Consider the following 56,927-nt stretch of genomic DNA (forward strand, 5'->3'; position numbering starts at 1 on the left):
CTGGGCTCGAACGTCGTGCACGATGTCCTCTCCGGCGTGACGCAGCAGGTGGACTACGTGACCGACGGCGTGGCGAACATCACCGACAGTGCGCTGGGCGGCGATCTGCTGGGCGGCGTGCTCAGCAGCGACGGCCTGCTGGGTGGGCTGACCGGTGGTGATCTGCTGGGTGGTGACCTGCTCGGCGGTGTGCTGGGCCAGGACGGTCTGCTGGGTGGGCTCACCGGCGGTGACCTGCTCGGCGGCATCGCCGGCGACACCGGCATCGTGGGCGGCCTGCTCGACACCGTGGCCGGCGATGGCGGCCTGCTGGGCGGCGTGACCGGCGGCGAGCTCCTGGGGGGCGATCTGCTGGGGAATGTGCTGGGCGACGATGGCCTGCTGGGCGGCGTGCTGGGCGCCGCCGACGGTGCCAGCGGTGCCGGCGACCTGTTGAACGCCGTGCTGGGCGACAACGGCGTGCTCGGCGGCGCGCTGGGCAGCGTCACGGGCAGCGACGGCGCCGCCGGCGGCCTGCTGGACGGCGTCTCCGGCAGCAGCGGCGTGGTTGGCGGTCTGCTCGACACGGTGGCGGGCGACCACGGCGTGGTCAGCGGCGTGCTCGACACCGTCGCCGGCAGCAATGGCCTGCTGGGCAATGTCCTGGGTGGCAGCGGCGGCAGTGGCGGCCTGGTGGGCGGTCTGCTCGGCGGCCTCGGCAGCGTCACCGAGCCGGTCTCCAGCGGCACCGGTGGCAGCACCACCAGCCCGGCCAGCCCGGTCGGCGGCCTGCTGCACAACCTGCTGGGCTGATGAGTCCGGCGCCCTCGTCGTCCCCTGTCGAGTGGCCGGCCCGCCGTGCGGGCCGGTCGTTGACCAAAGGTCCCACCATGATGAAGTCACTCCAACGCGTCAGCCTTGCGCTGTCGGTCTCCGTGCTGCTGGCCGCCTGCGGCGCGGCGCCCAAGGACGGCAGCGAAGACACCACCTACTACTACGCCAATCCCAAGGGCCGCAGCGCCGTGGCCCCGGTGCAGGCGCCGCCCCCGCCACCGGCCCTGTCGGGGCCGGCGGGCGTGGCCCGCATCGTGTACTTCGACTTCGACAAGTACGACGTCAAGCCCGAGTACCGCTCCATCGTCGAGGCCCATGCGCGCTACATGCGCGAGCGCCCGCAGGCCCGCGTGGTGCTCGAAGGCCACACCGATGCGCGCGGCGGCCGTTCGTACAACGTGGCGCTGGGCCAGCGCCGCGCCGAGGCCGTGCGCCAGGCCATGCAGCTGGGTGGCGTGCCGGGCGAGCGCATGGAGGCCATCAGCTGGGGCATGGAAAAGCCCGCCTCGCTGGAGAAGACCGAGGCCGGCTACCAGCTGAACCGCCGCGTCGAGTTCGTCTACCGCTGACCGGCGCCGCACGATGGACCAGGACGTGAGCGCCCCCGCCCGGCCGGGCGCCGGGGGGGCGGTCTTGCCGCTCGCCGGCTCGCCCGGGCAGCCTGGCGAGCGCGGCTTTGCCGCCCAGCTGGCCGCCTGCCGCGAGAAGGTGGCGGTGATGTGCGCGGCCGTCCCGGCGCCGTACCCGGCGTTCACGCTCTTCTTTTCGGTCACCGACGGCCAGCGCCGTGCGCAGGTGCTGCATGCGACGGGCACCAGCTTCGACGAGGCCTGGCAGGCCGGCGCACGGCGCGCCAGCGCCTTCGTGCTGCGGCAGCAGTTGCAGTCGCCCTGGCTGCGGGTGGACTGGGTGCAGGGCGTGGGCGAACTGCCCGTCGGCGAGTTCGAGCAGCAGCTGCGCCAGGTCAAGCGCAACTACTTCCGCCTGGGGCTGGCCTTCGACGGCGCCTTCGCGATGGCCCTGACCGAGCAGGAGATCAATGCCAACGCGCTGCTCTACGGAGGCCCCGAGATCCCGCATGCGGTCATCAACCGCCACAACCTGGGCCTCTACCTGCAGCAGCGCTACCGCGGCCAGCCGGCCCCGGCGCTGGAGGCGCAGGACAAGGTCTATCTGCTGGCCCTGGGCGGCGTGTTCTGCCAGGAGGACGGTGTGGTGCACCGCCTGGCCGGCCACGGGCTGGACACCGGCCGCCGGCAGGTGCCGCCGCTCGATGCCGCCGCGGCGCTGGAGCTGGTGCGCACCGGCTCGGCCCACCTGGCCCGCCAGGTGCAGGACAACGGCCGCTTCGTCTACGGCTACTTCCCCTGCTTCGACCGGCTGATCCCCAGCTACAACACGCTGCGCCATGCCAGCTCGCTCTATGCCATGGCCGAGGCCTGGGAGCTCACGCGCGACCCGGCGCTGCGCCAGGCCATCGACCGCGGCCTGCAGCACCTCACGCAGCAGCTGGTGCGCGACTACACGCTGGCCGACGGCCGCGCCGCGGCCTTCCTGGTCGACGTGGGCGACGAGATCAAGCTGGGGGGCAACGCCGTCGCGCTGCTGGCGTTGGTCAAGTACAGCGAAGTGCTGGGCACCGACGAATGGCGGCCGCTGATGGAGCGCCTGGCCACCGGCATCGCCGCCATGCAGGACGCCGCCACCGGCCGCTTCGTGCATGTGCTGCATGCGCAGGACCTGTCGGTGAAGGAGGTCTCGCGCATCATCTACTACGACGGCGAGGCGGCCTTCGGCCTGCTGCGGCTGTATGCGCTGACGCGCGACGAGCGCTGGCTGGCCGTGGTGGAGCGGGCCTTCGAGCACTTCATCGGCCAGCAGCACTGGCAGGCGCACGACCACTGGCTCAGCTACAGCGTCAACGAACTCACCCGTTGGCGGCCGCTGGAGAAGTACTTCCGTTTCGGCATCCAGAACGTGGCCGGCTACCTGGACTTCGTGCTGGACCGCAAGACCACCTTCCCCACGTTGCTGGAGCTGATGATCGCGGCCCAGGCCATGATCCGCCGGCTCGAGGGCATCCCGGCCCTGATCCACCTGCTGGACGAGATCGACCTGGAGAAGTTCGAGCGCGCGCTGCACTACCGCGCCAACTACCTGCAGAACGGCTATTTCTGGCCCGAGATGGCGATGTACTTCCGGCGGCCCTCCGCCGTCGTCGGGTCCTTCTTCATCCGCCACCATTCCTTCCGCGTGCGCATCGACGACGTGGAGCACTACCTGTCGGGCATGGTGGCCTACCACCGGCTGATGGCCGAGCGCGAGGCCGCCGGACGCACCGCGCCCGAGTCGGCGGCCCGTGGCGTGCGCTGGTCGGCGGCCGAGCTGGCCCGCATCACCGGCGGCGACTGGGTGGTCGCGCCGCCCGAGGGCTGGCATGCCATCGGCATGGCGACCCGGCCCTTCGCGCAACCGCAGCGCCTGCTGTGCCTGCACGACGAGCGCGCCGGCCGCGCACCGGCGCCGCTGGAGCTGGACGGCCTGCGGCCCGCCGCGGCGGTGCTGTGCGCCCATCCGGCGCCGCACCTGCACCGCGGCCTGCCGGTGCTGCGGGTGGAGGACGTGCGCCAGGCCATGCTGGACCTGGGCGCCCAGGCGCGCGCGCAGTTTCCGGGCCGTGTGGTGGCCGTGGCCGGCAATGCCGCGCGCGACACGACCGCCGCCATGCTGGTCAAGACACTGGGCGCCTGGGGCGAGGTGGGGGAGCCCGAGACCCGCCAGCGCCTGCCGCTGGGCGTGGCCTGGGCCCTCAGCTGCCTGCCGCAGGAGGCCGCCACCTGGGTGCTGGAGCTGGGCCAGGCGCCCGCGCCGGCCATGGTGCAGGTCGCGCGGCCACAGGTGCTGGTGCTCGCCGTCGATCCTGTCGAGCCAGGCGGCGGCGACATGCAGCGCAAGATGGCGCAGCTCGTCGAGGCCATGCCCGAGGACGCCTGCGTGGTGCTGTGCCGCGACATGCCGGGCTACGACGGCCTGGCCTTGCTGGCGGCGCGGCGGGGCCTGCGCGTGTTCGACCATGGCAGCCATCGCGATGCTCAGGTGCGCCTCACGGCGCTGGGGCATGGCGAACTGCGCGCCGAGGTCGTGGGCAGCCCGGTGCGCATGAAGCTGCAGGCCGTGGGCGCGCATGTGGGCCTGGGTGCGACCGCGGTGCTGGCCACCGTGCTGGCCCTGGAATGGCAGACCCAACTGGGCGCGGCGCTGGTGGCCCTGGGCGGCTTCGAGCGGCATGAATGGCGCGGGCCCGTGCTGGAAGTGCCCATCGCCGGCGGCAGCTTCCACTTCGTGGACGAGACGCACGATGCCAATCCCACCTCCATGCGGGCCGCACTCGCCCTGCTGGCCCAGGCGCCCTGCGCGCCGAGGCAGCGGGTGGCGGTGCTGGGCGAGATGCAGGGCCTGGGCGCGGAGTCGCAGCGCCACCACCTGGCGCTGCAGACCGAGGTGCTGGCTGCGCAGCCGGGCCGCGTGCTGCTGTGCGGGCCGCTCATGGGCCCTCTGGCCCAGCGGCTGAAGCCGCTGGTGCCGGTGCGGTGGTTCAACGACGCCGCCGAGCTCGTGGCCGCCTTCGGCGACATCGTGGCGCCGGGCGACTGGGTGCTGGCCAAGGGCGGCGCGCGCATCGGCCTGGCCCGCCTCGCCAAGGCCGTCAAGGCGATGGCCTGATCGGGTCGCCTTGGCATTTACCCGGCTTTCTGTCTTCAACCTGACCTGCATCCGCCCCAGTGAGTAACAATCTGTTCATGGTTTTCAACATCGACGGCCGCCCATGCTGAAGTACCTGCTTCCCAGCCAGCTGGTCGCCCCCTCGGTCACGGCCGAGGGCGATGAGGCGGCCAGCCCGCATGCCGACGCGCTCGGCCGGGCCTTCGGCGCGGCCTATCCGGCGGTGCGGCAGGCGGCTTGGTGGTCGGTGCCGATCAGCCTGTTCGGGCTGCTGCCGTCGATCTTCCTGCTGCAGGTGTACGACCGCGTCATCTACCGCAGCGGCACCTCCACGCTGTGGGCGCTGTTCAGCGGCATCCTGTTCTTCCTGGCCATCGAGTTCGTGCTGCGCAGCCGCCGCTCGCGCCTGCTGCGCGATGCGGGCGCCACCATCGACCACGGCATCTCGGGCGCGCTGCTGCAGTCCATGCTCAACCGGCCGCTGCGGGCGCTGGAGGAGCGGCCCGCCGCCGCGTGGTTCCTGTTGTTCCGCGACGTGGGCGCGGTCCGCATGACGCTCAGCAGCGGCCTCGCGCAATCGATCTTCGACCTGCCGATGGCGCTGTTCGCGCTGGTGGTCATCGGCATCGTGGCGCTGCCGGTGCTGCCGGTGGTGGTGGTCTTCCTGGGCGTGATGTCCTTCCTGGCCTGGTGGTGGGCCGACGAGGTGCGCGCCGGCCGCGTCGAGGAAACCGAGCGCAGCCGCAACCTGGAGCGCATGACGGCCGAGATCTGCGCCGCGCGCGAAACGCTCAAGACCCAGGCCAACGACGGCCCCACCATCGAAGGTTGGCGCCAGACCTACGACCACTGGCTGGGCGAGAGCTTCCGCAAGAACGGCGAGATCGAGACCGCCCGCGACGGCACGACGGTGCTGCTGACCATCTTCTCGACGGTGGTCATCACCGTGGGCGCGCTGTCGGTCATGGAGCAGTGGATGACCGTCGGTGGCCTGGTGGCGGCCAACATGCTGGCCATGCGGGCGCTGCAGCCGGTCGCCGGGCTGGTCTCCAACTGGCGCGCGCTGGCCACGGCGGGCGAGGCGGCCAGCCGACTCGAAAAGGTGCTGTCCGAGCCGGTGGAGCGCGAGCCCAGCGGCCTGAACCTGCCGCAGCCCCCCGGGCTGGTGCAACTGCGCGATGTGGACTTCCGCTTCCAGCCGCAGGGCCGCCCGGTGTTCGAGAAGCTCGACCTGGCCATCGGCCCGGCCGGCCTGCATGCGGTGGTGGGCCGCAATGGCGCCGGCAAGTCCACGCTGGTGCGGCTGATCTGCGGCCTGTACGCGCCCAGCGCCGGCACCGTCAGCCTGGGCGAATACGACCTGGCCCAGTTCGGCCGCGACGACCGCGCCAGGTGGATCAGCTACCTCTCGCAGGAGGTCTACTGGTTCGCCGGCGAGATCATCGAGACCCTGCGCCGCTGCGCCCCCGGCCACAGCGACGAGCAGATCGTGGCGGCCTGCAAGCTGGCGGGCGCACACGACTTCGTCTCGCGCCTGCCCGCCGGCTACCGCACCCGCATCGGCGAGGGCGGCACTGGCCTGTCGGTGGGCGAGCGGCGCAAGCTGGGCCTGGCGCTGGCCTTCCTGCGCAAGCCCTCGGTGCTGGTGCTGGACGAGCCCAGCAACGACCTCGACTTCCACAGCGAGCGCCAGCTCATCAACACCCTGGTGGCCATCGCCCGCACGCGCACGGTGATCGTGGTGACGCATTCGCTGCGCATGGTGGCCGCCGCCAACAACGTCTACCATGTCACTGGCGACGGCAGCGTGGAGCAGGGCGCGCCGGCGGTGATGGTGCCCCGCCTCTTCGGCAGCCAGCGCGCCGACCTTCAGCAGGTGGCCGCATGAAGAACGACCTGCCCCAGGTCCTGCTGCGTGCCGAGGACCGCGCGCCGATGCCGGACGGTCCGGGCCGTCGCCGACGCTGGCTCATCGGCGGCGCCATCGGCGTGCTGGCCGTGGTGGCGCTGGCCTTTCCCATGGAGACCGTGGTGGTCGCCAACGGCAAGGTGATCCCGTCCGACCGCGTGAAGTCGATCCAGCATCTGGAAGGCGGCATCGTGCGCGCCGTGCTCGTGCGCGAGGGCGAGCGCGTCAAGGCCGGCCAGCCGCTGGTGGAGATCGACCTGGGCGGCAGCGGCCTCAACCTGGAAGAGCTGACCGCCCGCCAGGCCGCCACCCAGGCCGCGCGCCTGCGCCTAACGGCCGAGAGCCGCGGCGAGCCATTGCGGCGCGAGAGCTTCCCGCCCGCCATGGATGCCGACGTGGTGCGCGGCGAGCTGGGCGCGTACCAGGCCCGCTCGCTGGAGCAGCGCGGCATCGCCGCCGGCGCCCAGGCGGCGCTGGAGGCCGCGCGCAGCAAGCAGATGGAGCAGCAGGCCAAGGTGGCCGGGCTCACGCAGCGCGTGGCGCTGGCGCGCAAGGAGCTGGAGATCTCGGAGCAGCTGGCGGCCGAGAAGTTGATCGGCCAGCTGGAGGTGCTGGACAAGCGCCGCGAAGCCGAGGTGGCCGGCGCCGAACTGGCCGTGGCCCGGCAGGGCGTGGTCTCGGCCGCTGCCGCCATCGGCGAGGCGCAGGCCAAGCTGGCCGAGGCCGAGGGCAGCTTCCGCCGCCGCGCGTCGGATGAACTTTCCACCGTCGAACGCCAGCTCGCCAGCCTCAACGAGGACCTGCAGCGCGCCCGCAACCAGCGCTCGCGCACGGTGGTCACGGCGCCGGGCGAGGGCATCGTCAAGGGCCTGCGCAGCGGCAGCCCCGGCTGGGTCATCAAGCCCGGCGAGCCCATCCTGGACGTGGTGCCCGACGACGCGCAGGTGATGGTCGAGGCGCGGCTGAGCCCCAACGACCGCGGCTTCGTGCATGCCGGCCAGAAGGCCCGCGTGAAGATCACCGCCTACGACTTCCTGCGCTACGGCACGGTCGACGGCCGCGTCGATCTGGTGGCCGCCGACGCCGACCGCGACGCCACGCTGCCCACCGCGCCGCCCTACTACCGGCTGCAGGTGAGCACCAGCGCCTCCCACGTGGGCCGGCCCGAGAACCGCATCACGCCCGGCATGGAGGCGGAGGTCGACCTGATCGTGGGCACCGACCCGTTCATCTGGTACATCCTGCGGCCGGTGCTGAAGCTGCAGCGGGAGGCCTTCCGAGAACCATGAAGCACCCCCAGGCTCCGCGCTTCGCGCTCCGCCACCCCCCTCCAGGGGGCACGTCCAGCGGCCCGGCAAAGCCGGTTCCGCGGACATCCACGAATGGCCTGCTCCGCGGCCTTCTGAAAGACGGCCGTTCAGCCCCATATGGCGTGCAAATGCGTGTGCGCACCGCCATCGCCCTGGCCTGCGTGCTCGCGTGCCTGCCCGCCGCCGCCCAGGTGCAGATCCGTCGCCAGGGCGTGCCGGTGGCCGTGTACGACGAGAACGGAATGCGGCTGCTGACGGCGACGCGGCTGTCGATGCCGGAGGCGCCCGCGCCGACGCCGGTCGGTGAACGCATCGCGGCGGTGGCGCCGGCGTCGCTGCGTGGCGCGTCGGCACCCATGCTCTCCGCAGCGCCCGCTGCACCGGCGCCCGCGCCCGGCTCACTGCCCGTGACGCCCGCCTCCACGCCATCGGCTGCGCCTGCAACCGCACCCGCGGCATCCGCGCCCGCCGGCGCGCCCGGCCTCGTCATCACCGGCCAGACCCAGCGCTTCAAGCAGTCGCTGCGCACCCTGGCGCTGGAGCATCCCGAAGTGCTGGCCGCCGATGCCGCCGCCGCCAGCAGTGGCTTCGAGGTCGAGGCGGCCAGGAAGGCGCGCTATCCGCGCTTCAAGGTCGGCACCGCCAGCGGCACCTACAACAGCGGCCGCGAGGGCGCCTCCAGCGAGACCTACACCCTGCTCACCGCCGAGGCCCGCATGAGCCTGATCGACGGCGGCGCCATGAGCGCGCGCGAGCGGGCCGCCGAGGCCGGCAGCCGGGCCCAGAGCGAGGCGGTCAAGACCACCTCGCAGAAGGTCGTGCTCGACGCCCTGACCGCCTACATGCAGGTGCAGCGCTTCGACCTCAAGCGCGAGGTCGCCCGCCGCTCCACCCGCATCGTGCAGGACCTGGCCAAAAGCGAGGAGCGCCGCGTCGCCCTGGGGGGCGCCGGCCAGAACGACCTGCGCATGGCCAGCGCCCGCCGCGCCGGCATCGCCGCGCGCGAGGCGGACTTCGACGCCCAGCTGGCCGAGGCCATCGCCAAGTTCGACAGCTACTTCCGCTTCGTGCCCGATCCGGCGCGCCTGCCGCTGCTGCGCACGCCGCCGGCCTGGCAGATCGCCTCGCAGCAGGAGGCCATCGCCCGCGCCGAATCGCGCAGCACGGAGCTGACCGAAGCCCAGGAGCGCGTGGCACGCGCGCGGGAGCTGGTCGAGCAGCAGGAGGCCAGCGTCTGGCCCACGGTGGATGCCGTGGTGGTCAAGACCAAGGACCCGCGCGGCGTGACCACCTCCGAGCCCACGCGCGCCGCGCTGGAGCTCAACTGGAACTTCGGCAGCGGCTTCGACCGCCAACTGCGCGTCAAGTCGGCGCTGGCCGAGGTGCAGACGCAGGAGGCCAAGCTCGACGGCGTGCGCCGCAACCTGCTGGAGCTCACGGCCTCGGCCTGGGGCCGCACCGCCAGCGGCCGCGAGCGCGAGCAGCAGCTGCGCGAAGCCGTGTCCGAGTCGGGCGAGGCCTTCCGGGGCCGCAGCCGGCTGCTGGAGTTCGGCCGCGAGACGCTGCCCAACGTGCTCGATGCGCAGCTCGACCACAACAACCTGCTGCTGGACTACATCGATGCCGTGTTCGACCTGCGCGTCACCGAGTTCCGGCTGGCCCGGGCCACCGGCGAGCTGCGCGTGGAGCCCGACGGCGTCAGTCCCTGGATCGACGAGATCGTGGGCGGGCCCGCGCGTTCGCTGCTGGGCCCGGACGGCCTGGGCATGACGCAACAAGGCACACCTGCCGTGCCCGCCGGCCCGCGGGCGCGGGCCGTGGTGCAGCAGCCGATGGCGCCGCCGGCACCTTCCGCGGCGCCGTTGCGGGGCCCAGACCTGAAGGCCGCGCAGCGCGCGGGCGGCGTGGCGGTACCGGCGCAGAGCCTGCCCCAGCGCATGGCCCTGCGCACTGCTTCGCGTCTACAGTGAGGGGCGTACCTTCCCTCGTGCCTTCTCCTTGAACGACGCCGATCCGATCCTGCGACGCCGCCGCGTCGAGGCGCTCTACGACACCGTGCCCGTCTCCGGCTTCATGGGCCTGGCGGGCGCCGCCATGCTCGCCAGCGTCTTCTGGCGGCCCGACCGGCATGCGCTGGTCATGGGCTGGCTGGTGGCCTCCTGCCTGCCCATCTTCGCCCGCATGGGACTGCGCCTGGCGTACCGGCGCAGCCGCCAACGGGACGATGTCGGCCTGCGTTGGGTGTGGGCCTCGCTGGTGCTCATGGCCCTGACCGGCCTGGCCTGGGGCATCGGCCTGGGCTGGATGCTGGTCCACGGTGAGGCGGACGAGGTGCCGGTCGTGATCGGCACGGCATTGGGCGCGGTGGCCATGACCATGACCAACATGGCGTACTGGCAGACCCATGCGGCCTTCCAGGTGCCCATCCTCGGCTCGCTGGCGGTGGCGGTGCTGATCGCGCGGCCTGGCTTCGCGCATGTGCTCTCGGTGGCGTCGGTGGTGCTCTGCCTTGCCCAGCTTGCCGTGGCGCGGCGCATGGGCCGCATCTATGTCGACGCGCTGCGCGTTTCGCTGGACAACGAACGCCTGGCGCAGGACCTGGCCACGCGCAGCCATGCGCTCGAGCAGGCCAACTTCGAACTCGAACTGCTCAGCCGGGCCGATCCGCTCACAGGCCTGGCCAACCGACGCAGCTACATGGAATGGCTGGAGACCGTGTGGGCGCGCGCGCTGCGCGAGGACACCCCTCTGGCCCTGCTGTCCGTCGACGTCGACCGCTTCAAGCTCTACAACGACGCCCACGGCCACGGTGCAGGCGACCGCTGCCTGCAGGCGGTGGCCTCGGCGCTGGCCCATGCCTGCCGCAGCGAGCAGGACCTGGCGGCGCGGCCGGGCGGCGAGGAGTTCGCCATCGTGCTGCCGGCCACCCCGTTGCGCGACGCGATGCAGGTGGCCGAGCGGGTGCGCCAGGGCGTGATCGATGCCTCGCGCGATGCCGGCTGGGCACTGCCTGCGGGCGTGACGGTCAGCGTGGGCGTCGCATGCCGCCATCCCCGCGACGGCGGCGGCATCGAGGACCTGCTTCGCGAAGCCGACCAGGCGCTCTACCAGGCCAAGGACCGCGGACGCAACCGCGTCGAGGCTGCATCGGTCGCCGTCTCGGTCTAATTCCCCGGCTCAGGACGATTCCGGCGCCTCCGGCACGCCCGGCTCGCCATCCATGATCTGGTACTTGCGCATCTTTTCCCACAGCACCTTGCGGCTGATGCCCAGGTGCTGGGCGGCGTCCTGGCGGCGCCAGTCGTTCACTTCCAGCGCCGCGATGATGCGGTTGCGCTCCGTCGCGTTCCAGCCGCGGCGCTCCGGCGGGGCGGCGGATGGCACCTCCACCGGCCGCGCCAGCGCCAGGGCGCGCTGGATCAGCGTGGGCTCCCAGCTCTTGGTCTGCCGCGCGATCACGCCCACCCGCTCGGCCAGGTTGCGCAGCTGGCGCACGTTGCCCGGGAAGGTGGCCGAGGCGATGGCGTCGGTCAGCCAGTGCGGCGCCTCGCCCAGCTCCTGCAGCAGCGGCTCGCCCAGCACGCCGGTCAGCACGGCCTTGAAGAGGGCGATCTTGTCGGCCTCGCCGCGCTCCTCCAGGCTGGGGATGCGCAACTCGATCACCGCCAGGCGGTAGAACAGGTCGGCGCGGAATTCGCCTGCGGCCACCATCTCGCGCAGGTTGCGGTTGGTGGCCGCCACCAGGCGGAAGTCCACCCGCAGCGGCGTGGCCGAGCCCAGGCGGGTGACCGCGCCGTCCTCCAGCACCCGCAGCAGCTTGACCTGCTGGTAGCGCGGCAGGTCGCCGATCTCGTCCAGGAACAGCGTGCCGCCCGTGGCCTGCTCGAAGTAGCCGCGGTGTGCATGCACGGCGCCGGTGAAGGAGCCCTTGGCATGGCCGAAGAACAGCGACTCGAACAGCCCGTCCGGAATCGCGCCGCAGTTGACCGCCACGAAGGCACCCTTGCCGTAGGTGGGATGGCCATGGTGCAGCAGCTGCGCCACGCGCTCCTTGCCCACGCCGGTCTCGCCCTGCACCAGCACCGAATGGTCGCTGCCCGCGAAGGTGTTCACCTCGGCCAGCAGCGCTTTCATGGGTTCGGACAGGGCCACCAGCTCGCCGGGCGCCGGCGCCTCGGCCGCGCGGGCGCGCAGCTGGCGCACCAGCTTGGCGACCATGGTGCGCAGCTCGGCGCAGGTGAAGTCGTAGGGCAGGACGTGCAGGTACTCGGGCGGGTAGTTGCGCGGATCGCGCTCGCGAGTGCTCGCGCCCACCCAGATCACCGGCATGCCCTGCAGCAGTTCGGTGGCATGCGGCAGGCCGCCGCCGTCGATGGCCGTCACGCTCATCACGGCCAGCGACGGACGCAGCGGCTGCTCGCGCTCGGGCAGGCTCATGAAGCGGTCATCGGCGCGGATCACCTCCACGTCGAAGCTGGACATGCAGCGCGCCACCCGGTCCAGGATGTCGGCCTTGCCCTCCCACACATAGAGGTCGAGTTCGTCGAAGGCGGGGGAGACGCTCATGAGTGCGCGACGTATTTGGCCAGTCGTTCAGGAATCAATACACAAGCTTGGTTGTGTGGCAGCTCACGGAATGGAGCTTGACGTCCGTCCGACCCAACTCAATGCCCAGCACGTCGCCAAGCAGGTTTGACAGTGCTGCCCCCACCGCATCAAGCGCAGGGCTCAGCAACTGCAGCAATGGCCCCAGGATCGTCGATAGAAGCGGTGTGCCTGTGCCTTTGGGATCAAGGCTCAATAGGTTGGACACTAGATTCAGAACACTTCCCAGGAGCCCGCCCACCAATCCGTCTTGAGCCGGCGTCTGCAAGGACTGGATGAGCTTGGTGCGAATGCATGTGGCACGAGATGACCCAAGGCATGTGTTGGTGCTTGATGTCCACTCCGACACCATGTCGCTCGAAAGCAAGCCCAGTACGGCGGGACGCTTCCAGTTAACGCCATCTGCAGTCAGCAGGTTTGCTACTCCAGATACATTCGTTGCACCTGCTCTTCGCAGGTAGTCATCGGCCATGCTTGTCGCAATCTCCACCGTGCTCGCTCGCTGCGCGGGTTGGCTGCCGTCATCACCTGTTGCGCTTAAGCCGAGCGCCAGCAGTTGATTGAAAAGGCTCACGACGGTGCTTCCAATGGGCAGAGCGTTGCGTTGGGTTGTTTGCGAACTGTCCTGCGAAGGTGGAGGCGACAACGTAAGGGACTCTGTGCGATCAAGTGCGGGCACTTGGACTTTTCCGTATAAAAGGTCGATGCCCATCGCACGCACGAAGGTCATCTGACCCAGCGTCGCATCGGTGCACACATCGGTCTTGGACCAGAGCACTGAACTGGGGATTTGGCCGATACAGGCGTTGAGCACTGCCGATTCGACGGTAATGGTTGCCTGCGGGGGGGCGGCAGCGCAATCCAATGCGGTCAGTTCTCCTTTCGCGTTGATCACGTCGATCACGATAGGAAGGTCGATGCTCGTGCGCAGTATCCCGAGCAAGCCGCTTAAAGCACTGGCAGACGATTTGATGGATGCGACGATCCTCACCTGGGCGTTGTAAGCCATGGTGCCGACATCACCGATGCCGATGGATGGCGGCTCAATCACTCGTGCTTCCAGGCTGATGCCGAGCGTTGGCGCACTTACGGGCAGGGAAAGCGCGTTCTTGGACGTCGCAACGCCGACTGAGGTTGTGAGCAGTTCCAGCGCATTGAGCTGCACTCCCAGGGCGGCCGCAGCCGTCGCAGTGCTGATGTTTCCAAAGAGTCCTCTGAGCCCTGTCCCTGATGCAGCATCGGTGCCCAGTTGAATGAGAAGTTGGCTCACGTCCAAGGTCGCGCCCAGCGCGTTCAAGAGGCTCGCATTCGCGGAGAGAAGCAGATTGCCATCTGTACCTTGGTTGGAGGCCAAAGTGGCAATCGCGCTCAGCAGGTCACCCAACTGAACTTTGTTCGCCGCCAACAAAGCGTTGAGGTCGCCCACAGTCATGTCTGCGCTGACGGGGATCCCCAGTTCTTGAAGCAATCCGGACGGGGTGAGGGATACGTTGGCGAGGCCGGAGTAGCAGCCAACGCACAAGCCATTTACGTTGATGCCCGCCAACTTCAGCGTCGATATGAGCGGCGCGTCCGGGTTGCTTGTGATCAGCTTCGAGCCAACGGAAAAGGCCGCAGAGGGGGAATCCAGCGCAGCGATCGCTTCGACGGTAATTTCCGTGGACCGATTGCCCGGAAGAACTGGAAGCATGAGTGCCGGTGTCCTTCGAATACCTACGCGCACGGCATTGAAGGGTGGCAGGGCCTGGAAATGACGATCCTTGGCGTCACCGCGGGTGGGGTCCCAGTTGCCGCATTCCACGTCGCCGGCCGCCAGGCTGAACTCGTGCGGCAGGTTCCGGTTGGCATCCTGCGTGCCGCTGCCATTGGCATTGGAGAGCGCCGCCTGCTGGGCCGCGGTGCAGCTGGTGGGCTGCACCTGCTGCGCGCCGGCCAGCGCGGCCAGGTCGGCGGCCTTCTGCAGGTCGCGCTTGGTCAGCAGCATGTAGCCGAGCTCAGTCCCGAGCAGCCCGATGATCAGCACGGCCAGGGCCAGGGTCGCGTTGATCACGACAGCGCCGCGCTGGCCAGCGCGACCAGGGCATTGCTGCAGCAGGCGGCGGGCCATGAAGACGCCTGCGCCATGGCACCGGCGGATGGAGGCTGGGCGGCGCGTCATGTCACGAGGGCCTCGCTGCGCTGGCGCGCGCCTGCAGCATGTCCGGGATGAAGCGGTCGGCCAGCGGCAGCAGCGGCAGGATCGCGTTGCTGCGGTAGGGTAGGCGCACAGTCACCACCACCGGGTCGGCAGCGGCCGTGGCGCTGATCTCCAGGCCATTCGCGGTGGACAGCGGCACCGCCAGCGAACTGCGCACCACGGCTTGGATCTGCGCCTCGGTGGGCGCGTTGTACATGGCTACGGCACGCGCACCGTCCTCGGCGGCGCGGGTGATCTGGTGCCGCGTGTAGAACACCGAGCCGAAGGTAGCCAAGCCGTAGAGCACGGTGAACAGGGCGATGAACACAATGCTGAACTCGATCGCGGCCACACCCCGCTGGCGCCCACGCGTCGTGCACATGGGGCGTAACGTGGCCGGGCGCCCCCTCACAGCGACCTCCCATCGAGCAGCACGCGGGCCTGCGCGGCGACCACGTCCGGCAGCGCAAAACCGGGGAAAGGCGGCAGCACTGCCTGCAGGCCGGGTGCGCTGACCGTGACCTCGATGCTGCAGCGATTGGCCAGTTGGGCGTCGCAACTGCTGCCGTTCTCGTACACGACGCGCGAGGCCACCGTGGGCGCGACCGGCAGCCAGCCCGTGGCCTTGCGCGTGGCTTCGGTGCTGGCCGCCGCCTGGCGGGCTGCCAACGTGGGCTGGTAGCGCAGCGCGGCCCGCGCCCCATCCTCCGCCGCGTTCTGCAGCCCGAAGCGGAAGGTGAACACGATCGCGGAGCACACGATGGTGTAGATGAGCGCAAAGAACAGCAGGAACACCATCGCGTACTCCAGCGAGTACACGCCGCGCTGCACCCGTGCGGCGCGCGGCCGCGGGGCGTGTACGCGAGGGCGGGCCGTGCGTGGCATGTCGTTCGTCGTTCAGCGGGCCACGCCGGTGGAGGTGCCCGTGCCGGTGCCACCCTGGCGCACCGACACCGAGGAGCCGTACCGATCGGGAATCGGGTGGTTGAAGCTGTTCAGGTAGCGCTCGTAGCTGCGGTGCGCCACCTCGCCGGGAATGGGGCGTGGCGTGGCCGAGGCCATCGTGCCGCCGCGCTGCAGGGCCAGCAGACGCTGCGTGGCCGCGCCGACGGGCAGCGCCGGCTGGTCGGTGGCGGCGGCCGTTTCGTCCAGGGGCGCGCCGCCGCCCGCCGGCGAGGCCGGGGGGCTTGGCACCGGCGCGGCAGACATCGGCATCGGTGCGACCTGCACCGGCGTCACCTGCCGGCTGTCAGCCGATGGCGATGCGGCCTTCGCCGAGGTCTGGGCCTGGGCCGGCGCAGCAGCGAGCGTGCCCAGGAGCAGCAGGGAAAGCAGGGTCGTCTTCGTCATGGCGTCCTTCCGGTGTCGGGGGCGTTGGGCGCGCGCTCGGCGCTCGCGGTGGTGGCGGCGCCGGCCGGTGCGGCCATCCGCGGCAGGCTGGCCCGGGTGGCGGTACGCAGGGCCAGGCCGCCCGGCGCAAAGCCGGCCGGCAGGTCGGTGGTGGCCACGGGGGCACCCCCACCGGCCAGGTCGCGCGCCGCCTGGCGGATGGCCTCGCGGCTGGCCGGGGGCATGCGCTGGGCGTCCATCAGCGCGCTGGCCTGATCGGTGCGGCCGCTGGCTTCCAGGTAGAGGGCGAGGTTGGCCTGCACCTGCGCTTGGTCGGGGCGCAGCTGGGCCGCCTGCATCAGCGGAACGCGGGCCGCGTCGATGCGGCCGGCGCGCAGCAGGGCATAGCCCAGGTCGCTCAGCAGCAGGCCGTCGGTGGGTGTGCTGCGGCGGGCCTGCTCCATCAGGCGTGCGGCTTCGGCGAAGTCGCCATTGCCGCCGGCGAGCAGGCCCAGGCCGTGGTAACCGGCCGCTTCGAGCGGCGTGCCCACGAGGCGCCGGTAGGCGGCCGCGCTGGCGGCGTCCTGCCCGGTCTGGCGCAACGCATCGGCACGCAGTCGCGTCGACGCGGGCATCACGCCGTGGCGTGCCTCCAGCGCGTCCACATGCGCCAGCGAGGCGAACCACAGGCCGTCCTGCTGCATGCGCTCGACCAGGCGCAGGTAGGTGCCCGCGCTGTCGATGGCGGATGCGCCTTCGCCGGCCGGCACGGCATCGGCGGCAGCCTGTGCGTTCTGCCGCTCGCGCGCCGCGCCGGCGCCTGGGTAGTCCGACCGCGGCGTGCTGCCGCAGGCCGCGAGGCCCAGGCAGAGAAGGCTGAGGGCGATCACGGAAATCCTGTGCATGGGCGACTCCTTTCTCGTGGGGCGACAACAAGCGCCAGCATTGGCACCTGTCGAAGGGCCGCGGAGCAGGCCACGCCAGTGCACCCCAGGAACTGGCTTTGCCAGCCCTGCGGGTGCGCCCCCCTCCAAGCCGAAGGCGTCTGAGAGGGGCTGAGGGCCGCGGCTCCAAGCCTGCCTGCGCAGGCTTGGACGTGCCCGAAGAGCAGCCGCCTTTGGCGGCCGCCAGGAGCATTGAAGCGGCATGGGGGGTGTCATCTGGGATGTCATCTCATGCTCCCGACCGAACGGACGATCGCCAGGAAACCAGGGCCCGCGGTGACCACCAGCAGCGCCGGCAGCAGCGTGGTGACCATGATCACGGTCATCTTCACGGTGATGCGGCCGATGCGCTCCTTCATCTCCATGCGGCGGCGCTCGCGCAGCCGCTCGCTGAAGATGCGCAGCGGCTCCTGCACGGCGCCGCCGTGGCGGTCCACCTGCACCAGCAGCATCACCAGGCTGGCCAGATCCTCGTTGCCGTGCAGCGTGGCCAGGCGCTGCAGCGAATGCTCGCGGGTGCGGCCCTGGGCGTACTGCCGATTGGCGATGCCCAGCTCGAAGCCCAGCACGCGCAGCACATGGTGGAAGTCGGTGGCCATGATCTGCAGGCTCTGGTCCAGGCTCAGGCCCACGCCCTGCAGCAGGCGCAGCAGGTCGACGAAGAGCGGCAGCTCCTGCGCCACCTGTTCGCGGCGGTCGGCCGCGCGCCGCGCCAGCAGCCACTTGGGGCCCATGAAGCCGAGCGTGAAGCCGAAGGCCAGTCCGGCAATGGCCCTGGCCGGGGTCTGGCTGCCTGCCCACGCCATGTAGACCAGCACCGGCAGCAGCAGCGCCAGGCCCAGACGCAGCAGCAGGAAGATGAGCTGTGCCCGCACGGCCGGGAAGCCGCACTGCTCGATCAGGCGCCGGTCCTCGTCGGCGACCAGCGCGCGGCCCAGGCGCGTGTCCAGCCAGTGCACCGGCAGGTCGCTGGCGCTGGGGGCGGCCAGGGGCGCATGCAGGCTGGGGTCGCCGGCCTGGCTCAGGCTGGCGCCATGGGCCAGGGCGCGGTCCAACGCGCGCTCGTGGCGCAGCCGGCGCAGCTCGGCACTGATGAGGGCGGCACCCAGCACCAGCAGGCCCAGGGCGAGCACCGCCACGCTGAGGGCGGCGAGCAGGGTGGGGCTGAGTTGCTGGGGCATCACAGCCTCGCCACCCGGTACAGCAGCACCGCGCCCAGCAGCTGCAGGCCCGCGCCGCCGAAGACCATCATGCGGCCCGTGCCGTCGTGCCACATGCGCAGGAAGTAGTCGGGGTTGTTGGTGACGATCAGCCCGCCCACGATGAGCGGCAGCAGGCCGAGGATCCAGGCCGACAGCCGGGTCTCGGCCGACAGTGCCTGCAGCTCCTGGTCGGCCTGCTCGCGGTCGCGGATGAAGTGCGCCAGCCGCTCCAGCAACAGGTCTGCCCGGCCGCCGTAGCGCACGCCCAGGCCCAGCACGGCAGCCATCAGGTGCAGCTCCTGCACGCGCACGCTCTCGGCCGTCTGTGCCAGCGCACGGTCCAGGTCCACGCCTGCACGCACCAGGCCGGCGGTGCGCTCCAGGTAGGCCCGCAGCGGCTCGCGCGCACTCGGAATGGCGAGCTGGAAGGCCGCCTGCGTCGAGTTGCCCACCGTGATGAGCCGCACCATCGCATCGATGAAGCCCGGCAACTGGCCCACCAGCCGGCGGCGGAATTTCTGCACCCGCCACCAGAGGAAGAAGGCCGACAGCGGCAGCAGCACGGCCAGTGCCGCGACCACACCGGGCGCCGAGGCCAGCAGGCCTGCCAGCGACACCAGGATCCCCAGAGCCAGCGCGCCCAGGCCGAGCTGGGGCGCCGATACCGCGCCCTGCAGCCAGGGCGGCAGCAGTTCGTCGAGGCGGCCGCGGCCGGACGTGCTGGCCGCGGTGGCCGCCTCGGTCGTCGCGGCCCAGGGGTCGACCAGCGTGCCATCGGCGGGTGCGGCCGCCAGCGGCTGTGCACTGGCGGGCGTCGACAGCGGCGCCGGCCGGGCGCGGGGCACGGCGTCGTTGTCGGCCAGCCCGGCGAGCTGTTCGCCCAGGTGGCGCGCAGCAGCGGCCCGGCCCTGGCGTGAGGCCGCCCACTGCCACAGCAGCAGGCCGGCGGCGGCCAGCATCAGGGCCACGGCCGCCAGCAGCAGCAGGCCGATGCGCGGCGACTCAGCCACGGCGGCCCTCCGCGGTGCCCTGCGTGCTGCGGGCCAGGGTCTGGCGCAGCCGCGCGATCTTGGGCGAATGCGGCGCAATGCCCAGCGACACCCAGCGGTCGCGCTCCTCGCCGTCGGGCCCGACCTGCGGCTCGTAGCGGTAGAGCTCCTGCATGGCGACCACGTTGTCGTTCACGCCCGTCACTTCCGACAGCGACAGGATGCGCCGCTGCCCGCCCGAGAGCCGGCCGATCTGCACGATGAAGTCGATGGCGCTGGCAATCTGGCGGCGCAGGCTCACTTCGCTGCCCTGGTAGCCCGCGAAGCCCGCCAGCATCTCCAGCCGGTAGATGCATTCGCGCGGCGAGCTCGCATGGATGGTGCCCATCGAGCCGTCGTGGCCCGTGTTCATGGCCTGCAGCATCTCGATCACCTCGGCGCCGCGCACCTCGCCCACGATGATGCGGTCGGGCCGCATGCGCAGGCTGTTGCGCAGCAGGTCGCGGATGGAGACCAGCCCCGCGCCATCGAAGCCGCCCTGACGGCTTTCGAGCCGCACCACGTGGGCGTTGGCCAGCGACAGCTCGGCCGTGTCCTCGATGGTGATGACGCGCTCGGTCTCGGGGATGAAGGTGGTCAGCGCATTGAGCAGCGAGGTCTTGCCCGAGCTGGTGCCGCCCGAGACGAGGATGTTGCAGCGCGCCCGCACCGCCATCTCCAACACCTGCGCCATGCCGGCATCGAAGGTGCCCAGCTTGACCAGTTCGGCCGGCGTGAGCGGGTCCTTGCGGAACTTGCGGATCGACACCGACATGCCGTCCAGCGCCAATGGCTCGATGACGGCGTTGATGCGGCCGCCATCGGGCAGGCGCGCATCGACCATCGGGTTGGATTCGTCCAGCCGCCTGCCCAGCGGCGCCAGGATGCGGCGCACGATGCGCAGCACATGATCGTCGTCGGAGAAGCGGATCTGCTCGCGCGTGAGGATGCCGCGCCGTGAGACATACACGTTCTTGTGGCCGTTGATCAGCACGTCCTCGACGGCCGGGTCGTTCAGCAGGTCTTCGAGCGGCCCGAGCCCCGCCAGCTCCTTGGTGAGCGCATCGGCCACCAGCTGGATCTCGCGCTCGTTGATGGGCACGCGCTGCAGTCGCACGAAGCTGTCGAGCTCCAGCTCCACGAACTGCTGGATCGAGGCGCGCGACCAGCGGCCGAACTCGGCGCCCAGTTCCTCGATGCGGGTGAGCAGGTGCTCGTGCGTCCAGTTCTTGATGTCCTGGAACTGCTGGGAGCCGACGAAGGCCTGGTCGTCGTCGGCGAACTGGATGTCGGGGGACATGGCGCTCAACCCTCTTTCTTCCACAGGCTGCCGATCTGCTTGCCCAATGCACGCCAGCGGGCCGGCGACGCGGCGGCGCTGCGCGGTGCGTTGGCGCCCGGGCCACCGCCGGGCAGCGATTCGCGCAGGCCACGCGCCATCGCGGCCACCGCCTGGGTGTAGGCATCGCTGCGCGCGGTGCGCACCAGCATCTCGCCGCGGCTGGCGGCGGCATTGAGGGCGGCGGCCCGCGCCGGCACCACATGGGCCAGCGGCAGTTCGAGCCGCGCGGCGATCTCGCGCGCCGAGAGCTCCACATGGCTGTCGAACTTGTTGACCACCAGCGCGAAGTCCTTCAGGTCCACGCCCTTGGCCTTCAGGTCCTTGAGCAGCGCGGCGGTGGAAACGATGGCGCCGATGCTCTGGTCGCACACCACCCACACGCGGTCCGCCTCGCGGGCCGTCTGCGCGATGAAGTCCACCGACGAGAAGCCGCCCAGGTCCGCCACCTGCAGGTCGAAGAAGTCGGCCAGGCGGCGGATCAGCTGGGCCGAGTCGGCATGGGAGATCTCGCGCACCTGCGCCAGGCTGGCGGGCAGCGGCAGCAGGGCCACGCCGCTGTCGTGGTGGGCCAGCGCGGTCTGCAGCAGCGTGGGGTCGATGCGGCGCAGGTTGCGCACGCCGTCCACGAAGCTGAACTCGCTGGGCGTGTCCAGGTAAAGCAGGGCATCGCGCGCGGGCAGGCCCAGGTCGAGCAGGGCGACGCCGCGGCGCTGCGTGGCCGTGACGCTGCGCTGTGCGGCGCCCGGGCCGCCCAGCTGTTCCTGCAGCAGCAGGGCCAGGCTGGTGGCCAGCGTGGTGGTGCCCACGCCGGCGCGCGCGCCCAGCAGTGCGAGCGTGCCGCCGCGCACGCTGCGCTGCGTGGCGGCACGCCGCTGCATCAGTGCCCGCAGCGTGACCTGGGCATCCTCCGGCGCACCGGCCAGGTCGATGAAGTCGTCCACGCCGGCACGCAGGGCGCCCAGCGTGGCGGCGGGGTCGGTGGCCAGGCCGGCGGCGGCCACCGGCAGCGCGGGCCAGTCCTGCCGCAGCTGCTGCAGCAGGGCGGCCGCGTCGTCGGCGCCGCCACCGCCGAAGTCGATCAGCACCGCCTGTGGCGACAGCATGCCGATGCGCTCCGCGATGCCTGCGCCCGCGCGCAGGGGCACCACCACGCCCTGGCCCGCCAGCGCGTCGGTCATCCAGGCCACGCGGGCCGGGTCGGCGCACACGAACACGTAGGTGGCGGTGCCGGCGTCGGGAAAGCGGTCGCGCGGTGCGTTCATGGCGCTGTCTTCGTTCACGAAGGGCTCATCGCGAGAAGCCGGGCAGGCTCGTGCTGCCGGGCACGTTGCCAGTGAAGATCGAGCGCCACACCGGGCCGTCGCGCTGCTCGTTGGCGCCGGGCAGGTAGGGCGACAGGTCGGTGCCGCGGGCGATGGGCCGCACCAGATGCGGCGTGACCACGATCACCAGCTCCTTCTCGCTCATCTGGTAGCGGTTCTGCTTGAAGAAGGTGCCGAGCACGGGCAGGTCGCCCAGCAGCGGCACCTTGTCGGCGTTGGAGCTGGTGCTGCGGCTGACCAGCCCGCCGATGATGAAGCTCTCGCCGTCGCCCAGCTCCACCGTGGTGTCGGCGCGGCGAGTGGTGATGGCGGGCACGGGCACGCCGTTGAGGCTCAGGGCGTTGGCGTAATCGAGGTCGCTGGCCTCGGGCGCCACCTTGAGCGCGATGCGGTCGTCGCCCAGCACCGTGGGCGTGAGCGTCAGGCCGATGCCGAAGGGCTTGTATTCGATGGAGGTGGTGCCCAGGCCCTGCGGGACCGGGATGGGCAGCTCCCCGCCCGACAGGAAGCTGGCGCTCTGCCCCGAAAGGGCCACCAGCGTGGGCTCGGCGAGCACCCGGGCCAGGCCGTTGCCTTCGAGGAAGCCCACGTTCAGGCCGATGCCGGCGCGGCCGAAGTTGAACAGCAGATTGAAGGCCTGCGACAGCGGGTTGTTGGCGTCGGTGGTGAGCGAGCCGTCGGTGTTGTAGGTGGTGCTCTTGAGCGAGGTGGGCGTGAACACGCCGAAGCTGAAGCCGTGCGAGTTGGCCCGCGTGCTGAAGATGTTGAGCCCGGCCTGCTTGAGCACGCTGCGGTTGAACTCCACCACCTTCACGTCGACCTGCACCGTGTGGCTCTTCACCTGCACGCTGGAGCGGTCGGTCAGCGTGGCCTTGTCGGGGAAGGCCGCCAGCGCGGTCTCGCGCGCCTGGCGGTGCTCCGGCAGGCTTTCGCTGCTGCCTTCGAGCACGGCGGTGCGGCGCTGCACCTCGATGGCGTAGGTGCGGCCGGCAGCTTTGCCCTTCTCCCACACGATCAGCGAGGTGCCTCCTGAGGCCTTGCCGGTGATGACCAGCCGCGCTGCCGGCGAGCCCGGCGTGCGGCGGGCGATGGTGACGCCGGCCACCGACTCGTCGGCAATGGCGATGCGCTCCACCGCGCCGTCGAAGACCAGTTCCTTCTGGGTGCCCATGGTCAGCACCAGCCGGGCCGGGTCGGCGGCCGGCGTGAGCGCCAGGGCCGTGGGCGCGGCCGCGGGTGCGAGCAAGGCGACGGCCAGCACGGTGGGGATCGGAAGGCGGCGGGGACGCAGGCGCATGGTCGTGGTCGGTGAGGGGCGGGCGGTGGGCGGGGCCATGGTGCGGTCAGTAGCGCACCGTCTCGCGGCGGTCGCCGCGGATCACTTCCACCTCCAGGCCGGCCGGGGCGGGGCGTGTGCCGGAAGAGGCAGGAGCGGCGGCCACGGTCCGGCGCACGGCCCGGTTGCCGCCGTTGGCCAGGTCTTCCACGGCCAGGCCGGCCTGGGCGCGGTCGATGCCGTCCAGAGGCGCGCGGGCCTTGTCGCCGCGCGCGGCGGGCAGCGGCTGCAGCGCAGGCGGCAAGTCGGCGAACAGGCGCGGGTCGGGCTCGGCGGTGTCGGCCGGATTGCGCAGCGCCAGCAGCAGGCGGCCGCTGTTCTCGACCAGCACCAGCCGGTTCACGTCGGCCACGGGCACGGCCAGCACGGCGGTGCGGGCGGCTTCCACGCGCTGGCCGCCGGTGGATGCGCTGGTCGCGCTGTTGACGCGGCCGTTGCCGCCTTCCGCACGGCTGGCGTTGCCGTCGAGGGAGGCCTGCCCGAAGGCCAGCACGCGCAGGCGCGCGAGCAGCAGCCGCGCCTGGCTGCGCTCGATGTCGCGGCCATCGGCCTTGAGGGTGAAGAAGACATCCACGTAGTCGCCGGGCGTCACGCGGTTGCCGACGCCGATGACCTCGTCCACCTTGACGGCCACGGCGCGCTCGCCCTCGGCCAGCTTGAGGGCGAGGCCCGTGCTCAGCTGCGCTTCGAGCACCGGCGTGCCGGCGCCCAGGTCCAGCACCGGCACGCGGCCGGCCACGTCCGCCGTGTTGCGGAAGGCGCCGGCAGGGTCGATGGGCAACTGGGCCAGTTGCAGCGCGTCGGCGGGGATCGGCTGGCCGGCCGGCACGGCCTTGCTCGTCACCACCACCGCATAGGTGGCGGCGGGCGCGGCGGTAGGCGGGGCGCTGGCGGCGGGTGCCGCCGCCGTGCGGACGGGCGCCGGGTTGCGGCTCAGCAGCCACGCATACACCGCCAGCGCCACGGCCAGCAGCACGAGGAGAACGGCCAGGATCTTGGAGAAGCGGAGCATGGCGGGCGGTTCAGTTCGGGTCGAGGGGGACGCGGCCGGCGTACGCCCGGCTCATTGCGGCACCCGCCATGCCAGCCACCCGAGGGTGGCCAGCGCCAGGTAGGCGGCGTAGGGAATCGGCCGGCGGGCCGAAGGCGACGCCGCGCCGTCCGCATCGCGGCCGGAGAGCGCCAGCATCAGCCGGGGAAAGAGGGGCCAGCGCCGAAGCACGAGCACGGCCATCGCATGGGCGAAGGCGAGCAGGCTGCCGACGATGGCGATCGGCGCCAGCGGCGCCAGGCCCACCCACAGGCCGAGCGCGGCGGCGAACTTGACGTCGCCGGCGCCCATGAGGCCCAGGGCGTAGAAGGGAAGCAGGACGGCGAAGGCCGCGCCCGAGCCCACGAGTGCCGCAGGCCAGTCCAGGCCCGGCAACGCGACGCCGAACGCCAGCGAGAGCAAGGCGCCCACCACGCCGGCCAGGACCAGCAGGTTGGGCACCTTGCGCCAGCGGAGGTCGCAGAAGACCGCACCGGCGAGCCACAGCAGGAGGAGGGGCTGCATGGGCGAGGCGACGCGTTCTTGAGCAGCGGACCCTTCCAGAAGGCTCACGCGCCCGTTGTGGCGACAGTCTTGACCTTGGTAAAGATGGCTTCCAGCGTGGTCTGGACGGCGCCGTCGGTGCCGAAGATGGCGACCAGCATCAGGGCCATCAGCCCCGCGATGATCCCGTACTCGATGGCGGTGGCGCCTTCTTCATCACGCAGAAAACGAACGATTGCAGCTTTCATGGTTGACCTCGCAAAGTGGTAGCAGAACGACAGGGGCCCGAAGGCGAGTTCATGCTAGGTTCCGGTAACTTCCTGTATCAATAAGATGGAAGTATTCACATTTGCGAGGATGTCCGAAGCCGTCACTGCGGGGGCCTCAGCCATCCGCCATCGGCTGCATCAGCCAAACGGATGAGGGCTGATTTTCAAGTTGTTGAAATCAAAAGAAAAATTTTTCCTGAATTGCAGCTGAATAAGATGCACCGAAAAGGTGCATTCTGGAAATCGCCCAGTTACGGCCGTGTCACGCGAGGCGTTACGTAACGCGCTTTTTGACATTCAGGCCACAAAGCAAGGGAAAACGTTGAATAGTTCACGCCCACGCCGTAGGGGTATTGGGCGTGGTCAGCTGCTGCTGGAAGGGGTGGACACAGTCGGTCGATGCAGACGGAACGCCGTGCGCCGAGCGCGGCGGGCGCATCGCGCCGCGGTGGGAGCGCCTGTGACCCGCCCTCGCGGGCCGCGGCGGTCAGCCCAGGATGTCTTCGTGGAAGAGCTTCCAGCTGTCCGGAGTGCGCACCCAGTACTGGCGGCGGGTGCGGCCGGTGCGTTCGCCGGCGACCACTTCGCCGAAGGTGGCGACCACCGTGTCGCGCTTGTCGTGCCACATCAGCACCGACGTGTCCTTGAGCTGGATGCTGCGGCCCTGGGCGGTGGCCAGCTCCTGGCGCAGCACGTTGTCGATGGGCACGGTGACCGGCCCTCGGCGGCTGGCGCGCTGGTATTCGGTGGCGTAGAAGCTGCGCAGCCGCTCCTCGTTGCCGCCGCTGCGGGCCTGCAGCCAGGCGCTCAGCGCCGTCTCGAAGGGCTCGGCCAGCGTGCGCACCTTGGGCGGCGCCACCCAGTCCAGGCTGCGGGCGATCACGACCGGCGTGGCACCCACCTGCACCTTGCGCAGGATCTGCTTGAGGTCAGGGTTGGACAGCACCACGCAGCCGTCGCTGGCCTGGGGGGGCCGCGAGAACTGCTCGGGCGGCGTGCCGTGCAGCCAGATGCCGCTGCCCGTGCGCCCCAGCATGTTGTCGTAGGGGTTCGGGTAGTTGATGGGCAGGGCGCCGGCGCCGTAGAAGTCCTTCAGCGTGCGCGGATCCAGGTTGCTGGTGACGTAGTACACGCCCAGCGGCGTGCGGGCGTCGCCTTCGACCAGCTTGTCGGTGCCGGCCTTGCCCACCGAGATGTAGTAGTCGGCAGCCAGCTGCAGACCGTTGGCCGTGTTCTCCAGCAGGTACAGCCGCGAGCGGGAGGCGTCCACGGCAATGGCATAGCGGCTGCGTTGCGACAGCGCCAGGAACTGCGAGGGGACGGTGCCCGGCGGTGGCCGGTCGCGCAGGGCCTGCAGGCGGCGCCGCGATTCCTCGTGCAGCTCGGTCAGGGTGGGGTTGCCGCGCAGCCGGGCCAGGCTGGCCGCGTCCGCCAGGGCGGTGTTGGGCGGAATGCGGGTGGCCAGCAGGTCGCCGTACACCAGTTGCGCGAGCTGGAAGTTGGGGTAGGTCTTGACCAGCGCGCGGGCCTTTTCCAGCGCCTGCTGCGTCTCGCCGCGGCCGAAGAGTTGGTAGACCTCGATGAGCTGGGCCTCTGCGGCACCCCCCGCCTGCAGGATGGGACCGGCGTCGTTGGGCGCGCTCGGTACCGCGGACGCGTTGGCGGGCTGCACCGCGCCCATGGCGGGCGGATGGGCCACCACGCGGCTCGTGGCGGCGGCAGTGGCCACCGTGGCCGCAGCGGCCGGAACGGCGGCGCGGGCTGCCGCTCGCACGGGCGTGCGCTCCGTGCGGCGAAGCGCCGTACGCCCTGCCGGTGCGGCTGCCGCAGCGCGTGAAGGCGCGGCGCGCGCAGCTTCCTTCTTGGAACGGGCGGCGGGCGCCGCGACGGACTTGGCGGGTGCCTTGCCCCGGGCGTGGCGCTCCGCGGGAGCGGCCTGTGCCGCCATCGGCAGGGATGCTGCGAGCAGGCCCGCGGCCCACAGCCAAGCCGTGGAGGGCTTCAGGGAACTGGAGCGGTCCGCCAAGATCGGGCGCCGTTGCGTGTCGCCGGCCTCAGCCGCCGACGGTTTCCTTCACGATGCGCCACTTGCCGTGCACACGCTGCATCTCCAGCGTCTTGCGGCTGCTGACGTTCAGGCGGTCGGCGCGATAGCGCTGGCGGAACTTGGCGGTGGCCTTGTCGCCCTGCACCTCCACGTTCAGGCCTTCGACCTGGACGGTGATGCTGCTCTTGCCCACGATGCGGGCGCGGCGCTCCTTCTCCCAGGCGGCGCGGCTGGCGCCGTCGGCTGGATCGAAGTTGGGGGCATAGGCGGCCAGGTAGCCGTCCATGTCCTGCTTGGACCAGGCGCTGGCCCAGGCGCTGACGGCCGAGGCCACCTCGGTCTGGGCGGCGCTGCTGGCATCCGGCTTGGGGGCGGGCGCGGGTTCCGCGGGCTTGGGCGCCGGGGCGGCAGCGGGCACAGGCGCCGGTGCCGGCGCAGGCACTGCCGCAGGAGCCGGTGCGGGCGTCGGTGCCGCAACCGGCGGCTTGGCGGGTGCGGGTGCCGGAGGCGGCGGTGCGGGGGCCGGCTCCGGGGCCTTGGCGATCACCGTGGGAGCCGGCGCGGGCGGCGGGGGCGGTGCCTTCGCGACGACCGCCGGCGCGGGGGCCGGCGTCGGAGCGGCCGCGGGCGCTGCGGCCGGTGCCTTGGCCACCGTCGTCGGTGCGCCCTTGCCGGCCAGAAGGGCCGCGCTCGGCGTGGTGAACAGCGTGCGGATCACGGCCAGCTTGGGCTGCACGGCGGCGTTGCTCTTGTCGAGCTGCAGCGCTTTGCCATAGGCCTCGCTGGCGAGGCGGGCGTACACATCGCCCAGGTTCTCGTAGGCCGTGGCGTAGCTGGAGTTGGTGCGGATGGCCCGCTCGAGCACGCCGCGGGCCTTGTCGAAGTCGCCCTGGCCGGCGTAGATCACGGCCAGGTTGTTGTAGGGCTCGGGCAGATTGGGCGCGTCGCGGGTGAGCTGCTCGAAGATGGCGATGGCCTCGGGGCGGCGCCCGGCCTCGAGATTGGCCACGCCCTTGAGAAAGCGCATCTGCAGGTCCTGGGGCTTCTCGCGCAGGAACTTGTCGGCCTGGGCGAGGCCTTCGTCGAACTTGCGCTGCTGGATGAGCTGTTCGACGTTGTCGTACTCGTCCGCCCAGGCGGCCGCGAAGGGCAGGGCGCAGGCCAGCGCAACGGCCAGCAGACGCGACGGGATGCGGGAAGCGGATCGAGGCGGCTGGGCGGCTGCGGTCTTGGACATGCGGGCAGGGGCTCTATCGGAACCGGCGGATTGTAGTGTCGCCCTTCCACGCATTGTTTACTTTTATCCACACATGAACGCCCCTTTCCTGTTGCCATCCGCAACGGAAAAGGGGCGTCGTGAGGAAGGCGGGCCCGATCAGCGGGGCATGCGGGTCGGCGGCAGGGTGGTCACGGTTTCGCGGATGAGTCCGCCACCGAGCACGCTGCCGTCGATGGTGGTGTCGCCTTGACCGGTGACGCGTGCCTCGCAGGCCGCGCGGTCCACGCTGGTCTGGTGAAGCTGGCAGCGGGCCAGGGCGTTGCGGCGGTAGGTGTCGGCGTTGGCGCTGCTCAGGTTGCCCTGGCGGGCGGCCTGTGCGGCGGCGCCCGCCTCGCGGATGCAGGCGGCGCGGTCCTGCTGGATGTGGCCGCACATCGCGCGCTCCTGGCTGTACGTGCCGCTGTCGGCGGCTTGGGCGAAGGGGCTTGCGAAAAGGGCCCCGGTGGCGAGGGCCAGTGCGAAGCCGGCGTGACGAAGGGTCTTCTTCATGGCGTTGCTCCTGGTGAGTGTGGACAGGAAAAGAATGGACTCAGCGTGCTGCGGACGACGCCTTGACGGGAATCAGGGTCGGGGCGTAGCCGGCGCCGCGGGGATCGGCGTGACGGTCTCGCGGATGATCCCGCCGCCCATCACGCTGCCTTCGGTGGTGGTCGTTCCCGCACCGCTGCCGCGCACCCGCGCTTCGCAATCCGCGCGGTCGGCCGCGGGTTGAAGCTGGCAGCGCGCCATGGCGTTGGCGCCGGCGTTGCCTTCCGCGGGAGTGGTCAGCCCGCCGCGGCGGGCTTCCTCGCGCGCCGCACCGGCCTCGCGGCGGCAGGCGGCGGGATCCTGGCGACTGTCGCAGGCGGGAGCAGGCTGGGCCCAGGCCGTCCAGGCCGAGGCGGCCAGGGCGATGGCGAGGCCGCCGCGGAGCGCGGATTGGCGCCAGGCACGGGTGGAAAAGGTCATGGGCACATCCAGTCGCCCTGCGAGGGGCGTCGTTGTTCGATGCCCTGGACTATCGACAGTCCTCCGTCGTCCCGCTGTGGGACGCGGCTGCGAGCCGATTCGCGCCGACGGCGACCGCCGGCGTCGGACAGGTCGCACGCCGCCCCCGACCGTCTGCGCGGCCGAGGGTGGCCCTTCAGTCGGCTTCGGCGATGCGCTGCGCCAGATGCGCCAGCGCCTCTTCGACCTGGTCGACGAGGATGAGGGACAGGTCGCCCGGCGCCAGCCGCTCCAGCGCCGCGTCGATGGCCAGGAATTCGCCGCGGATCTCTTCCACATGGGCTGTGCGGCGGGCCCCCTGCAGGCCCTGCCGCAATAGGGCGATCACCTCGCCGTCGGCCCGGCCACGCTGGGCGGCGTCCTGGTAGAGGATGACGTCGTCGAAGGCCTCGCCCAGGATGGCGGTCTGGTCGCGGATGTCTTCGTCGCGGCGGTCGCCGGCGCCGCTGATGACCACCGAGCGGCGCTTGGCCGGCAGCGTCTCGATGGCCGCCACCAGCGCCTTCATGGCGTCGGTGTTGTGGCCATAGTCGGCGATCACCGTCGCGCCCTTGTAGTCCATCACGTTGAAGCGGCCAGGCACGCCGGCAGCGTCGTTCTTGAAGCTGGCCAGGCCACGGCGGATGGTGTCCCAGTCCAGGCCCACGGCCCAGGCTGCGGCCACGGCGGCCATCACGTTCTCGACCTGGAAGGGGAGGGTGCCGCCGCGCGTGATCGGCACGTCGCGCAGCGCCACGCGCTCGCGCCAAGCGCCTTCGGCGGCGATCAGCGTGTCGCGGTCGACGTAGACCGTGCGCTTGCCCTGGGCCCGGTGCGTGGCCATGACGGGGTGCTGGCGGTCGGCCGCGAAGTAGATGACATGGCCCGGGCACGCGCCGGCCATGGCGGCCACCTGCGGGTCGGCCGCATTGAGCACGCCCCAGCCGGTGGGCGCCACGTTGCGCACGATCACCCGCTTGACGGCGGCCAGGTCCTCCACCGTGTGGATGTAGTTCATGCCGAGGTGGTCGCCACTGCCCACGTTGGTCACCACGGCCACGGTGCAGCGGTCGAAGCCCAGGCCCTCGCGCAGCACGCCGCCGCGGGCCACCTCGAACACCGCCGCCTCCACCTCCGGATGCAGCAGCACGTTGCGGGCGCTCTTGGGGCCGCTGCAGTCGCCACTGTCGGTCTGGCGGCCGTTGACGTAGACGCCATCGGTGTTGGTCATGCCCGTGACCATGCCGCTGGCGGCCAGCAGGTGGTTGATCAGGCGCGTGGTGGTGGTCTTGCCGTTGGTGCCGGTGACGGCGATAACCGGCACGCGGCCATCGTCGCCGTCGGCGTAGAGCTGGTCCACGATGGCCTCGCCCACCGGCCGGCCACGGCCGAAGGAGGGGCTGATGTGCATGCGCAGGCCGGGCGCGGCATTGACCTCGACGATGCCGCCGTGCTGCTCCTCCAGCGGACGGATCACGTTCTCGCAGACCATGTCCACGCCGCAGATGTGCAGTCCCACCATCTGGGCCGCGTCGACCGCGCGCGCGGCGATCTCGGGGTGCACGGTGTCGGTCACATCGGTGGCGGTGCCGCCGGTGGAGAGGTTGGCGTTGTTGCGCAGCACCACGCGCTGGCCCAGCGCGGGCACGCTCTCGGGCGTCAGGCCCTGCGCCTCCAGCCGGCCCAGGGCGATGTCGTCGAGCCGGATCTTCGTGAGCGAGGTGGCATGGCCTTCGCCGCGCCGCGGGTCCTGGTTGACCACGTCGACCAGCTGGCGCACGGTGCTGTGGCCGTCGCCGATCACCTGGGGCGGATCGCGGCGGGCGGCCGCGATCAGCCGGTCACCCACCACCAGCAGGCGGTAGTCGAAGCCGGGCAGGAATTTCTCGACCATCACCTCGCCGTAGTGCGCGGCCGAGGCGTAGGCGGCTTCGAATTGCTCGCGGGTGGCGATGTTGACCGTCACGCCCTTGCCCTGATTGCCGTCCTGCGGCTTGGCGACCACAGGCAGGCCGATCTCCAGCGCCGCAGCCCAGCCGTCGTCCACGCTGCTCACCGGCCGCCCGAGCGGCACCGGCACGCCGGCCGAATGCAGCAGCTGCTTGGTGAGCTCCTTGTCCTGCGCGATGGATTCGGCGATGCCCGAGGTGGCGTCCACCTCGGCGGCCTGGATTCGTCGCTGGCGCACGCCCCATCCGAACTGCACCAGGCTGCCGGTGGTCAGGCGCCGGTACGGGATGCCGCGTGCCACGGCCGCATCGACGATGGAGCCGGTGCTGGGGCCCAGGCGCTCGTCCTCGTCCAGCTCGCGCAGCTCGGCGATGGCGGCGGCGGAATCGAAGCTGCCGCTGCCCCGCGGATCGAGGGCGGCAGCGAGCAGCTGCGTCGCCATCTCGACCGCGCGGCGGCCGACGGCCTCCTCGGTGTACTGCACGGCCACCAGGAAGATGCCTTCCTCACGGGCTCGCGTGGTGCGGCCGAAGATCACCTCGCAGCCGGCCTGGGCCTGCAGCGCCACGGCGGCGTTCTCCAGCACGTGGGCAGCGGCCAGCGGCTGGCCCAGCACCACGGGATGCAGCTCGCCGATGGTGGGGAAGAGGGCGCGCAGCCGCGGCTCGAAGCCGGGGATCTGCTCGACGGCCTGCTCGGCGGCGCTGCACGAGACGACCAGCTCGATGCAGGTGTGGCGGCTCCACAGGTTGGGGCCGCGCAGGGCGCGGGTACGGATGATGTCCATGGGGCGGCCTCGTCTCAGGCGAGTTGCAGCGATTGGGCGGGCTGGCTCTGGTCCAGCTGCAGCGAGGCGGTGGCCAGCTGCAGGTCGGCCTCGAAGGCCTCGATACCGGCACCGATCAGGTTCAGCGGAATGGCCATGGCCCAGGCGGCGGCCACGGCGGCCAGCACGCTCTCGATGCCGATGCCGGCATGGTGGGCGCTCCACACGGTCAGCCGTCCCAGCCCGGGCAGGAAGGACTCGCTGGTGCCATGGGCCAGCACGATGCGGTCCTGCCGCACCGTGACCACCTTGCCGCCGGCCGCCATGTGGGCGGCCAGGGGCGCGGCCTGCGGATCGGCGGCGTACAGGATCACGTCGCCGTCGCACAGCGGTGCCATGCCGGCCACGCGGGCATCCGCGGCATGGAGCACGGCGGTGCCATAGTCCAGCACCACGTCGACCTGGGTGCGCAGCACCTTCACCATCTGGTCGCTCTCGGCAATGTCTTCGTGGGCGAGCTGATCGGCGCCTTCCAGGTCGGTCACGATGCCGACCTGGCAACGGTCGTAGGGCAGGCCGTCGGCCAGGATGGTGGCGGCGCCGTTCTCGATCACCACCGCCTCGACCTGCCGGTTGACCAGCAGCCGGCGTCCGGCGGCCCAGTGGGCGCTGTCGCGGGTGTCGACGCGGCGACGGTCCAGGAACAGGCCGTCGCGGCAGGCCAGGCCCACATGGCGGCCCGACAGGCCCACCAGCCAGGCCACCAGGCGGGCCAGCACGGCGTTCTCGCGCGAGCCGGCCACGCCCACAACGGGAATGCGGCCGGGCCGTTCGTCGTCGGATTCGGGGAAGAGGTGGTCGCAGATGGCGCGGCCCACCGGGCGCGGCGAGCCCACGGCGGGCTTCAGGTGCATCAGCAGCCCGGGGCCGGCGTTGACCTCGACGATGGCGCCGCCCTGCGCCTGCAGCGGCCGGCCCACGTCCTCGCAGACCAGGTCGATGCCGGCGATGTCCAGACCCACGGCGCGCGCGGCCAGGGTGGCGGCGTACGCGACCTCGGGATGGACCTGGTCGGTGCAGTCCACACCCAGGTTGCCGTTGCGCTGGATGATGACCTCGCGGCCCGACTCGGGCACGGAATCGCCCGTGAGCGCCTGCCGCTGCAGCTCCAGCTGCAGCTTGGCGTCGGTCGCCAGCACGATGAGGTCGAGCGGGAATTCCTCTTCCGCGCCGCGGCGAGGGTCGCTGTTGAGCTGGCTCTCGATCAACTCGGCCACGGTGGCGCGGCCATCGCCGGTCACGGTGATGATCTCGCCCCGCGCCGCGGCGACGACCTCGCCGCCGACGACGAGCAGCCGGTGCTCCTGCCCGCGCACGAAGCGCTCCACCATCACGCCGCTGCCCTCGGGCTCGGCCACGGCGAAGGCGGCCAGCACCTCGTCGCGGGTACGCAGGTCCAGCGAGACGCCGCGGCCATGGTTGGCATCCACGGGCTTGACGGCCACGGGCAGGCCGATGTCCTCGGCGGCCTCCCAGGCCTCTTCGGCCGAGCCGACTTCCTGGCCTTCGGGCACCGGCACGCCGCAGCTGGCCAGCAGCGACTTGGTCAGCTGCTTGTCGCTGGCGATGGATTCGCCGATGGCGCTGGTGTGGTCGGTCTCGGCGGTCCAGATGCGCTGCTGGCGCGCGCCGTGGCCCAACTGCACCAGGTTGCCGTCGTTGAGCCGCAGCGAGGGGATGCCGCGGTCGGTGGCGGCGGCCACGATGGCTGCCGTGCTGGGCCCCAGGTAGCACTCGTCCACCTTGGCCTTGACGGTGGCCACGGCCTTCTGCACCTCGGCGGCGTCGTAGGCATCGCCGTTGATGGCCGCCATCAGCAGCCGGTGGCCTTCATGCAGCGCGGTGCGGGCGACCTGCTCCTCGCGGGCGCGGAACACCATGCGGTAGACGCCGTGCTTCGACGTGCTGCGCGTCTGGCCGAAGCCGGTGGGCATGCCGGCGAGGTTGAGCAGCTCGATCACCACATGCTCCAGCACATGGCCGGCCCAGGTGCCTTCGGTGAGTCGCTGCAGGAAGCCGCCGCGCTCGCCGACGCCGCAGTGGTGTTCGATCAGCGCCGGCAGCAGGGCCGTCAGCCGCTCGGGAAAACCCTCGATCTTGTTGGAGGGAAAGTCTTCCAGCGGGCCGAGGTCCAGCCAGGTCTCCAGCACGGGGCGGTAGGTCCAGACGTTGGGGCCGCGCAGGTAGCGGATGCGCAGCAGGCGGATGTCGTCGAAACGGGGCATGGATGCGTTGATAGGCGTTCGATGGAAGCGGGCAGGGACGCCGTCCGGCGTGCCCGGGTCAGTGGAGAGAATCGGCGCCCGACCGGCGCGCGGGTGGGACCTGCCACAGGTCCTCGACCATCCAACACAACGAATGACAAATCACGATTCAGTCGGTGCCCCAGGGGGCGAATCGGCCTCGGCGGCACGCGTCCCTGCTGTCGGAGAAAGCCGCGTGCCGGTGTCGGACAACGTTCTGGTCACCCTTTTGGTTGACCTGGACGAGGCGCTGCACTTCGTTCAGGAAACCCAGCTGCACCTGACCCCGACCCAGTTGCGCGAGGTTTCGCCCGACGGCCGCGCGCGGGTCTGGCCCCTGGCGGCGCCGGGCCTGCAGCTGCGTCTGGCCGAGCATGCCGGCGTCGCGACGCTGGATCTTGTGGGCCTGCAGGGCCTGCTCGCGCGCTGGCGCTTCACCCTCGTGGGCCAGGCGGCCGCCGTGCGGCTGGTGCGGCTGTTCGAGCAACTGCGAGAGGGCGGCTTGCAGTCGGAGGCGGCCGAGGTCGAGGAGGCGGTCGACACCGAGCTGCAATCCGCCCCCTCGACCTGGGTGCTGCTGCGGCTGTGGCGCTTTGCCCAACCCTATCGCCTGCAGCTGTTCTGGGGGTTTGCCCTGACGTTGCTGGCCACCGGCGCCACGCTGGTGCCGCCTTACCTGACCATCCCGCTGATGGATGACATCCTGATCCCCTACCAGAACGGCAAGCCCATCGCCCCCGGCGAAGTGGCGCTGTACCTGGGCGGGCTGCTGGCGGCAGCGCTGGTGGGCTGGGGCCTGGGATGGGCGCGGACCTACCTGCTGGCGCTGGTCAGCGAGCGCATCGGCGCCGACCTGCGCACCACCACCTACGAACACCTGCTCACGCTGCCGCTGGACTACTTCGGCGGCAAGCGCACCGGCGACCTGATGGCGCGCATCGGCTCCGAGACCGATCGCATCAACGTCTTCCTGTCGCTGCATGCGCTCGACTTCCTCACCGACCTGATCATGATCGGCATGACGGCGGTGATCCTGGTGTCGATCAACCCGCTGCTGGCGGTGGTCACGCTGGTGCCGCTGCCCATCATTGCCTGGATGATCCACGTGGTGCGCGACAAGCTGCGCACCGGCTTCGAGAAGATCGACCGGGTCTGGAGCGAGGTCACCAACGTGCTGGCCGACACCATCCCGGGCATCCGCGTGGTCAAGGCCTTTGCGCAGGAGCGGCGCGAGGCCGAGCGCTTCCGCGCCGCCAACACCCACAACCTGCAAGCCAACGACCGGCTCAACCGCACCTGGAGCCTGTTCACGCCCACCGTCACGCTGATGACCGAGATCGGCCTGCTGGTGGTGTGGGCCTTTGGCGTCTGGCAGGTGGCGCGCGACCACATCACGGTGGGCGTGCTCACGGCCTTCATCGCCTACATCGGCCGCTTCTACACGCGGCTCGATTCGATGAGCCGCATCGTCTCGGTGACGCAGAAGGCGGCGGCCGGTGCCAAGCGCATCTTCGACATCCTGGACCACGTGAGCACCGTGCCCGACCCGGTGCAGCCGGTGCGCCTGCCGCAGGTGCAGGGCGCCATCGAGCTGCGCGGCGTGGGCTTCCGCTATGGCGCGCGCTCGGTCATCCGCGACCTCCACCTGCAGATCCGCCCGGGCGAGATGATCGGCCTGGCCGGCCACAGCGGCTCTGGCAAGAGCACGCTGGTCAACCTGATCTGCCGCTTCCACGACGTGAGCGAGGGCGCCATCCTGGTCGACGGCCAGGACGTGCGCCGCTTTGCCGTGGCCGACTACCGGCGGCACGTGGGCCTGGTGCTGCAGGAGCCCTTCCTCTTCTTCGGCACCATCGCGCAGAACATCGCCTATGGCCGGCCGGACGCCAGCCGCGACGAGATCGTGGCCGCCGCCCGCGCCGCCCATGCGCACGACTTCATCCTGCGCCTGCCGCAGGGCTACGACTCGCTGGTGGGCGAGCGCGGCCAGGGCCTGTCGGGCGGCGAGCGCCAGCGCATCAGCATCGCCCGTGCGCTGTTGATCGACCCGCGCATCCTGATCCTGGACGAGGCCACGTCGGCGGTGGACACCGAGACCGAGAAGGAGATCCAGAAGGCGCTGGACAACCTGGTCAAGGGCCGAACCACCATCGCCATCGCCCACCGTCTGTCGACGCTGCGCAAGGCTGACCGGCTGGTGGTGATGGACCGCGGCGAGATCGTCGAGGTCGGCCCGCACGACGAGCTCATGGCCCGCCAGGGCGCCTACTGGCGGCTCTACCAGGCGCAGCAGCGCCAGGCCGATGACGAGGAGAAGGCCGAGGCCGACGTGGCCGAGATCGCCTCGGTGGCCGTGGCGCTCGACACCCATGCTGCCCATCCTGCCGGAGATGCCTGATGTCCGTTGATGCCCTGAACGACGCCACGCTGCAGTTGCAGCGCGATGCCCTCGGCACCTTGCTGTGGACTGGCCTCGCCGGCCGTGCCGAGCCTGTCGTGCCGGTGCGGGCCTTTCCCCTGAGCGCGCCCGGCGAAGGCGTGTCGCTGGTGGGCGCCGACGGCCGCGAGCGCTGCTGGATCGCCCGCACCGACGCGCTCCCGCCTGCCACGCGCGCGCTGGTCGACGAGGCGCTGGCGCCACGCGACTTCGCGCCCGAACTGCAGCAGCTGATGGACGTCTCCACCTTCGCCGTGCCCAGCACGTGGACCGTGCGCACCGACCGCGGCGACACCCGCTTCGTGCTGCGCGCCGAAGAGGACATCCGCCGGCTCGAAGACGGCGGCCTGCTCATCACCAGCGCCCACGGCGTGCACTTCCGCATTTCCCGCCCGATGGCGCTGGATCGCGCCTCTCGCAAGCTGCTGGAGCGCTTTCTCTGACCTCGTCGGGGCACGGCGGAACGGCCGCTGGTCCCGCCCTTGCTTGACTTTGCCATGCACACCACCGCCCTCGTCCTTTTCTCCGGCGGGCAGGATTCCACGACCTGCCTGGCCCATGCGCTGAACCGCTACGAGCGGGTGGAGACGCTGGGCTTCGACTATGGCCAGCGCCACCGCATCGAGCTGGAGGCCCGCAATCACGTCCTGACCCGCTTGCGCCGGCGATTTCCCGGCTGGTCGCGACGCCTGGGCGAGGACCATCTGCTCAAGCTCGACGTGCTCGGCCAGATCGGCGGCTCCTCGCTCACCGAGGACATCGCCTTCGCCATGCAGGCCACTGGCCTGCCCAACACCTTCGTGCCCGGGCGCAACCTGCTCTTCCTGACGCTGGCGGGCGCGCTCGCCTACCGCCGCGGGCTGCAGGTGATCGTCACCGGCGTGTGCGAGACCGACTATTCCGGCTACCCCGACTGCCGCGACGACACCATGAAGGCCATGCAGCTGGCGCTGTCACTGGGGCTGGACCAGCGCCTGCTGATCGAGACGCCGCTGATGTGGATCGACAAGGCCCAGACCTGGCAGCTAGCCGAATCGCTCGGCGGCCAGGGCCTGGTGGACCTGATCGTGGAAGACACCCACACCTGCTACGAAGGCGACCGCACCCAGCGCCACGACTGGGGCTGGGGCTGCGGCCACTGCCCGGCCTGCCAGCTGCGGGCGCAGGGCTGGGCGGGCTACATCGAGGGCGACGTCGGCAGCGGCGCGTCTTCCACCGCATAGGCGGCTTCGCCGTCGCGCCGGGGGCGCAGCGTCCAACGCCGCGCATGATGCTCCTTGAGCGTGGAGCGGTGCGCGATGGAGACGATGGCGCCATGCGCCTGCTTCACCATGGCCGTGAGGCGCTGGTAGATCGTGGCTTCGGCATCCTCGTCCAGCGCGCTGGTGGCCTCGTCGGCCAGCACCCAGGCCGGTTTCTTCAGCAGCACGCGGGCGATGGCCAGGCGCTGGCGCTCGCCGCCCGAGAGCTTCTGGCTCCAGGCGTCCTCGCGGTCCAGCTGGTCGGCCAGTTGCGGCAGCAGGGCGTCGACCAGGGCCTGGCGCAGGGCCTCGTCGGCGTAATCCGTCGCCGGGGCGGGGTAGGCCAGCGCGTCACGCAGCCGGCCGTCCGGAAAGTAGGGCTGCTGCGGGATGAACATGGTGTCCTTCGGCATCGCCACCGCGCCCTGCGCGTGCGGCCAGATGCCCGCCAGCGTGCGCAACAGGCTGGACTTGCCGCTGCCCGAGGGGCCGTGCACCAGCACCGTGTCGCCGGGCGCCACGCGCAGGTCGGCCCCGCGCAGCAGGGCCTGGCCGCCGGGCAGGCCCACGGTCAGGCCAGTGGCCTCGATGTCGGCCGCCGCGGTGTCGCGGGACAGAGCGTCGTTCTCGCGCGACTGGGCCGTGAGGCTGTCCTCGAAGCCGGACAGACGGTCTGTGGTGGCCTTCCACGCCGCCAGCGACATGTAGTTGTCCACCAGCCAGGAGAGCGAATCCTGCACCCGGCCGAAGGCCGAGTTGATCTGCATGAGCTGGCCGAGCTGTATGGCGCCGCTGAAGTAGCGCGGCGCCGCCACGATCAGCGGAAAGATGATGGCCGCCTGGCCGAAGAAGCTGCTGAACCAGGTCAGGCTCTTCTGGTTGCGGATCAGGGCCAGGTAGTTGGCCATCACCTCGGTGAAGCGCAGGTCCAGGTGCCGGCGCTCCACGGCCTCGCCACCGTCGAGGGCGATGGCCTCGCTGTACTCGCGCACGCGGATCATGTGGTGGCGGAAGTTGGCCTCCAGCATCTGCTGCTGGAAGTTCAGCTGCACCTGCGGCCTGCCGATCCAGTGCGCGATGGCGCTGCCCACGGCGCAGTACAGCACCGCCGCCCACACCATGTAGCCGGCGATCTCCCAGTGCCCGCCGCCCGGCAGTGGCACCGTGATCGAGCCGCTGAGCGTCCAGAGGATGCCCACGAAGCTCAGCAGCGTGACCAGCGCGTTGAGGATGCCCATGGACAGCGTCACCGTGTAGGTGGTGAAGAGGTTCAGGTCTTCCTGGATCCGCTGGTCGGGGTTGTCCGGATGGCTGCCGTTGCCGGTGTAGCGGGCCAGCTCCAGCCGGTAGAAGGCCTTGTGCGCCAGCCAGCGGCCCATGTAGTGGTCGGTCATCCACACGCGCCAGCGCAGCTGCAGGATCTGCGTGAGATAGAACTTGTAGACGGCGATCACGATGTAGATCAGCGCCAGCCAGCTGAAGCGGCCGATCTGCTGCCAGAACACGGCCTGATCCTTGTTCTGCAGTGCGTCGTAGAAGACGCGGTACCACTCGTTGATCTGCACCAGCATGTAGACCGCGCCGAGATTGAGCGCCACGATGGCCGCGAGCAGCCCGCGGGCCTTCCATTTCTGGTCGGAGTTGAAGTAGGGCGTGGTCAGCGACGCGATGCGGCGCAGCGTCTGACCCAGTCCGGGGCGTGAGGGGTGTGTGGGGGCGGTGCTCATCGTGGAGGGGGCGAAGCAGGGATCGGGCCGCCGGCGCTGTGAAGGCGCGCAGGCGTGCCCGATCCTAGCGAGGCGCTGCGTGGCCTGCCTTAAACCGGACTGAAAGCGGCATCACGCCCGTCTGGCGCGCTGCCCGCGCTGCCGGGCGGGGCATGGCCAGCCCGCTTGGCCGTCGCCGGGCAGCGACCTAGGATGGTTTGCATGAAGTCCTTCCTCCTCCTCCTGGCCGGTCTGACCTTCCTGCTCGCCGGCTGCAACGAGAAGCCGAAGCCGGGCGGTCCGGTGCCCAAGGCCGAAGCGCCCGCGTCGTCTGCGGCCGCCGGTTCGGCCTGAGCCCATGCCGCCGGACGCCTTCGACCTGGCGCGCTTCGTCGACGCGCAGGTGCCGGTGTATGCGCAGGTGCAGGCCGAACTGGCCACCGGCCGCAAGCGCTCGCACTGGATGTGGTTCGTTTTTCCGCAGCTGGCGGGCCTGGGCCGCAGTGCGATGGCGCAGCGCTATGCCATCGGCTCGCGCGAGGAAGCCGTCGCCTACCTCGCCCATCCGCTTTTGTGCGCGCGCCTGCGCGAGTGCAGCGCGCTGGTGCTGTCGGCGCCGGGGCCGGCCATCGACGACATCCTCGGGCCCCCCGACGACCTCAAGTTCCGGTCCTGCATGACCTTGTTCGACGCCGTGGCGCCAGCGGGCGAGACGCTGTTTGCGCAGTGCCTGAAGCGCTTCTTCGGCGGCGAGCGAGATCCGGCGACGCTGGCGCGGCTGGGTTGACGCGCCGCAGTTGTGCTCAGCCCTGGGGTTCAGCGCGCGGCAGGTTGCTGATCCCGCTAGCCACATGCCCAGCCGGCACATGCCGCGCAGCCGAGCGCACATGGCCCGTCTGGTCGTCGAAGAAGAAGTCCGGCTCGAACTCGCGCAGGAAGCCGCCCTTGTCCAGGCCGGCCAGGAACATCGCTTCGTCCACGCGGATGTTCCAGCTCATCAGGGTCTGGATGGCGCGGCGGTGGGCCGGCGCGCCGCGCGCGGTGACCAGCGCCGTGCGGATGCGCATGCCGGTGCTGGCGGCCTGCTGCAGCCGGTGCAGCGCCACGAGAAAGGGCGCCAGCGGCCCGGCGCCCAGGGGCACCGCGGCTTTGTCCTTCTCATGCGCCTGGAAGGCCGCCAGGCCCTGCTGCTGGTAGACGCGCTCGGCCTCGTCGGAGAACAGCACGGCGTCGCCGTCGAAGGCGATGCGCACCTCGTCCGGATGCTGGTTGCCGGCCAGCGCCGATTCCACGCTGACATGCGCCGCCGCGAAGCCCGCGCCCAGCGCCTCGCGCACGTCGTCGGCGTTGGCCGAGAGGAAGAGGTCGGCGCGCAACGGTGTGAGGTAGCGGAAGGGCGGCCGCCCCTGGGTGAACACGCCGCGCTCGATGGCGAGTTCCGCCGCCGCGCCCGAGTTGAAGATACGCATGCCCGAGACCGGATCGTTGCGCGACAGGATCACCACCTCCACCCGCTGCACGCCGTCGGCGTTGAAGCGCAGCAGCTTACGCACCAGCGAATAGGCAATGCCGGGCTGGGCCGGCACCTCCAGCCGCTCCAGCTGCAGCCGCATGTAGGCGCCCGGGTCGCCGGCGTCGAACAGGCGGTTCTCTTCCTCCAGGTTGAACAGGGCACGCGAGGAGATCGCGACCACGAGCTTGTCGTCCAGGGTGACCGGCATGGGATGGGAGCGGGGGGGCGGGGCGGCGGAGCGGGCATTGTGCGGCAGCGCCGCCGGCCGCCCACAGTGACACAGGCGACAGCCCCCGGCCGCGCCTTGCGCCACCATCGAGGCCATGAGCCTGCCCATCGCCGACACCCCCTTTGCCACACCGCTGGCCCTGTCCGGCCCGCTGCGTCAGCCGCGCCAGATGCTGTCCGACCAGACCTATGACGGCCACAAGTCCATCCACGACGACGCCACGGCCGGCAACCTGGGCCTGCGTGCCGGGCCCATCGAAGGGCCCACGCATTTCAGCCAGTTCGACCCACTGCTGGCGCGCCTCTTCGGCCGCCAGTGGTTCGAGACTGGCTGCATCAGCGCGCATTACCAGACCATGGTGGTGGAGGGCGAATCGGTACGCGCCTTCGTCGACCTGCCTGAATCCGGCGCCCACTTCGTGCGCATCCGCGCCGAGAAGGCCGACGGCACGCCGGTGCTCACCGGCACCGCCTCGGTCGGCGAGCCGGGCCAGCCGCACGAGCTGGAACAACGCATGGCGAAGCTGCGGCCGGCCACGGGCCTCGTCATCAACCGCGACCTCCAGGTCGGCCAGCGCGGCGCCGTGCCCGAGACGATCCGCATGGGCTTCGACCAGCACATGGGCGACCACTATCCCTTCACGCTGCGCGACAAGCTGGCCGCCATCACCGAGCCCTGCGACTGGTACACGCCCGAAGGCGGCACCCGCTCGCCGTGGCGGCGGCCCATCCTTCCGATGGAGATGATCAGCGTGCTGCTGGGCAGCACCATCGCCGAGGCGCAGCTGGGTGGCCGCAAGCCGGCCGTGGGCCTCTTCGCGGGCCAGCAGATCCGCCTGATCCGCGGGCCGCTCTTCGTCGACCAGGACTATGCGCTGGAGCGCGAGATCGTCGCGCTGAGCGAAAGCGCGCGCACCGAGTCCACCTGGGTGCGCACCCGCGTGTTCGAGCTGCTCAGCCGCACGCTGGTGGCCGAGATGATCCTCAACGGGGCGGTGATGAAGGCCTCGTACCCGCACTACGAACGCGAGGCGCGCGAACTCGGCCTCGCCTGAGAGCCCGGCGTTGGCCGCGACCTTCCATTCCACGACAACAACGGAGACTCCCATGACCGCATCCATGATCGACACCGGCACGCCGGACCTGCTGGCGCAGCTCGACGCCGGCGTGCTGACCCTCACCTTGAACCGTCCGCAGGCGCGCAATGCCATGACGCGGGCCATGAACGAGGCCCTGGCTCGCGAGTTGGCGCGCGCCGAGCTGGACCCCGAGGTCCGCTGCGTGGTGCTGACCGGCGCGGGCGGTGCCTTCTGCGCCGGGGGCGACGTGAAGAACATGGCGGCCTCGGGCGATGGCACCGTCGGCGCGCTCACCATCGACCAGGCCATCCATCGTCAGCGGGTCAACCAGCGCGAGACGGCGGGCCGCCTGTTCAAGATGCCCAAGCCCACGCTGGCCGTGCTGCCCGGCCCTGCGGCAGGTGCCGGCCTGGCGCTGGCCCTGGCCTGCGACCTGCGGCTGATGGCGAGCACGGCCATCATGACGACCGCCTTCGCGCGCGTCGGTTTCTCCGGCGACTATGGCGGCAGCTACTTCATGACCCAGCTCGTCGGCGCAGCCAAGGCGCGCGAGCTGTACCTGCTCTCCGACCGCGTGCCGGCCGAGGAGGCGCTCCGTTTGGGACTGGCCAACTGGGTCAGCGCACCCGAGCAATTGGCTGCGCGCGCCCTGGAGATCGCCACCCGGCTGGCGAACGGCCCCGCCGTGGCCTACCGCTACATGAAGGAGAACCTCAACCGCGCGATGGCCGGTGAAGTGGATGAATGTCTGGACCTGGAGGCCACGCACCACATCCACTGCGGCCAGACCGAAGACCACCGAGAGGCCGCCAAGGCCTTCGTGGAAAAGCGCGAGCCGGTATTCAAGGGGCGCTGAGGTCCGCCCTACTTCACGAACTGGTTGAGCTGGATGATCGGTAGCAGCACCGCCAGCACGATCAGCATGACCACGCCGCCCATGCCCACGATGAGCAGCGGCTCCAGGATGGTGGCCAGGTGCATGGCCCGGCGCTGCACCTCGGCCGACAGCTGCTTGGCGGCGCGCTGCAGCATCACGGGCAGCTCGCCGGTCTGCTCGCCCAGGCGGGCGAACATGGGCACGATGCCCGGAAAGCGCTTCTTCTGCGCCAGGGCCGAGGCCAGCGGCGCGCCCTCGCGCACCAGCGTGAGCGCGTCCAGCGCATCGGCGCGCATGGCGCGGTTGTTGAGCGTCTCGGCCGCGGCCTGCAGCGCCCGCAGGATGGGCACCCCCGCCGCCGCGAGCATGGCCAGCGTGCCGGCGAAGCGCGCGGCGTTGTAGCCGCGGGCCAGCTTGCCCACCAGCGGCAGGCGCAGCCAGAAGGCGTCGAAGCGCTCGCGCAGCGCATCGCGCGCCAGCGCCGCCTTGCAGCCGACGACGGCCACCGCCACGACGCCCAGCATCAGCCAGCCCCAGCCGCGCACGAAGGCCGACAGGCCCAGCATGGCTTGGGTCAGCAGCGGCAGCGCACGCTTGGTGCCGGCGAACACGCTGGCCACCTGCGGCACCACGTAGCTCACCAGGAAGATCACGATCACCACCGCGATGACGGTGACGATGGCGGGGTAGAGGGTGGCGCCGATCAGCTTCTGCCGCAGCGCCTGCTGCTCTTCGAGGTCGTCGGCCAGCCGCTCCAGCACCAGGCCGAGCTGGCCGCTGTGCTCGCCGGCGCCGATGACGGCGATGTAGATGGACGAGAACTCGCGCGGGTGCTGCGCCAGTGCCCGCGCGAAGCTGCTGCCGCCGTTGACCTCGGAGCGCAGCGAGGCCACCAGCTGGCGCTGCGGCTCGCTCTCGGCCTCGTCGGTCAGGGCGGTGAGGGCGCGTTCCAGCGGCAGGCCGGAGGCCACGAGGCCAGCCAACTGGCGAGTCCAGACCCCCAGCGCCGTGGAATTGAACACGCGCCCGCCGATGCGTCGGCGCCAGAGTGGCGTGGCTGCGCCGCCCGCGTCCATGCCGCCGGCCACACCTTCGACGGACAGCGGGATGAGCGCCTGCGCCCGCAGCATGCTGCGCGCGGCGCGGGCGGTGTCGGCTTCCAGCACGCCCTTGCGGGGGCGTCCGTCGGCATCGATGGCTTCGAAGGCGTAGGCAGGCATGCGGAGTTCGGAAAGAAGGCAGTCAGCGCTGCAGGATGCCGGAGATCTCGTTGCCGCCGGCCTTCACCGCAGCCGTGGCACTGCGCAGCCGCAGCGAGGCATGACCATGCGCTTCGCTGGTCAGCAGCCGGCCTTCGTAGCGGCCGTTGACGCGCGGGTCGGTGCAGCGGTCCACCTGTACGGCCAATTGCGCATGGGCGTTGCTGCGATAGGGCAGCGCGTTGCCCTGGATGCCGCAGCTTGCGCGCGGCATCTGGCCGGAGACCTGGCCGTCGGCACCGATGCGCAGCCACATGTCCGACGCCAGCCGGCGGCCGACCTGGAAGCCATCGGCACCCAGTTCGAAAACCATCACGCTGCCGCGCCACTCGCCATGGAAGTCGGCGTAGCCCTGTGCGGCCGCCAGGCCGGGCGCCAGCAGCGCGCCCATGCCCAGCACCGCGCAAAGGCCCGGCAGGGCGGTGCGGCAGGCGGGGACGGGACGGGAGCGCAGGGGCATGGAGAAGGGCGCTCAGTCCCGCGTCACGCGCAGCAGTTCGGCGCGCGAGGTGATGCCGGCCGCCACCAGCCGCTCGCCGTCGGCGCGCATGGAGCGCAGGCCGCCGCGCGCGCCCGCAGCCAGCAGCTCGCTCTCGGGCGCACGGTTGTGCACCAGCGCACGCACGGCATCATCGGCCACCAGCAGCTCGAAGATGCCGGTTCGGCCCTGGTAGCCCGTGTGCCCGCAGGCCTCGCAGCCCACGGGCTGCATCTGGCCATCGGGGCCGGGCGCGGCGCAATGCGGGCACAGCTTGCGCACCAGCCGCTGGGCCAGCACGCCCAGCAGCGAGCTCGACAGCAGGAAGGGCTCCACGCCCATGTCGGTCAGGCGGGTAACGGCGCTCACGGCGTCGTTGGTGTGCAGCGTGGCCAGCACCAGGTGGCCCGTCAGCGAGGCCTGGATGGCGATCTGCGCGGTCTCGAAGTCGCGGATCTCGCCGATCATGATCACGTCCGGGTCCTGACGCAGGATGGCGCGCAGGGCCTTGGCGAAGGTGAGTTCGATGCGGGCATTGACCTGCGTCTGGCCGACGCCGGGCAGCTCGTACTCGATCGGGTCTTCCACCGTCATGATGTTGCTGCTGCCGGCATCGAGCCGCGACAGCGCCGCATAGAGCGTGGTGGTCTTGCCCGAGCCCGTGGGACCGGTCACCAGGATGATGCCGTGCGGCTGCTGGATCAGCGTCTCGAAGCGCTGCAGCGTGTCGCCCAGCATGCCTACCGATTCGAGGCTGAGCTTGCTCTCGCTCTTGTCCAGAAGGCGCAGCACGGCGCGCTCGCCATGGGCCGAGGGCAGGGTGGACACCCGCACGTCCACCGCCCGCGTGCCGATGCGCAGCGAGATGCGGCCGTCCTGCGGCAGCCGCTTTTCGGCGATGTCGAGGTCGGCCATGATCTTCAGGCGCGAGATCAGCGCCGCATGCAGCGCGCGGTTGGGCTGCACTACCTCGCGCAAGGTGCCGTCGATGCGGAAGCGCACCGCCGAGGTCCGCTCGTAGGGCTCGATGTGGATGTCGCTGGCGCCGTCGCGCGCGGCCTGCGTGAGCAGGGCGTTGAGCATGCGGATGATGGGCGCGTCGCCAGCGGATTCCAGCAGGTCTTCCACCGCTGGCAGCTCCTGCATCATGCGCGAGAGGTCGGCGTCGGTCTCGACCTCGCTCACGATGGCAGCGGCATTCGATTCGCCTTGCGCATAGGCGGCGCTGATGCGCTGCGCCAGCTGGTCCGCGGGCAGCAGGTCGACCTGCGCGGCCGGGTACTTCCGCAACACCTCGCCCACCGCACTGGCGGGGGCGCCCACCGGCATCCACAGCGTCAGCCGGCCGGCGTCGTCCTCTTCCAGCAGCAGCTGCTGGCTGCGCGCGAAGCCATAGGGCAGGGGATGGCGCAGGGCCGGCATCAGGGCATCTCGCGGCGCGAGGCCGGGTCGTCGGTGGGCGGCAGGGCGCCCTTGAGCGGGGCACGGCTGAGCGCATCCGGCGACAGCGGGCCGGGCACGGCGGGTGGCAGCGGCGGCGGGATCAGGCGCGTGCCGTCGATGCGGCGGCTGTCGTCGCCCACGCCCTGAACGGCCGGCAGCGGCGGCAGCACGAAGGAATCGCGCACGTTGTTGAGCATGGGGTTGTCGGTGGGGGGCTGGCTGGCCTGCTGCAGGGCGCGCAGCGTGTCGTAGCGGTCGGCCGTGATGGCGTCGCTGGAGAGCTGGTCGCGCACGATGGTCGGGCGCAGGAAGACCATCAGGTTGGTCTTGTTGCGGCGGCGTGTCTCGCTCTTGAACAGGTTGCCCATGATGGGCACGTCGCCCAGGCCGGGCACCTTCTCCTGCGAGGCGGAATACTCGTCCGACAGCAGGCCGCCCAGCAGCACGATGCCACCCTGGTCCACCAGCACGCTGGACTCGATCGCGCGCTTGCTGGTGGTCGGGCCATTGACGTTGTTAACCGACGAGGCCACCACCGCCGAGACCTCCTGGAAGATCGTCATCTTGACGGTGCCGGTCTCGCTGATCTGCGGCCGCACCCGCAGCGTCAGGCCCACGTCCTTGCGCTCGATGGTCTGGAAGGGGTTGACCTGCGTGGTGGCACTGCCGGTGTTGGTGTACTGGCCGGTGACGAAGGGCACGTTCTGGCCGACGACGATCTTGGCTTCCTCGTTGTCCAGCGTCAGCAGGTTGGGCGTGGACAGCACGTTGCCCTCGCCGTTGGAGGCCAGGAAGCGCGCCAGGAAACCCAGCACGTAGTTGTCGCCGTACTTGTGGCCGATGCCGAAGTTGAAACCCGTCGACGGCAAGGTGGTGGCGCTCTTGGTGGCCAGGCCCACGGCGAGGTTGATGATGTTGGCGCCTGCCAGGCTGGAGTTGGTGCCGATCACGCCGACGTTGCTGCTGCCGTTGCTGCCCAGCGCGCTTTGCCACTGCACGCCGAATTCGGCGGCCTTGTCGGCATTGACCTCGACGATCAGCGTCTCGATCAGCACCTGGGCGCGGCGGCTGTCCAGCTTTTCGATCACCGCACGCAGCTGGCGGTACTGCGGCTCGGGCGCCGTGATGATGAGCGAGTTGGTGGACGGGTCGGCCTGGATCTGCCCGCCGGTGGAGGGCTGGTTGGCGTTGTTGACCGGCGTGCTGGCGGCGCTGCTGGTCAGGCTTGATAGCCCAGCCTGCAGCGTGTTGGCCGCCGACTGTGGCGAAGCGGCCGTGCTGGTGACGCTCTGCGCCCCGGCGCCGGCGGCGCCATTGGCCGCGTTGGCCAGTCCGGCCGCCATGGCGGCGCGCAGCGTGGCCGCCAGGCGCACCGCGTCGGCGTTCTTGAGATAGACGACGTAGATGTTGCCGGCCGCGCCGTTGCCCGTGTCCGCGGCCGGGCGGTCGAGCTTGTCGACCAGCGAGCGAATCAGCTGCAGCCGCGCCGGCGTGGCGGCGCGCACGATCAGCGCGTTGCTGCGCGGATCGGCCAGCAGCGCGGTGCGGAAGCCTGTTTCGGCGCCGCCCGTCGGGGTGCCTCCCGCCGCCACGCCCGCGATTCCACCACCGCCGCCGCCGCCGTCGATCAGGCGCTGCACCAGCGGCACCATGTCCGAGGCGATGGAGTAGCGCAGCGGAATCACCTCGATGTCCGAGGCGCTGGGCACGTCCAGCGCCGCGATGATGCGGGCCAGCCGGCGCATGTTGTCCGCGTAGTCGGTGATGACCAGCGAGTTGTTGCCCGGGTTGGCGTTGATCGTGTTGTTGGGCGGGATCAGCGGCCGCAGCACCGGCAGCAGGTTGTTGGCCGACTCGTGGTTGAGCCGGAACACCTGCGTGATCATCTGGCTGCCGCTCACGCCACCCGCACCGCCCACCGAGGTGGTGACCGTGCCGCTCTGCAACTTGGCATCGGCCTCGGGCAGCACCTTGAACAGGCCATCCGACTGCACGATCGAGAAGCCCTGCAGCCGCAACGCGGCGGCGAACTGGTCGAAGGCCGCTGCGGGCGGCAGCGGGCGGTCGGTCTGCAGCGTGATCGTGCCCTTGACGCGTGGATCGACCACCACGTCCCGGCCCGTGATCACGCCCATGGTGCGGGCCACGGCCTCGATGTCGGCATTGGCGAAGTTGAGCGTGATGGGCTCGCCGCGGCGCACGGCCGGGCTGGCGGCATCCTGGGCCATCGCGGCCGGAGCGATCGCCTGCAGCGCGAGCACGGCAAGCAGGGCACGGGCGGCGCGGGCGCCCAGGGTGAGGGAAGGCTTCATGGTCAACCGAGATTGATGATGGAGCGCGCGCCTTCGCGCCGCCCCATGATGTTCAGGAGATTGGCGAGGGCGTCCTCGCTGCCGGGCGCGGCGCTGGCCTCGCCCCCGAAACGCATGGTGTTGCCGTTCCAGCGGCCGCTACCCGACAGGCGCAGCGCGCCCTGGGTGGTGGTCAGCAGCAGGCTGGGCGCGGGACCGCCGTCGAGCACCAGGCGGTAGCTGCCCATCGGGCGCAGCGTGCTGAGGCTGGAGCTGAGGTCGGTCGCGTCGAGCACGGCGCGGCCGTCCAGGGCCAGGCGGCCCTGCGACCAGCGCAGCGCGAAGGCTTCGGTGCGCAGGTCGAGCGCGCCGTCGAGCCGCAAGGTGTTCCAGGGCGCGCCCAGGCCGGCCAGCATGGCTGCGGGCCAGCGGCTGCGGCCGTCGTCCCAGGCCAGGCGGAAGCCGGCGCTGCCAGCAGAGCCGGCCGCAAAGCCCAGCGGGCCCTGCGTGCAGCAGCCGAGTTCGAGCTGGCCGCGCACGCCCAGCCAGGCGGGGCGCAGCTGCCATTGCATGCGGCCCGGCAGCGCGATCCGGTCGACGCCGCCCGCGCTGCTGGCCAGCACGACGGCGGCACTGCCTTGCCAGACGGTGCCGCGCGCATTGCGCAGCTGCAACTGGCCGCCGGTGGCCGAGTCCAGCCCCTGCGCCAGCCAGCGGGCCGGCGCCCACAGCACGGCTGCCACCAGCGCACCGAACAGGGCGCCGGCCACGGCCCAGCGCCAGGGCGCGCGCGGCTCCCGTCGGACGGCGGCGGCAGTGCGCAGAGCCATGTCAGCGGGAGGCGGGCAGGCCCATGACCAGCGTGCCCTGCCAGGACGGCTGCACCACGCCCGGCGCGGCCGTCGCATTGGCGGCACCGGGGCCGCTCGGGGCTGAGGCCTGCGCGCGGGTGAGGTGCGCCTCGCGCGGCACGGCGCGGGCGTTGGCGCGGGCCTGGGAAAGCCACTCCGCCAACTGGGCCGCCGGCACGCTGCGCAGGCCGACGGCCACGGCATCGCCCCCTGCGGCGCGTACCTGCGCTTCCGGCCCGAGACCCTGGTGTGCGGCGCTCTCGATGCCGCGCAGGGCGTCTTCCCGGCTGGGCCGGGGCTGGCCCTGCAGGGCCCGGGCCTGGGCCTGCAAGGACGCCATCTGCTGCAGCTGGGCGTCCAGCGCGGCATGGGCGGCCGGTGCCGCCGACAGGGTGCGCAGGGCGGGTGCCAGCGCCACCCACCACAGGAGCGCCACACCCACAAGTGCGGCGGCGATGGCGGCCAGGCGCCGCTCGCGCGGGGCCAGCGTGGCCCACCAGGTCTGCAGGCGGGCCTTGGAGGCAGGGCGGCGGTTCACGGAAGAGCCTTCTCGGTCGGGATTGCCGGGGCGGCGGCCGATGCCGTCCGAGCCATGCGGGAATGGTGGACGGTACGCATGCCGCACGCCCGCACGGGAGTCGGGGCGCTCATCGCGCGGTCTCCGCCTGCACCAGCAGCAGGTCGCCCTCGCCCCGTGCGTTGTAGCCACGGCTGCGCAGACCGGCCTGCACGGACTCCATCTCTGCCGGCGACAGCGTCACACCGCGCAGGCGCAACTGGCTGCCGCTGTAGTCGATGGCCGTGGGGACGCGGCCGGCCGGCAGGCTGCCTGACAGGGCAGCGAGCATCGGCTCGAAATCGGCTGGGGTGAGTCCGCCCGTGGCTGCCTGCAGTGCCGCCACCTCGCGGGACATCTGCAGCGGCGCATCGAGCACAACCGACACATGCGGAAAGGTCTGAGTGAGCACCTGCCGCACCTGCTGGCGCTTGGCCTCCAGCGCGCGCCGCTCTTTGAAGGCCCAGGCATTGAGGCCGACGAGCTGCAGCACGACGAGCAGGGCCGCACCCCAGCGTGCGGCCCGCCAGCGTGGCGCGCGCCACACCGCCGCCATCAGTGCGCCAGCCTGCTTGCGGGCGCGTGCACTACCGGTGGTGGCGAACTCGAACTGGGCCAGATCCCAACCCGACTGGCTGGCCTGCAGCCAGCGCTCGGCGGCCGGCAGAAGGGGCAGGGCGCGGCCGAGCAGCTGCTCGGCCACGGCCGCGACCGCCGGCTCGGCCATCGCCTCGCCGGCTTCCGACTGGGCCACTGCGAGCGCGGCGGTGCTGGCCGACAGCGGCAGCCGCAGCACGCCTTGCGCATCGCAGAGGGTCAGCCAGGGCGCGTCGGCATCGCCGGTGACGAAGACGTTGGGACGCTGGCCCTCGGGCTGGGGCGCGAATTCGGGCACCAGCCGGCTGACGCGTCGCCCCGTGGCCTCGATGGCCTGGAGCGTGGTCTGCAGCCAGTCGCGGCGGCAGGTGGCCACCCAGGCGGGCGCACCGGCCTGCGCGCCGGGAGCGAGGGCAAAGTGCAACTGTTCCGGATCGTCGAGCAGCCGGTCTTCCAGAAGGCCCGACAGCACGCTGCGCAGCCGCGCCGCGTTCTGCAGGCTGCCCGGCGGCAGCGAGACGGAATGCCACGACAGCGCGGAGGCAGGCACGATCAGCACCAGCTCGTGCTGGCCCGGCAGCAGGGAGATGGGCGATTCACCCTGACCCACCAGCTGGCGGCCGTCGGAAGACCAATGCGCCCAGGCCACGGAGCCCAGGCCAGGCGCGGACGGAGGCGGCGGCTGGACGAGGATCAGGGCCATGGCGCGTGTCGCGGAAAGTTTTTCATTCTAGGCAGCAGGGTCGTGCACCCGGCCTCCGCTGAACAGCGGAGGCGGCATTGTGGAGGGGGCGCAAGACAGATCCATGACGGCGTTTTGTGGGGGCTCGGCGGCGGGGCTGGGCACAGGGGGCGGAAAGATTTTCCGATGTTCAGCCCGATCCGCCAGTCGGTTGAACCCCGGCATTGCGCTGGCGCCAGATGATGCTGACCGTGGTGCCCGTGCGGTGCAGCAGCGAGGCCTCCTCGACCCAGTAGCGGTCCATGCGCAGCCGGCCGCGCACTTCGAAATAGCTGGTCGAGATGCCAACCTGGCCGGGCGTGAGCTGCACGTCCGTGGCCGAACTCAGCTGCTGCGATGCCTCGGCCAGGTCGGAGAAGAACTTGCGTCGGCGCACTTCGACCAGCTTGCGGGCGCCCGCCATGTCGATCTGATCGACGGCGGCGAAGATCACCTCGGCGCTCGCCGTGTTGAGGTTGACCGGCGTGTTCGCCGGCAACAGCGTCACGTAGGGCGCGATGGCCGCCACGGTGTCGGCCGGCAGGCCCAGCCACCCGAGCTGCTCCACCCGCTGGGGCATGAGCGGTGCGCCCTCGGAGGGGCTGGCGTCGTCGGCAGAGGCGGAGGCTGCCGAGGCCGTTGTCCCGCTGGCCGTGGCTGTGGCTGTGCCGTCCGTGCCGGTGGCGGAGGATGGGGTCTGGGTCACGCCGCCGGCGAGCAGGGCCCGGCGCATCTGTTGGACCAGCGTGTCCACCTGGCCCGGCGGCAGGTCCAGCAGATCGAAGAGCTTGCGCGTGGCGGCCACGGCGCGCAGCACCGGCCGGCCGCTGGCATCGACGAGGTTGCGCAGGTTCAGCCGCGACTGCGCGTCGGTGATCGAGCCCGACAGGAAGGCATCGGGCAGGCCTTCCAGCGCGTCGCTGGCCACGTTCTTGTCGGCGGCCAGGAAGCTGGTGAGCTTGGCCTCGGCCAGCGGCACCGCCCAGGGCTCGGCGAGGTGGTCGGCGCCGCCGGTGCGCCCGTCCTCGGCCAGGATGAGCCGCGACCAGTCCAGCGCGCCGGCGAGCACCAGCGAGGCCTGGAGGCGGGAGCGTTCGGCGGCTTCCACCTCGGTGGCGCGCCACTGGCGCCACAACGCCGCCGCCGCCAGCGTCGCCACCAGGGTGACGGTGATCAGCGCCGTGAGCAGGGCGGCGCCTCGCTGCCGCCGAAGGGGGACGGGTGGGACGGTCATGAGGTCTTGGCGCCGGCCCAGGTGGGGCGCAGCCAGTCGCGCGTGATCAGTCCCGACAGTCCGGGCCCGGGTGGCAACTGCAGTTGCAGCCGGACGCCGTCGGGCAGCGTGGCCGTGCCCAGGGCCTGTGCCTGGACCGCCACGCTCCAGGCGCCATTGCGGAAGTAGCCCACGTTCCAGCTGGCCGCGGGCAGGACGCGCGTGGCGGCCGCGTCGGCGCCGGGCAGGGCGGACTCGGCCCACGCCGCGGCCGTGCCCCAGGCCTGGGTCCAGTCGGCACGGCTGGCCAGCGGCGGCGACTGCCAGCGCAGCCAGCTGCTGCTGCCGTCGGCGGTGGCGCCGACCGTCCAGGCGATCACCCGCGCGGCGGGGCTGCCCTGGGCGTCGACGGCCTGTCGGGTGATGCGCAGCACGCGGCCGTTCCAGTCCAGCGCGGGCGTGTTGCCGAAATTCGTGGCGCCGTCCAGGTCGGCGCCCCACTGGGCGAGCGCCGTCTGCAGCACCAGCACGGCTTCGTCGCGCGCGCTGTGCTGCGACTGGGCGCGGGCCATGCTGTCCAGCCCTCGCCAGCTGATCAGTGCCAGCAGGGCCATCGCCGCCAGCGCGACCAGCAGTTCGACCAGCGTGAAGCCGCGCAGGCGGACGGCGGCCCCGGGGGCCCTGCGGTGCCTCCTCATCAGTAGCGACCGATCACGGTGGACAGACGCAGCAGCGGCCAGCGCTGCGCATCGCGCACCTGCACGTCGATGCGGTTGAAGTTGGGGTTGAGGGTGGGGGTGGTGGACACCCCCACATCCAGCTGCACGCCGGCCTGCTCGCAGCCCTGGCTGCTCTCGCCCACCGGCGGCATCTGCGGCGACAGGCGCAGCTGGATCAGCTGGTTCTCGGCACACAGCTGGGCCAGCACCATGTCGGACTGGCGCTGTGCATTGCGGGTGAGCGCGTTGGTGGCCTGCGCCCCGGCCGCCAGGGCGATGGCGACGATCGCCAGGGCGACCAGCACCTCGACCAGCGTGAAGCCGTGGTGACGGGGCAGGGCCGGCCTCCTGGCCGCAGCGTCCGCTCCACCGGAGCGGCAAGAGCGCATCGGAGCGGTCCTGCCTGCCTTCATGGCGACCCCGGATCGACCACGGAGAAGGGACGAAGTCCGTCGGTGGCCAATCGCAGCACCTGCACAGGCGGGCCTTCGCCGCGGATCAGCACCTGCTGCGCACCGATGATGGGCTCCGGTCCCAGCAGCAGCGACGCCACCGGGCGGCCGGCCGCATCGAGGGGCTGGGCGCTCACGCCCGCCATCTGCCAATCCTGGGGAAGGGCGCCGGGCGGTACACCGTCGAAAACGAAGCCTTGCTGCGTGACACGCCAGCGCACCGATGCCCCGCTGGCGCGGGCCTGGGCGCGGCCGGCTTCGAGCAGGGCGACGAGCCGCTCGGCCTCGCGGTCCAGGCTGGCGCGCGCCGTGTCGCGCAAGGCGAAGCCGACGCCCGCGGTCGCGAAGGCGATGATCGCGACCACCACCAGCAGCTCGATCAGCGTGAAGCCGGCGGCGTGGCGGCGCAGGTGGCTACTGCCAGCTGCCGATGTCGGCATCGTTGCCCTCGCCCCCGGGCTGGCCGTCGGCGCCGAGCGAAAGCACATCCACCTCGCCCTTGATGCCCGGATTCACGTACTGGTAGGGCCGGCCCCAGGGATCGTTGGGCAGCTTGTCGACGTATGGCTTCCAGTTGGGCGCGGCGGGGCCGGTGGTCGGCCGCGTGACCAGGGCCTGCAGGCCTTGTTCGCTCGTCGGGTAGCGCTGGTTGTCCAGACGGTACATCTTGAGCGCGTTCATCAGGTTGTTGACGTCCGTGCGGGCGGCGGTCACCCGCGCGTCGTCCGCGCGGCCGATCACATTGGGCACGATCAGGGCGGCGAGCACGCCGATGATCACCAGCACGACCATCAGTTCGATGAGCGTGAAGCCGCGCTGGAGATGGCTCTGCCGGTTGCGTTTGTAGGAAGCTGTCATGGGCGGCGCATGATAATGCCCGCATATGACGAGTGCGTTGCCCGTACCTTCCCGATGGCCCGTGGCCTTGATCACTGCCGTGCTCTGGGCGGCCGCCGCTGCGAGCGCTGTCTATTGGGGGTTGCGGCTCGCCTCGCCCGCCGGGTCCATGCTGCCGCCGCCGGTGGCTGCGCCGGTGTTGAGCGTGCAGACCGCGGAGGTGGCTCGCGCCTTCGGTGCATTGAAGGTGGCGGCCAGCGCGCCGGTCGCGCCGGACGTGGCCAGCCGATTCAGGCTGCTGGGGGTGGCGGCCGACCGCGAAGGCGGTGGCGCCGCGCTCATCGCGGTCGATGGCAAGCCGCCGCGTTCCTATCGCACCGGTGCGGCCTTCGACGGTCAGTTGGTGCTGCAGTCCATCGATACCGCGGGGGTGCACATCGGACCGGCGACCGGTGGCACCGGCTTTCGTTTGATGGTGCCGTCGCGCCCGCTGGCCGTGAATGGGCCGCCGCGGGCGGCCGAGCCTTGATCTGAACCTGCGGTTGTTCAGGCCTGGAGGAAGAGGCGATAGGCGGGGTTGGCGGTCTCTTCGATGAAGGGATAGCCCAGTTCGTCCAGGAAGGCCTGGAACACACCGTCTTCCGCCGCCGGCACCTGCAGGCCGACGAGGATGCGCCCATAGTCCGCGCCCTGGTTGCGGTAGTGGAACAGGCTGATGTTCCAGTTCGGCTTCATCAGGCTCAGGAACTTCAGCAACGCGCCGGGCCGCTCCGGAAAGATGAAGCGCAGCAGCCGCTCGTCGCTCGCCAGACCGCTGCGCCCGCCCACCATGTAGCGCACGTGCTCCTTGGCCAACTCGTCGTGGGTGAGGTCGAGTGCGCCGAACCCGTGGCTTTGGAACAGATGGGCAATGCTGGGGGATTCGCCGCGCTGCTGCGTCGTCAGGCCGACGAACACATGGGCCTGCTGCGCGTCGCTGATGCGGTAGTTGAACTCCGTCACGTTGCGCGGGCCGCCTGGCAACTGGCCCACCAGTTCGCAAAAGCGCCGGAAGCTGCCACGCTCCTCGGGGATGGTGATGGCGAACAGCGCTTCGCGCTCCTCGCCCACCTCTGCGCGTTCGGCCACGAAGCGCAGCCGATCGAAGTTCATGTTGGCGCCGCACAAAATGGCGGCATAGGTCTCGCCCCGATTTCCGTGCGTTTGCACGTACTGCTTGATCGCGGCGACGGCCAGTGCGCCCGCGGGCTCGACGATGCTGCGCGTGTCGATGAAGACGTCCTTGATGCCGGCGCAGACGGCGTCGGTGTCCACCGTGATGAACTCGTCGACGAGGTCACTGGCGATGCGGAAGGTCTCTTCGCCCACCAGCTTGACGGCCGTGCCGTCGGAGAACAGGCCGACATCCGGCAGCGTGACGCGATGCTTGGCGGCCACGGATTGCATCATGGCGTCCGAGTCGTTCATCTGGACGCCGATCACGCGGATGTCCGGCCTGACCGCCTTGATGTAATTGGCGACGCCTGAAATCAACCCGCCGCCGCCGATGGCGACGAAGACGGCGTCCAGCCGGCCCTGGTGCTGGCGAAGGATCTCCATCGCGATCGTGCCTTGGCCGGCAATGACCTCCGGATCGTCGAAAGGATGCACGAAGGTGAGGCCTTCTCGTTCCTGCAGCGTCAACGCGTATTGATAGGCATCGGAATAGCTGTCGCCGTGCAAGTGGACCTCGCCGCCCAGCCCGCGTACCGCGTCGATCTTGAGCTGAGGCGTCGTGACCGGCATGACGATGACCGCCCGGGTGTCCAGCTTGCGCGCACCCAGGGCGACCCCTTGCGCATGGTTGCCTGCGGATGCGCAGATGACGCCGCGCGCCAGTTGCTCCGCCGACAGATGGGCCATCTTGTTGTAGGCGCCACGCAGCTTGAAGCTGAAGACAGGTTGCTGGTCTTCACGCTTGAGCAACACCGTATTGCCAACTCTTTCACTCAATGCGCGCGCAGGTTCCAGCGCCGATTCGATGGCCACGTCATACACGCGAGCGGTCAGAATTTTTTTGAGATAGTCGGCGGGCGTCAGCGCCGGTCCCTGGCTGGTTGGCATGGCGAAGGGGAGGACCAATGAGAACAGCGTTTGATGATACGCGGCACTCGTTTTGCACCCAGGAAGCGGTATGGACACGAATGTCATCTTCCGCTTAACAGCAGTGCAAGCGGCCAACGATTCCGCTTTTTCGGGGCGAGTACATCCCGGGGACCCCGTGCCCCCCAAGCTCT

The 56,927-nt window shown here is 71.0% G+C and carries 49 protein-coding genes and 1 pseudogene; 15 read left to right on the plus strand and 35 right to left on the minus strand.

All coding sequences use genetic code 11. The features are described 5' to 3' along the window. The 7 genes and pseudogenes from DFR41_RS27665 to DFR41_RS06730 form a co-directional block, all read left to right on the plus strand. A pseudogene (locus DFR41_RS27665) lies at positions 1-792 on the plus strand (hypothetical protein); the annotation flags it as partial. Positions 793-869: 77 nt separating this feature from the next. Further along, a complete protein-coding gene (gene pal / locus DFR41_RS06705; RefSeq protein WP_114802217.1) occupies positions 870-1,382 on the plus strand; it encodes a peptidoglycan-associated lipoprotein Pal in 513 nt (170 codons plus the stop codon). A 25-nt stretch (positions 1,383-1,407) separates the two neighbouring features. Continuing rightward, positions 1,408-4,536, plus strand: a complete 3,129-nt coding sequence (locus tag DFR41_RS06710; RefSeq protein WP_244917681.1) for a glutamate ligase domain-containing protein — start codon at positions 1,408-1,410, stop codon at positions 4,534-4,536. Positions 4,537-4,639: 103 nt separating this feature from the next. Next, complete coding sequence (locus DFR41_RS06715) at positions 4,640-6,424, plus strand: peptidase domain-containing ABC transporter (protein ID WP_114802218.1); 1,785 nt, start codon at positions 4,640-4,642, stop codon at positions 6,422-6,424. Beyond that, positions 6,421-7,734, plus strand: a complete 1,314-nt coding sequence (locus tag DFR41_RS06720) for an HlyD family type I secretion periplasmic adaptor subunit (protein WP_114802219.1) — start codon at positions 6,421-6,423, stop codon at positions 7,732-7,734. Before DFR41_RS06715 ends, DFR41_RS06720 begins: the two co-directional genes overlap by 4 nt. A 149-nt stretch (positions 7,735-7,883) precedes the next feature. Beyond that, positions 7,884-9,725, plus strand: a complete 1,842-nt coding sequence (locus DFR41_RS06725; protein ID WP_244917682.1) for a TolC family protein — start codon at positions 7,884-7,886, stop codon at positions 9,723-9,725. 28 nt (positions 9,726-9,753) lie between these two features. Next, positions 9,754-10,923, plus strand: coding sequence for a GGDEF domain-containing protein (locus DFR41_RS06730; protein ID WP_017758404.1), 1,170 nt, complete (start codon positions 9,754-9,756; stop codon positions 10,921-10,923). Positions 10,924-10,932: 9 nt separating this feature from the next. Here the strand turns inward: DFR41_RS06730 and DFR41_RS06735 are convergent, their stop codons facing one another. The 20 genes from DFR41_RS06735 to DFR41_RS06830 all read right to left on the minus strand — a co-directional run bounded on the left by DFR41_RS06735 (position 10,933) and on the right by DFR41_RS06830 (position 34,135). Beyond that, positions 10,933-12,321, minus strand: coding sequence for a sigma 54-interacting transcriptional regulator (locus tag DFR41_RS06735; RefSeq protein WP_114802220.1), 1,389 nt, complete (start codon positions 12,319-12,321; stop codon positions 10,933-10,935). Between the two features lie 34 nt (positions 12,322-12,355). Further along, the gene (locus tag DFR41_RS06740; RefSeq protein WP_170159328.1) at positions 12,356-14,467 is read right to left on the minus strand and encodes a TadG family pilus assembly protein; all 2,112 of its coding nucleotides are present in this window, start codon (positions 14,465-14,467) and stop codon (positions 12,356-12,358) included. A gap of 52 nt (positions 14,468-14,519) precedes the next feature. Further along, positions 14,520-14,918, minus strand: a complete 399-nt coding sequence (locus DFR41_RS06745) for a TadE/TadG family type IV pilus assembly protein (RefSeq protein WP_114802222.1) — start codon at positions 14,916-14,918, stop codon at positions 14,520-14,522. A gap of 26 nt (positions 14,919-14,944) precedes the next feature. Further along, a complete protein-coding gene (locus DFR41_RS06750) occupies positions 14,945-15,421 on the minus strand; it encodes a TadE/TadG family type IV pilus assembly protein (protein WP_114802223.1) in 477 nt (158 codons plus the stop codon). Between the two features lie 12 nt (positions 15,422-15,433). After that, positions 15,434-15,886: a DUF3613 domain-containing protein gene (locus tag DFR41_RS06755; RefSeq protein ID WP_244917683.1), complete on the minus strand. Its 453-nt coding sequence runs from the start codon at positions 15,884-15,886 to the stop codon at positions 15,434-15,436. Continuing rightward, positions 15,883-16,770, minus strand: coding sequence for a tetratricopeptide repeat protein (locus tag DFR41_RS06760; protein ID WP_114802224.1), 888 nt, complete (start codon positions 16,768-16,770; stop codon positions 15,883-15,885). The genes DFR41_RS06755 and DFR41_RS06760 overlap by 4 nt, the downstream gene beginning before the upstream one ends. 263 nt (positions 16,771-17,033) lie before the next feature. Beyond that, a complete protein-coding gene (locus DFR41_RS06765; RefSeq protein ID WP_114802225.1) occupies positions 17,034-17,990 on the minus strand; it encodes a type II secretion system F family protein in 957 nt (318 codons plus the stop codon). Continuing rightward, positions 17,990-19,021: a type II secretion system F family protein gene (locus DFR41_RS06770; RefSeq protein WP_244917684.1), complete on the minus strand. Its 1,032-nt coding sequence runs from the start codon at positions 19,019-19,021 to the stop codon at positions 17,990-17,992. Before DFR41_RS06770 ends, DFR41_RS06765 begins: the two co-directional genes overlap by 1 nt. Further along, positions 19,014-20,339 (minus strand): TadA family conjugal transfer-associated ATPase, encoded by a 1,326-nt coding sequence (locus DFR41_RS06775; protein ID WP_114802226.1) that lies wholly within the window; start codon positions 20,337-20,339, stop codon positions 19,014-19,016. Before DFR41_RS06775 ends, DFR41_RS06770 begins: the two co-directional genes overlap by 8 nt. Before the next feature lie 5 nt (positions 20,340-20,344). Then, positions 20,345-21,661, minus strand: coding sequence for a CpaE/TadZ family protein (locus DFR41_RS06780; protein WP_244917685.1), 1,317 nt, complete (start codon positions 21,659-21,661; stop codon positions 20,345-20,347). 7 nt (positions 21,662-21,668) lie between these two features. Further along, positions 21,669-23,039: a type II and III secretion system protein family protein gene (locus DFR41_RS06785; protein ID WP_114802227.1), complete on the minus strand. Its 1,371-nt coding sequence runs from the start codon at positions 23,037-23,039 to the stop codon at positions 21,669-21,671. Positions 23,040-23,046: 7 nt separating this feature from the next. Next, entirely contained in the window at positions 23,047-24,051 is a 1,005-nt protein-coding gene (gene cpaB / locus DFR41_RS06790) for a Flp pilus assembly protein CpaB (protein WP_114802228.1), read from the minus strand. 51 nt (positions 24,052-24,102) lie between these two features. Further along, positions 24,103-24,594 (minus strand): A24 family peptidase, encoded by a 492-nt coding sequence (locus DFR41_RS06795; protein ID WP_017759180.1) that lies wholly within the window; start codon positions 24,592-24,594, stop codon positions 24,103-24,105. A 44-nt stretch (positions 24,595-24,638) separates the two neighbouring features. After that, on the minus strand, positions 24,639-24,821 hold the full coding sequence (locus DFR41_RS06800; protein WP_017759181.1) for a Flp family type IVb pilin: 183 nt from the start codon (positions 24,819-24,821) through the stop codon (positions 24,639-24,641). A 508-nt stretch (positions 24,822-25,329) separates the two neighbouring features. Further along, positions 25,330-26,616 (minus strand): L,D-transpeptidase family protein, encoded by a 1,287-nt coding sequence (locus tag DFR41_RS06805; RefSeq protein ID WP_244917686.1) that lies wholly within the window; start codon positions 26,614-26,616, stop codon positions 25,330-25,332. Positions 26,617-26,896: 280 nt separating this feature from the next. After that, entirely contained in the window at positions 26,897-28,126 is a 1,230-nt protein-coding gene (locus tag DFR41_RS06810) for a L,D-transpeptidase Cds6 family protein (RefSeq protein ID WP_147284323.1), read from the minus strand. A 138-nt stretch (positions 28,127-28,264) separates the two neighbouring features. Continuing rightward, positions 28,265-28,657: a hypothetical protein gene (locus DFR41_RS06815; RefSeq protein ID WP_017757397.1), complete on the minus strand. Its 393-nt coding sequence runs from the start codon at positions 28,655-28,657 to the stop codon at positions 28,265-28,267. 72 nt (positions 28,658-28,729) lie between these two features. Further along, positions 28,730-29,116, minus strand: a complete 387-nt coding sequence (locus DFR41_RS06820) for a hypothetical protein (RefSeq protein WP_114802230.1) — start codon at positions 29,114-29,116, stop codon at positions 28,730-28,732. Between the two features lie 175 nt (positions 29,117-29,291). Then, positions 29,292-31,871: a cyanophycin synthetase gene (gene cphA / locus DFR41_RS06825; protein ID WP_017758854.1), complete on the minus strand. Its 2,580-nt coding sequence runs from the start codon at positions 31,869-31,871 to the stop codon at positions 29,292-29,294. 14 nt (positions 31,872-31,885) lie between these two features. After that, positions 31,886-34,135: a cyanophycin synthetase gene (locus DFR41_RS06830; RefSeq protein WP_017758853.1), complete on the minus strand. Its 2,250-nt coding sequence runs from the start codon at positions 34,133-34,135 to the stop codon at positions 31,886-31,888. 133 nt (positions 34,136-34,268) lie between these two features. Here DFR41_RS06830 and DFR41_RS06835 point away from each other — a divergent pair, with 133 nt between their 5' ends. Genes DFR41_RS06835 through queC form a run of 3 tightly spaced genes read left to right on the plus strand, consistent with a single transcriptional unit; the run spans position 34,269 to position 37,813 of the window. Then, entirely contained in the window at positions 34,269-36,551 is a 2,283-nt protein-coding gene (locus DFR41_RS06835) for a cyanophycin metabolism-associated ABC transporter (protein ID WP_114802231.1), read from the plus strand. Then, on the plus strand, positions 36,551-37,033 hold the full coding sequence (locus DFR41_RS06840; protein ID WP_114802232.1) for a cyanophycin metabolism-associated DUF1854 family protein: 483 nt from the start codon (positions 36,551-36,553) through the stop codon (positions 37,031-37,033). The genes DFR41_RS06835 and DFR41_RS06840 overlap by 1 nt, the downstream gene beginning before the upstream one ends. 54 nt (positions 37,034-37,087) lie before the next feature. Beyond that, on the plus strand, positions 37,088-37,813 hold the full coding sequence (gene queC, locus DFR41_RS06845) for a 7-cyano-7-deazaguanine synthase QueC (protein WP_017758850.1): 726 nt from the start codon (positions 37,088-37,090) through the stop codon (positions 37,811-37,813). On the opposite strand, the gene DFR41_RS06850 is transcribed toward queC, so the two are convergent. After that, complete coding sequence (locus tag DFR41_RS06850) at positions 37,768-39,558, minus strand: ABC transporter ATP-binding protein/permease (protein ID WP_114802233.1); 1,791 nt, start codon at positions 39,556-39,558, stop codon at positions 37,768-37,770. The two genes, queC and DFR41_RS06850, sit on opposite strands and share 46 nt — an antisense overlap. A 201-nt stretch (positions 39,559-39,759) precedes the next feature. On the opposite strand from DFR41_RS06850, the gene DFR41_RS28150 reads away from it, so the two are divergent. Further along, on the plus strand, positions 39,760-39,891 hold the full coding sequence (locus DFR41_RS28150; RefSeq protein ID WP_280525151.1) for a hypothetical protein: 132 nt from the start codon (positions 39,760-39,762) through the stop codon (positions 39,889-39,891). Positions 39,892-39,895: 4 nt separating this feature from the next. Continuing rightward, positions 39,896-40,324 (plus strand): DUF1810 domain-containing protein, encoded by a 429-nt coding sequence (locus tag DFR41_RS06855; protein WP_114802234.1) that lies wholly within the window; start codon positions 39,896-39,898, stop codon positions 40,322-40,324. A gap of 16 nt (positions 40,325-40,340) precedes the next feature. Here DFR41_RS06855 and DFR41_RS06860 read toward each other — a convergent pair whose 3' ends face one another. Next, positions 40,341-41,258, minus strand: a complete 918-nt coding sequence (locus DFR41_RS06860; protein ID WP_114802235.1) for a 5'-nucleotidase — start codon at positions 41,256-41,258, stop codon at positions 40,341-40,343. A 115-nt stretch (positions 41,259-41,373) separates the two neighbouring features. Here DFR41_RS06860 and DFR41_RS06865 point away from each other — a divergent pair, with 115 nt between their 5' ends. Together DFR41_RS06865 and DFR41_RS06870 are read left to right on the plus strand one after the other, a co-directional pair. Continuing rightward, positions 41,374-42,333 carry a hypothetical protein gene (locus tag DFR41_RS06865; RefSeq protein ID WP_114802236.1) on the plus strand — a complete coding sequence of 320 codons (960 nt, stop codon included), beginning with the start codon at positions 41,374-41,376 and terminating at the stop codon, positions 42,331-42,333. A gap of 52 nt (positions 42,334-42,385) precedes the next feature. Then, positions 42,386-43,213, plus strand: a complete 828-nt coding sequence (locus tag DFR41_RS06870; RefSeq protein WP_114802237.1) for an enoyl-CoA hydratase-related protein — start codon at positions 42,386-42,388, stop codon at positions 43,211-43,213. Positions 43,214-43,221: 8 nt separating this feature from the next. Here DFR41_RS06870 and gspF read toward each other — a convergent pair whose 3' ends face one another. The 12 genes from gspF to gspG all read right to left on the minus strand — a co-directional run bounded on the left by gspF (position 43,222) and on the right by gspG (position 54,672). Next, positions 43,222-44,454 (minus strand): type II secretion system inner membrane protein GspF, encoded by a 1,233-nt coding sequence (gene gspF, locus DFR41_RS06875; protein ID WP_114802238.1) that lies wholly within the window; start codon positions 44,452-44,454, stop codon positions 43,222-43,224. Positions 44,455-44,476: 22 nt separating this feature from the next. Further along, positions 44,477-44,953: a hypothetical protein gene (locus DFR41_RS06880; protein WP_114802239.1), complete on the minus strand. Its 477-nt coding sequence runs from the start codon at positions 44,951-44,953 to the stop codon at positions 44,477-44,479. A gap of 12 nt (positions 44,954-44,965) precedes the next feature. Next, on the minus strand, positions 44,966-46,393 hold the full coding sequence (gene gspE / locus DFR41_RS06885) for a type II secretion system ATPase GspE (RefSeq protein ID WP_211322560.1): 1,428 nt from the start codon (positions 46,391-46,393) through the stop codon (positions 44,966-44,968). Beyond that, positions 46,393-48,726 (minus strand): type II secretion system secretin GspD, encoded by a 2,334-nt coding sequence (gene gspD / locus DFR41_RS06890; protein WP_114802240.1) that lies wholly within the window; start codon positions 48,724-48,726, stop codon positions 46,393-46,395. The genes gspE and gspD overlap by 1 nt, the downstream gene beginning before the upstream one ends. Positions 48,727-48,728: 2 nt before the next feature. Beyond that, positions 48,729-49,535, minus strand: coding sequence for a type II secretion system protein N (gene gspN / locus DFR41_RS06895; RefSeq protein WP_114802241.1), 807 nt, complete (start codon positions 49,533-49,535; stop codon positions 48,729-48,731). Position 49,536: 1 nt separating this feature from the next. Beyond that, positions 49,537-50,094 (minus strand): type II secretion system protein GspM, encoded by a 558-nt coding sequence (gene gspM / locus DFR41_RS06900; RefSeq protein WP_244917687.1) that lies wholly within the window; start codon positions 50,092-50,094, stop codon positions 49,537-49,539. A 109-nt stretch (positions 50,095-50,203) separates the two neighbouring features. Continuing rightward, complete coding sequence (gene gspL / locus DFR41_RS06905; protein WP_114802242.1) at positions 50,204-51,412, minus strand: type II secretion system protein GspL; 1,209 nt, start codon at positions 51,410-51,412, stop codon at positions 50,204-50,206. Positions 51,413-51,581: 169 nt separating this feature from the next. After that, entirely contained in the window at positions 51,582-52,664 is a 1,083-nt protein-coding gene (gene gspK, locus DFR41_RS06910) for a type II secretion system minor pseudopilin GspK (RefSeq protein WP_114802243.1), read from the minus strand. Then, positions 52,661-53,341: a PulJ/GspJ family protein gene (locus DFR41_RS06915; protein ID WP_114802244.1), complete on the minus strand. Its 681-nt coding sequence runs from the start codon at positions 53,339-53,341 to the stop codon at positions 52,661-52,663. Before DFR41_RS06915 ends, gspK begins: the two co-directional genes overlap by 4 nt. Beyond that, positions 53,341-53,751: a type II secretion system minor pseudopilin GspI gene (gene gspI / locus DFR41_RS06920; RefSeq protein ID WP_196933620.1), complete on the minus strand. Its 411-nt coding sequence runs from the start codon at positions 53,749-53,751 to the stop codon at positions 53,341-53,343. The genes DFR41_RS06915 and gspI overlap by 1 nt, the downstream gene beginning before the upstream one ends. Before the next feature lie 20 nt (positions 53,752-53,771). Continuing rightward, positions 53,772-54,254: a prepilin-type N-terminal cleavage/methylation domain-containing protein gene (locus DFR41_RS06925; RefSeq protein WP_017758013.1), complete on the minus strand. Its 483-nt coding sequence runs from the start codon at positions 54,252-54,254 to the stop codon at positions 53,772-53,774. Next, entirely contained in the window at positions 54,229-54,672 is a 444-nt protein-coding gene (gene gspG / locus DFR41_RS06930; protein ID WP_017758012.1) for a type II secretion system major pseudopilin GspG, read from the minus strand. Before gspG ends, DFR41_RS06925 begins: the two co-directional genes overlap by 26 nt. Positions 54,673-54,733: 61 nt before the next feature. Between gspG and DFR41_RS06935 the strand changes: the two genes are divergently transcribed. After that, positions 54,734-55,180 (plus strand): type II secretion system protein N, encoded by a 447-nt coding sequence (locus DFR41_RS06935; protein WP_170159329.1) that lies wholly within the window; start codon positions 54,734-54,736, stop codon positions 55,178-55,180. Between the two features lie 17 nt (positions 55,181-55,197). Here DFR41_RS06935 and ilvA read toward each other — a convergent pair whose 3' ends face one another. Continuing rightward, positions 55,198-56,754, minus strand: coding sequence for a threonine ammonia-lyase, biosynthetic (gene ilvA, locus DFR41_RS06940; RefSeq protein ID WP_114802523.1), 1,557 nt, complete (start codon positions 56,752-56,754; stop codon positions 55,198-55,200). Between the last annotated feature and the right edge of the window lie 173 nt (positions 56,755-56,927).

Source organism: Pseudacidovorax intermedius (genome assembly GCF_003350475.1).
GTDB classification, from domain to species: domain Bacteria; phylum Pseudomonadota; class Gammaproteobacteria; order Burkholderiales; family Burkholderiaceae_C; genus Xenophilus; species Xenophilus intermedius.

Excerpts from the sequence above, each read along its gene's own strand:
- gspE (WP_211322560.1), bottom strand. The coding sequence starts at position 46,393 with ATGCCGGCCCTGCGCCATCCCCTGCCCTATGGCTTCGCGCGCAGCCAG.
- gspL (WP_114802242.1), bottom strand. The coding sequence starts at position 51,412 with ATGGCCCTGATCCTCGTCCAGCCGCCGCCTCCGTCCGCGCCTGGCCTG.
- DFR41_RS06725 (WP_244917682.1), top strand. The coding sequence starts at position 7,884 with ATGCGTGTGCGCACCGCCATCGCCCTGGCCTGCGTGCTCGCGTGCCTG.
- gspN (WP_114802241.1), bottom strand. The coding sequence starts at position 49,535 with ATGGCTCTGCGCACTGCCGCCGCCGTCCGACGGGAGCCGCGCGCGCCC.
- DFR41_RS06865 (WP_114802236.1), top strand. The coding sequence starts at position 41,374 with ATGAGCCTGCCCATCGCCGACACCCCCTTTGCCACACCGCTGGCCCTG.
- gspD (WP_114802240.1), bottom strand. The coding sequence starts at position 48,726 with ATGAAGCCTTCCCTCACCCTGGGCGCCCGCGCCGCCCGTGCCCTGCTT.
- gspG (WP_017758012.1), bottom strand. The coding sequence starts at position 54,672 with ATGACAGCTTCCTACAAACGCAACCGGCAGAGCCATCTCCAGCGCGGC.
- DFR41_RS06755 (WP_244917683.1), bottom strand. The coding sequence starts at position 15,886 with ATGACGAAGACGACCCTGCTTTCCCTGCTGCTCCTGGGCACGCTCGCT.
- DFR41_RS06735 (WP_114802220.1), bottom strand. The coding sequence starts at position 12,321 with ATGAGCGTCTCCCCCGCCTTCGACGAACTCGACCTCTATGTGTGGGAG.
- DFR41_RS06745 (WP_114802222.1), bottom strand. The coding sequence starts at position 14,918 with ATGTGCACGACGCGTGGGCGCCAGCGGGGTGTGGCCGCGATCGAGTTC.
- DFR41_RS06925 (WP_017758013.1), bottom strand. The coding sequence starts at position 54,254 with ATGCCGACATCGGCAGCTGGCAGTAGCCACCTGCGCCGCCACGCCGCC.
- DFR41_RS06850 (WP_114802233.1), bottom strand. The coding sequence starts at position 39,558 with ATGAGCACCGCCCCCACACACCCCTCACGCCCCGGACTGGGTCAGACG.
- DFR41_RS06840 (WP_114802232.1), top strand. The coding sequence starts at position 36,551 with ATGTCCGTTGATGCCCTGAACGACGCCACGCTGCAGTTGCAGCGCGAT.
- DFR41_RS06765 (WP_114802225.1), bottom strand. The coding sequence starts at position 17,990 with ATGCCCCAGCAACTCAGCCCCACCCTGCTCGCCGCCCTCAGCGTGGCG.
- queC (WP_017758850.1), top strand. The coding sequence starts at position 37,088 with ATGCACACCACCGCCCTCGTCCTTTTCTCCGGCGGGCAGGATTCCACG.
- DFR41_RS06815 (WP_017757397.1), bottom strand. The coding sequence starts at position 28,657 with ATGAAGAAGACCCTTCGTCACGCCGGCTTCGCACTGGCCCTCGCCACC.
- cphA (WP_017758854.1), bottom strand. The coding sequence starts at position 31,871 with ATGGACATCATCCGTACCCGCGCCCTGCGCGGCCCCAACCTGTGGAGC.
- DFR41_RS28150 (WP_280525151.1), top strand. The coding sequence starts at position 39,760 with ATGAAGTCCTTCCTCCTCCTCCTGGCCGGTCTGACCTTCCTGCTCGCC.
- cpaB (WP_114802228.1), bottom strand. The coding sequence starts at position 24,051 with ATGCTCCGCTTCTCCAAGATCCTGGCCGTTCTCCTCGTGCTGCTGGCC.
- DFR41_RS06820 (WP_114802230.1), bottom strand. The coding sequence starts at position 29,116 with ATGACCTTTTCCACCCGTGCCTGGCGCCAATCCGCGCTCCGCGGCGGC.
- DFR41_RS06740 (WP_170159328.1), bottom strand. The coding sequence starts at position 14,467 with ATGGCCCGCCGCCTGCTGCAGCAATGCCCTGGTCGCGCTGGCCAGCGC.
- DFR41_RS06750 (WP_114802223.1), bottom strand. The coding sequence starts at position 15,421 with ATGCCACGCACGGCCCGCCCTCGCGTACACGCCCCGCGGCCGCGCGCC.
- gspI (WP_196933620.1), bottom strand. The coding sequence starts at position 53,751 with ATGCGCTCTTGCCGCTCCGGTGGAGCGGACGCTGCGGCCAGGAGGCCG.
- ilvA (WP_114802523.1), bottom strand. The coding sequence starts at position 56,754 with ATGCCAACCAGCCAGGGACCGGCGCTGACGCCCGCCGACTATCTCAAA.
- DFR41_RS06880 (WP_114802239.1), bottom strand. The coding sequence starts at position 44,953 with ATGCCCCTGCGCTCCCGTCCCGTCCCCGCCTGCCGCACCGCCCTGCCG.
- DFR41_RS06835 (WP_114802231.1), top strand. The coding sequence starts at position 34,269 with ATGACAAATCACGATTCAGTCGGTGCCCCAGGGGGCGAATCGGCCTCG.
- DFR41_RS06775 (WP_114802226.1), bottom strand. The coding sequence starts at position 20,339 with ATGTCCCCCGACATCCAGTTCGCCGACGACGACCAGGCCTTCGTCGGC.
- DFR41_RS06830 (WP_017758853.1), bottom strand. The coding sequence starts at position 34,135 with ATGCCCCGTTTCGACGACATCCGCCTGCTGCGCATCCGCTACCTGCGC.
- DFR41_RS06720 (WP_114802219.1), top strand. The coding sequence starts at position 6,421 with ATGAAGAACGACCTGCCCCAGGTCCTGCTGCGTGCCGAGGACCGCGCG.
- gspF (WP_114802238.1), bottom strand. The coding sequence starts at position 44,454 with ATGCCTGCCTACGCCTTCGAAGCCATCGATGCCGACGGACGCCCCCGC.
- DFR41_RS06795 (WP_017759180.1), bottom strand. The coding sequence starts at position 24,594 with ATGCAGCCCCTCCTCCTGCTGTGGCTCGCCGGTGCGGTCTTCTGCGAC.
- gspK (WP_114802243.1), bottom strand. The coding sequence starts at position 52,664 with ATGACCGTCCCACCCGTCCCCCTTCGGCGGCAGCGAGGCGCCGCCCTG.
- DFR41_RS06870 (WP_114802237.1), top strand. The coding sequence starts at position 42,386 with ATGACCGCATCCATGATCGACACCGGCACGCCGGACCTGCTGGCGCAG.
- DFR41_RS06855 (WP_114802234.1), top strand. The coding sequence starts at position 39,896 with ATGCCGCCGGACGCCTTCGACCTGGCGCGCTTCGTCGACGCGCAGGTG.
- DFR41_RS06760 (WP_114802224.1), bottom strand. The coding sequence starts at position 16,770 with ATGCACAGGATTTCCGTGATCGCCCTCAGCCTTCTCTGCCTGGGCCTC.
- DFR41_RS06715 (WP_114802218.1), top strand. The coding sequence starts at position 4,640 with ATGCTGAAGTACCTGCTTCCCAGCCAGCTGGTCGCCCCCTCGGTCACG.
- DFR41_RS06785 (WP_114802227.1), bottom strand. The coding sequence starts at position 23,039 with ATGGCCCCGCCCACCGCCCGCCCCTCACCGACCACGACCATGCGCCTG.
- DFR41_RS06860 (WP_114802235.1), bottom strand. The coding sequence starts at position 41,258 with ATGCCGGTCACCCTGGACGACAAGCTCGTGGTCGCGATCTCCTCGCGT.
- DFR41_RS06810 (WP_147284323.1), bottom strand. The coding sequence starts at position 28,126 with ATGTCCAAGACCGCAGCCGCCCAGCCGCCTCGATCCGCTTCCCGCATC.
- DFR41_RS06915 (WP_114802244.1), bottom strand. The coding sequence starts at position 53,341 with ATGAGGAGGCACCGCAGGGCCCCCGGGGCCGCCGTCCGCCTGCGCGGC.
- pal (WP_114802217.1), top strand. The coding sequence starts at position 870 with ATGATGAAGTCACTCCAACGCGTCAGCCTTGCGCTGTCGGTCTCCGTG.
- DFR41_RS06800 (WP_017759181.1), bottom strand. The coding sequence starts at position 24,821 with ATGAAAGCTGCAATCGTTCGTTTTCTGCGTGATGAAGAAGGCGCCACC.